Origin of the sequence: Streptomyces sp. NPDC001530 (genome assembly GCF_042894545.1) — a bacterium.
GTDB lineage: Bacteria > Actinomycetota > Actinomycetes > Streptomycetales > Streptomycetaceae > Streptomyces.
Genome location: NZ_JBIAVS010000006.1, coordinates 193328 through 249835, shown reverse-complemented (window position 1 = coordinate 249835; position 56508 = coordinate 193328). Strand labels below are relative to the sequence as shown.

At 70.5% G+C, this 56508-nt stretch carries 52 protein-coding genes; 20 read left to right on the top strand and 32 right to left on the bottom strand.

Going from position 1 to position 56508, the window contains the following annotated elements:
• Positions 1–23: 23 nt before the first annotated feature.
• The 6 genes from ACFY0T_RS13995 to ACFY0T_RS13970 form a co-directional block, all read right to left on the bottom strand.
• The gene (locus ACFY0T_RS13995) at positions 24–1211 is read right to left on the bottom strand and encodes an acetylornithine transaminase (RefSeq protein ID WP_388868826.1); all 1188 of its coding nucleotides are present in this window, start codon (positions 1209–1211) and stop codon (positions 24–26) included.
• The gene (gene argB, locus ACFY0T_RS13990; protein WP_388868823.1) at positions 1208–2125 is read right to left on the bottom strand and encodes an acetylglutamate kinase; all 918 of its coding nucleotides are present in this window, start codon (positions 2123–2125) and stop codon (positions 1208–1210) included. The genes ACFY0T_RS13995 and argB overlap by 4 nt, the downstream gene beginning before the upstream one ends.
• A complete protein-coding gene (gene argJ, locus ACFY0T_RS13985) occupies positions 2122–3291 on the bottom strand; it encodes a bifunctional glutamate N-acetyltransferase/amino-acid acetyltransferase ArgJ (RefSeq protein ID WP_388868821.1) in 1170 nt (389 codons plus the stop codon). Before argJ ends, argB begins: the two co-directional genes overlap by 4 nt.
• Positions 3288–4316 (bottom strand): N-acetyl-gamma-glutamyl-phosphate reductase, encoded by a 1029-nt coding sequence (gene argC, locus ACFY0T_RS13980; RefSeq protein WP_388868818.1) that lies wholly within the window; start codon positions 4314–4316, stop codon positions 3288–3290. The genes argJ and argC overlap by 4 nt, the downstream gene beginning before the upstream one ends.
• A gap of 137 nt (positions 4317–4453) precedes the next feature.
• On the bottom strand, positions 4454–4822 hold the full coding sequence (locus ACFY0T_RS13975; protein WP_388869392.1) for a hypothetical protein: 369 nt from the start codon (positions 4820–4822) through the stop codon (positions 4454–4456).
• A gap of 246 nt (positions 4823–5068) precedes the next feature.
• The gene (locus tag ACFY0T_RS13970) at positions 5069–5473 is read right to left on the bottom strand and encodes a DUF5997 family protein (protein ID WP_388868815.1); all 405 of its coding nucleotides are present in this window, start codon (positions 5471–5473) and stop codon (positions 5069–5071) included.
• A 134-nt stretch (positions 5474–5607) separates the two neighbouring features.
• Between ACFY0T_RS13970 and ACFY0T_RS13965 the strand changes: the two genes are divergently transcribed.
• Entirely contained in the window at positions 5608–6390 is a 783-nt protein-coding gene (locus tag ACFY0T_RS13965; protein WP_388868813.1) for a LysR substrate-binding domain-containing protein, read from the top strand.
• 10 nt (positions 6391–6400) lie between these two features.
• Here ACFY0T_RS13965 and ACFY0T_RS13960 read toward each other — a convergent pair whose 3' ends face one another.
• On the bottom strand, positions 6401–6541 hold the full coding sequence (locus ACFY0T_RS13960) for a hypothetical protein (protein ID WP_388868810.1): 141 nt from the start codon (positions 6539–6541) through the stop codon (positions 6401–6403).
• Between ACFY0T_RS13960 and ACFY0T_RS13955 the strand changes: the two genes are divergently transcribed.
• Positions 6540–6974 (top strand): MerR family transcriptional regulator, encoded by a 435-nt coding sequence (locus tag ACFY0T_RS13955; RefSeq protein ID WP_388868808.1) that lies wholly within the window; start codon positions 6540–6542, stop codon positions 6972–6974. The two genes, ACFY0T_RS13960 and ACFY0T_RS13955, sit on opposite strands and share 2 nt — an antisense overlap.
• Positions 6971–7459 (top strand): carboxymuconolactone decarboxylase family protein, encoded by a 489-nt coding sequence (locus ACFY0T_RS13950; protein WP_388868805.1) that lies wholly within the window; start codon positions 6971–6973, stop codon positions 7457–7459. Before ACFY0T_RS13955 ends, ACFY0T_RS13950 begins: the two co-directional genes overlap by 4 nt.
• A gap of 56 nt (positions 7460–7515) precedes the next feature.
• Here the strand turns inward: ACFY0T_RS13950 and ACFY0T_RS13945 are convergent, their stop codons facing one another.
• On the bottom strand, positions 7516–10002 hold the full coding sequence (locus tag ACFY0T_RS13945) for an alpha-L-arabinofuranosidase C-terminal domain-containing protein (RefSeq protein ID WP_388868802.1): 2487 nt from the start codon (positions 10000–10002) through the stop codon (positions 7516–7518).
• A gap of 138 nt (positions 10003–10140) precedes the next feature.
• Here ACFY0T_RS13945 and ACFY0T_RS13940 point away from each other — a divergent pair, with 138 nt between their 5' ends.
• Positions 10141–10638, top strand: a complete 498-nt coding sequence (locus ACFY0T_RS13940) for a DUF6314 family protein (RefSeq protein ID WP_388868800.1) — start codon at positions 10141–10143, stop codon at positions 10636–10638.
• Positions 10639–10723: 85 nt separating this feature from the next.
• On the opposite strand, the gene ACFY0T_RS13935 is transcribed toward ACFY0T_RS13940, so the two are convergent.
• A complete protein-coding gene (locus ACFY0T_RS13935) occupies positions 10724–11308 on the bottom strand; it encodes a histidine phosphatase family protein (RefSeq protein ID WP_388868798.1) in 585 nt (194 codons plus the stop codon).
• A 156-nt stretch (positions 11309–11464) separates the two neighbouring features.
• A complete protein-coding gene (locus ACFY0T_RS13930; protein ID WP_388868795.1) occupies positions 11465–12934 on the bottom strand; it encodes a PLP-dependent aminotransferase family protein in 1470 nt (489 codons plus the stop codon).
• Between ACFY0T_RS13930 and ACFY0T_RS13925 the strand changes: the two genes are divergently transcribed.
• Together ACFY0T_RS13925 and ACFY0T_RS13920 are read left to right on the top strand one after the other, a co-directional pair.
• Positions 12933–13916, top strand: a complete 984-nt coding sequence (locus tag ACFY0T_RS13925; protein WP_388868793.1) for a DMT family transporter — start codon at positions 12933–12935, stop codon at positions 13914–13916. The two genes, ACFY0T_RS13930 and ACFY0T_RS13925, sit on opposite strands and share 2 nt — an antisense overlap.
• 104 nt (positions 13917–14020) lie before the next feature.
• On the top strand, positions 14021–14227 hold the full coding sequence (locus tag ACFY0T_RS13920; RefSeq protein ID WP_388868790.1) for a DUF1918 domain-containing protein: 207 nt from the start codon (positions 14021–14023) through the stop codon (positions 14225–14227).
• A 1-nt stretch (position 14228) separates the two neighbouring features.
• Here the strand turns inward: ACFY0T_RS13920 and ACFY0T_RS13915 are convergent, their stop codons facing one another.
• Positions 14229–15467, bottom strand: coding sequence for a glycoside hydrolase family 10 protein (locus ACFY0T_RS13915; RefSeq protein WP_388868787.1), 1239 nt, complete (start codon positions 15465–15467; stop codon positions 14229–14231).
• 167 nt (positions 15468–15634) lie between these two features.
• On the opposite strand from ACFY0T_RS13915, the gene ACFY0T_RS13910 reads away from it, so the two are divergent.
• Together ACFY0T_RS13910 and ACFY0T_RS13905 are read left to right on the top strand one after the other, a co-directional pair.
• The gene (locus ACFY0T_RS13910; RefSeq protein ID WP_388868784.1) at positions 15635–16495 is read left to right on the top strand and encodes a 3-hydroxybutyryl-CoA dehydrogenase; all 861 of its coding nucleotides are present in this window, start codon (positions 15635–15637) and stop codon (positions 16493–16495) included.
• 189 nt (positions 16496–16684) lie between these two features.
• Positions 16685–16942 carry a hypothetical protein gene (locus ACFY0T_RS13905; protein WP_388868781.1) on the top strand — a complete coding sequence of 86 codons (258 nt, stop codon included), beginning with the start codon at positions 16685–16687 and terminating at the stop codon, positions 16940–16942.
• A 27-nt stretch (positions 16943–16969) separates the two neighbouring features.
• Here ACFY0T_RS13905 and ACFY0T_RS13900 read toward each other — a convergent pair whose 3' ends face one another.
• The 7 genes from ACFY0T_RS13900 to ACFY0T_RS13870 all read right to left on the bottom strand — a co-directional run bounded on the left by ACFY0T_RS13900 (position 16970) and on the right by ACFY0T_RS13870 (position 27017).
• The gene (locus ACFY0T_RS13900; RefSeq protein WP_095933127.1) at positions 16970–17515 is read right to left on the bottom strand and encodes an NUDIX hydrolase; all 546 of its coding nucleotides are present in this window, start codon (positions 17513–17515) and stop codon (positions 16970–16972) included.
• A 166-nt stretch (positions 17516–17681) separates the two neighbouring features.
• On the bottom strand, positions 17682–19022 hold the full coding sequence (locus ACFY0T_RS13895) for a transcriptional regulator (RefSeq protein WP_388868777.1): 1341 nt from the start codon (positions 19020–19022) through the stop codon (positions 17682–17684).
• Positions 19023–19307: 285 nt separating this feature from the next.
• Positions 19308–20468 (bottom strand): PP2C family protein-serine/threonine phosphatase, encoded by a 1161-nt coding sequence (locus ACFY0T_RS13890; protein WP_388868774.1) that lies wholly within the window; start codon positions 20466–20468, stop codon positions 19308–19310.
• Between the two features lie 397 nt (positions 20469–20865).
• Positions 20866–23370, bottom strand: a complete 2505-nt coding sequence (gene pheT / locus ACFY0T_RS13885) for a phenylalanine--tRNA ligase subunit beta (protein ID WP_388868771.1) — start codon at positions 23368–23370, stop codon at positions 20866–20868.
• Positions 23370–24494, bottom strand: a complete 1125-nt coding sequence (pheS, locus tag ACFY0T_RS13880) for a phenylalanine--tRNA ligase subunit alpha (protein ID WP_388868769.1) — start codon at positions 24492–24494, stop codon at positions 23370–23372. The genes pheT and pheS overlap by 1 nt, the downstream gene beginning before the upstream one ends.
• A 180-nt stretch (positions 24495–24674) precedes the next feature.
• Positions 24675–25805: an ATP-binding protein gene (locus ACFY0T_RS13875; protein ID WP_388869390.1), complete on the bottom strand. Its 1131-nt coding sequence runs from the start codon at positions 25803–25805 to the stop codon at positions 24675–24677.
• A gap of 354 nt (positions 25806–26159) precedes the next feature.
• Positions 26160–27017 carry a TrmH family RNA methyltransferase gene (locus ACFY0T_RS13870; protein ID WP_388868766.1) on the bottom strand — a complete coding sequence of 286 codons (858 nt, stop codon included), beginning with the start codon at positions 27015–27017 and terminating at the stop codon, positions 26160–26162.
• Positions 27018–27111: 94 nt separating this feature from the next.
• Here ACFY0T_RS13870 and ACFY0T_RS13865 point away from each other — a divergent pair, with 94 nt between their 5' ends.
• Positions 27112–27411: a hypothetical protein gene (locus tag ACFY0T_RS13865; protein ID WP_388868763.1), complete on the top strand. Its 300-nt coding sequence runs from the start codon at positions 27112–27114 to the stop codon at positions 27409–27411.
• A 397-nt stretch (positions 27412–27808) separates the two neighbouring features.
• On the opposite strand, the gene rplT is transcribed toward ACFY0T_RS13865, so the two are convergent.
• The 3 genes from rplT to infC all read right to left on the bottom strand — a co-directional run bounded on the left by rplT (position 27809) and on the right by infC (position 29329).
• Positions 27809–28192 (bottom strand): 50S ribosomal protein L20, encoded by a 384-nt coding sequence (gene rplT / locus ACFY0T_RS13860; RefSeq protein WP_006141703.1) that lies wholly within the window; start codon positions 28190–28192, stop codon positions 27809–27811.
• Positions 28193–28287: 95 nt separating this feature from the next.
• The gene (gene rpmI / locus ACFY0T_RS13855) at positions 28288–28482 is read right to left on the bottom strand and encodes a 50S ribosomal protein L35 (protein ID WP_007829094.1); all 195 of its coding nucleotides are present in this window, start codon (positions 28480–28482) and stop codon (positions 28288–28290) included.
• A gap of 151 nt (positions 28483–28633) precedes the next feature.
• Positions 28634–29329, bottom strand: a complete 696-nt coding sequence (infC, locus tag ACFY0T_RS13850) for a translation initiation factor IF-3 (protein WP_388869389.1) — start codon at positions 29327–29329, stop codon at positions 28634–28636.
• Between the two features lie 374 nt (positions 29330–29703).
• Here infC and ACFY0T_RS13845 point away from each other — a divergent pair, with 374 nt between their 5' ends.
• Entirely contained in the window at positions 29704–30060 is a 357-nt protein-coding gene (locus tag ACFY0T_RS13845) for a DUF1844 domain-containing protein (RefSeq protein WP_327427389.1), read from the top strand.
• A 57-nt stretch (positions 30061–30117) separates the two neighbouring features.
• Here ACFY0T_RS13845 and ACFY0T_RS13840 read toward each other — a convergent pair whose 3' ends face one another.
• Positions 30118–30849 carry an SseB family protein gene (locus ACFY0T_RS13840; protein ID WP_388868759.1) on the bottom strand — a complete coding sequence of 244 codons (732 nt, stop codon included), beginning with the start codon at positions 30847–30849 and terminating at the stop codon, positions 30118–30120.
• A 149-nt stretch (positions 30850–30998) separates the two neighbouring features.
• On the opposite strand from ACFY0T_RS13840, the gene ACFY0T_RS13835 reads away from it, so the two are divergent.
• Complete coding sequence (locus tag ACFY0T_RS13835; protein ID WP_388868757.1) at positions 30999–31964, top strand: serine hydrolase; 966 nt, start codon at positions 30999–31001, stop codon at positions 31962–31964.
• Positions 31965–32012: 48 nt separating this feature from the next.
• Here the strand turns inward: ACFY0T_RS13835 and mycP are convergent, their stop codons facing one another.
• Together mycP and ACFY0T_RS13825 are read right to left on the bottom strand one after the other, a co-directional pair.
• On the bottom strand, positions 32013–33239 hold the full coding sequence (mycP, locus tag ACFY0T_RS13830) for a type VII secretion-associated serine protease mycosin (RefSeq protein ID WP_388868755.1): 1227 nt from the start codon (positions 33237–33239) through the stop codon (positions 32013–32015).
• Positions 33236–34066: a hypothetical protein gene (locus tag ACFY0T_RS13825; RefSeq protein WP_388868752.1), complete on the bottom strand. Its 831-nt coding sequence runs from the start codon at positions 34064–34066 to the stop codon at positions 33236–33238. The genes mycP and ACFY0T_RS13825 overlap by 4 nt, the downstream gene beginning before the upstream one ends.
• Before the next feature lie 40 nt (positions 34067–34106).
• Here ACFY0T_RS13825 and ACFY0T_RS13820 point away from each other — a divergent pair, with 40 nt between their 5' ends.
• Positions 34107–34649: a hypothetical protein gene (locus ACFY0T_RS13820; RefSeq protein WP_388868749.1), complete on the top strand. Its 543-nt coding sequence runs from the start codon at positions 34107–34109 to the stop codon at positions 34647–34649.
• 1193 nt (positions 34650–35842) lie between these two features.
• Positions 35843–37045, top strand: coding sequence for an amino acid deaminase/aldolase (locus tag ACFY0T_RS13815; protein ID WP_388868747.1), 1203 nt, complete (start codon positions 35843–35845; stop codon positions 37043–37045).
• A gap of 34 nt (positions 37046–37079) precedes the next feature.
• Here the strand turns inward: ACFY0T_RS13815 and ACFY0T_RS13810 are convergent, their stop codons facing one another.
• The 5 genes from ACFY0T_RS13810 to ACFY0T_RS13790 are packed head-to-tail and all read right to left on the bottom strand — an operon-like array spanning position 37080 to position 42907.
• On the bottom strand, positions 37080–38006 hold the full coding sequence (locus ACFY0T_RS13810; RefSeq protein WP_388868745.1) for a DUF2510 domain-containing protein: 927 nt from the start codon (positions 38004–38006) through the stop codon (positions 37080–37082).
• A gap of 53 nt (positions 38007–38059) precedes the next feature.
• Positions 38060–39310 carry a haloacid dehalogenase-like hydrolase gene (locus ACFY0T_RS13805; protein WP_388868743.1) on the bottom strand — a complete coding sequence of 417 codons (1251 nt, stop codon included), beginning with the start codon at positions 39308–39310 and terminating at the stop codon, positions 38060–38062.
• 27 nt (positions 39311–39337) lie between these two features.
• A complete protein-coding gene (locus ACFY0T_RS13800; RefSeq protein ID WP_388868740.1) occupies positions 39338–40120 on the bottom strand; it encodes a 3-oxoacyl-ACP reductase in 783 nt (260 codons plus the stop codon).
• A gap of 7 nt (positions 40121–40127) precedes the next feature.
• On the bottom strand, positions 40128–41528 hold the full coding sequence (locus ACFY0T_RS13795; RefSeq protein WP_388868738.1) for an aldehyde dehydrogenase family protein: 1401 nt from the start codon (positions 41526–41528) through the stop codon (positions 40128–40130).
• Positions 41529–41536: 8 nt separating this feature from the next.
• Entirely contained in the window at positions 41537–42907 is a 1371-nt protein-coding gene (locus tag ACFY0T_RS13790; protein ID WP_388868735.1) for a glutamine synthetase family protein, read from the bottom strand.
• A 77-nt stretch (positions 42908–42984) separates the two neighbouring features.
• Between ACFY0T_RS13790 and ACFY0T_RS13785 the strand changes: the two genes are divergently transcribed.
• Positions 42985–43722: a FadR/GntR family transcriptional regulator gene (locus ACFY0T_RS13785; protein ID WP_388868732.1), complete on the top strand. Its 738-nt coding sequence runs from the start codon at positions 42985–42987 to the stop codon at positions 43720–43722.
• Positions 43723–43845: 123 nt separating this feature from the next.
• Positions 43846–44547 (top strand): gamma-glutamyl-gamma-aminobutyrate hydrolase family protein, encoded by a 702-nt coding sequence (locus ACFY0T_RS13780; RefSeq protein WP_388869387.1) that lies wholly within the window; start codon positions 43846–43848, stop codon positions 44545–44547.
• Between the two features lie 223 nt (positions 44548–44770).
• On the opposite strand, the gene ACFY0T_RS13775 is transcribed toward ACFY0T_RS13780, so the two are convergent.
• On the bottom strand, positions 44771–45664 hold the full coding sequence (locus ACFY0T_RS13775; protein ID WP_388869385.1) for a LysR family transcriptional regulator: 894 nt from the start codon (positions 45662–45664) through the stop codon (positions 44771–44773).
• A gap of 325 nt (positions 45665–45989) precedes the next feature.
• On the opposite strand from ACFY0T_RS13775, the gene ACFY0T_RS13770 reads away from it, so the two are divergent.
• Positions 45990–47138: a TDT family transporter gene (locus ACFY0T_RS13770; protein WP_388868729.1), complete on the top strand. Its 1149-nt coding sequence runs from the start codon at positions 45990–45992 to the stop codon at positions 47136–47138.
• Positions 47139–47324: 186 nt separating this feature from the next.
• On the opposite strand, the gene ACFY0T_RS13765 is transcribed toward ACFY0T_RS13770, so the two are convergent.
• Together ACFY0T_RS13765 and ACFY0T_RS13760 are read right to left on the bottom strand one after the other, a co-directional pair.
• Entirely contained in the window at positions 47325–47918 is a 594-nt protein-coding gene (locus tag ACFY0T_RS13765; protein WP_388868726.1) for a DUF4291 domain-containing protein, read from the bottom strand.
• Between the two features lie 123 nt (positions 47919–48041).
• On the bottom strand, positions 48042–48815 hold the full coding sequence (locus ACFY0T_RS13760; protein ID WP_388868723.1) for a hypothetical protein: 774 nt from the start codon (positions 48813–48815) through the stop codon (positions 48042–48044).
• 544 nt (positions 48816–49359) lie between these two features.
• On the opposite strand from ACFY0T_RS13760, the gene ACFY0T_RS13755 reads away from it, so the two are divergent.
• From ACFY0T_RS13755 to ACFY0T_RS13740, 4 genes are all read left to right on the top strand, one after another.
• Positions 49360–51369: a calcium-binding protein gene (locus ACFY0T_RS13755; RefSeq protein ID WP_388868720.1), complete on the top strand. Its 2010-nt coding sequence runs from the start codon at positions 49360–49362 to the stop codon at positions 51367–51369.
• Between the two features lie 306 nt (positions 51370–51675).
• Positions 51676–52008 carry a hypothetical protein gene (locus tag ACFY0T_RS13750; protein WP_388868717.1) on the top strand — a complete coding sequence of 111 codons (333 nt, stop codon included), beginning with the start codon at positions 51676–51678 and terminating at the stop codon, positions 52006–52008.
• A 557-nt stretch (positions 52009–52565) separates the two neighbouring features.
• On the top strand, positions 52566–53447 hold the full coding sequence (locus ACFY0T_RS13745; RefSeq protein ID WP_388868715.1) for an antibiotic ABC transporter ATP-binding protein: 882 nt from the start codon (positions 52566–52568) through the stop codon (positions 53445–53447).
• A 4-nt stretch (positions 53448–53451) separates the two neighbouring features.
• A partial coding sequence (locus tag ACFY0T_RS13740; RefSeq protein ID WP_388868712.1) for a caspase family protein occupies positions 53452–56508 on the top strand: 3057 nt, incomplete at its 3' end.

The following is a 56508-nucleotide window of genomic DNA, read 5'->3' as shown; positions in this document are numbered from 1 at the left end:
CGTCGTCGTCCCATTTCTCAGGATCATCCATCCCCGTTGGCTGCGTCGAGCACGCCGGGAAGGGCCTGGAGAAACGCCTCCACTTCGTCATCGCCGAGGTTCAGCGGCGGCATCAGCCGTACGACATCGGGGGCGGGCGCGTTCACCAGGAGACCGGCGTCCTGAGCCGCCTGCTGCACCTGGGGTGCGAGCGGCTCGGTGAGCACGATACCCAGGAGCAGCCCCGCACCCCGGACATGGTCGATCAACGGGTGCCCGAGTGACTCGATTCCGTCCCGCAGCTTCTCGCTCGTGCGCTTCACGTTCTCGAGGAGTCCCTCGGACTCGATCGTGTCGAGGACGGCGAGTCCGGCGGCGCAGACGACCGGGTTGCCGCCGAAGGTCGTGCCGTGCTGACCGGGCTGCAGCAGTCCGGCGGCCCGGCCGAAGGCGACGGTGGCGCCGAGCGGCAGTCCGCCGCCGAGGCCCTTGGCGAGCGTGACGATGTCCGGCAGGACGCCCTCGTGGGCCTGGTACTCGAACCAGTGTCCGGTCCGGCCGATTCCGGTCTGCACCTCGTCGAGGACGAGGAGGGCTCCGGTGGCGGCGGTGATCGCGCGGGCCGCCTTGAGGTAGCCGGCGGGCGGTACGACCACGCCGTTCTCGCCCTGGACGGGCTCGATGATCACCAGGGCGGTGTCCTCGGTGACCGCTTCGGCCAGGGCCTGCGCATCGCCGTACGGGACATGCGTGACATCGCCGGGCAGCGGCAGGAACGGCTCCTGCTTTCCGGGCTGGCCGGTGAGCGCGAGGGCGCCCATGGTGCGGCCGTGGAAGCCGCCCGTGGTGGCGACCATGTGCGTCCGACCGGTCAGCCGGCCGATCTTGAAGGCGCCCTCGTTGGCCTCGGCACCCGAGTTGCAGAAGTACACCCGGCCCTCGCGCCCGAAGAGCTGGAGGAGCCGTTCGGCGAGCGCAACGGGCGGCTCGGCGACGAAGAGGTTGGAGACATGGCCGAGGGAGCCGATCTGCCGGCTGACGGCCTCGACGATCGCGGGGTGGGCGTGCCCGAGCGCGTTGACCGCGATGCCGCCGACGAAGTCGAGGTACTGCTTGCCGTCGGCGTCCCACAGCTTGGTGCCCTCGCCGCGGACGAGCGGCAGCCGCGGGGTGCCGTAGTTGTCCATCAGCGCGCCCTGCCACCGCTGGGTCAGTTCCTGATTGGCGCTCATTCGGCATCCCCCTCTGCATCGGGATTCGCGTCCGGCACGACCATCGTGCCGATCCCTTCGTCGGTGAAGATCTCCAGCAGGATCGAGTGCTGGACCCGGCCGTCGATGACACGGGCCGTGGTGACGCCGTTGCGCACGGCGTGCAGACAGCCCTCCATCTTCGGCACCATGCCGCTGGCCAGCTCGGGCAGCAGTTTCTCCAGCTCGGAAGCGGTGAGCCGGCTGATCACCTCGTCGCTGTTGGGCCAGTCCTCGTAGAGGCCCTCGACGTCTGTGAGGACCATGAGGGTTTCGGCGCCCAGTGCCGCAGCGAGTGCCGCAGCCGCCGTATCAGCATTGACGTTGTAGACATGTCCGTCGTCCTGGGAGCGGGCGATCGAGGAGACGACCGGGATCCGGCCGTCGGAGAGCAGCGCCTCGATGGCACCCGTGTCGATGTCGGTGATCTCGCCGACCCGGCCGATGTCGACGAGCTCGCCGTCGATCTCGGGCTGGTGCTTGGTGGCGGTTATGGTGTGTGCGTCCTCGCCGGTCATGCCGACGGCGAGCGGCCCGTGCTGGTTGAGCAGCCCGACCAGCTCGCGCTGCACCTGTCCGGCCAGCACCATGCGTACGACGTCCATGGCGTCCTCGGTGGTGACGCGCAGGCCCGCCTTGAACTCGCTGACGATGCCGTGCCGGTCGAGGGCGGCGCTGATCTGCGGGCCGCCGCCGTGCACGACGACGGGCTTGAGGCCGGCGTGCCGCAGGAAGACGACGTCCTGCGCGAAGGCGGCCTTCAGCTCTTCGTTGACCATGGCGTTGCCGCCGAACTTGATGACGACCGTCTTGCCGTGGTGCCGGGTCAGCCAGGGCAGCGCCTCGATGAGGATCTGGGCCTTGGGCAGTGCGGTGTGCTTACGCGTAGTGCTCATGAGGAGTAGGCGCTGTTCTCGTGGACGTAGTCGGCGGTGAGGTCGTTGGTCCAGATGGTGGCGGTCTCGCCGCCGGCGGCGAGGTCGGCGACGATGTGGACCTCGCGGTAGCGCATGTCGACGAGGTCGCGGTCCTCGCCGACGCCGCCGTGCTTGCAGACCCAGACGCCGTTGATGGCGACGTTCAACTGGTCGGGCTCGAAGGCGGCTCGGGTCGTGCCGATGGCCGAGAGGACGCGGCCCCAGTTGGGGTCTTCGCCGTGGATCGCGCACTTGAGGAGGTTGTTGCGGGCGATGGAGCGGCCCACCTCGACGGCGTCGTCCTCGGTCGCGGCGTTGATGACCTCGACCTTGATGTCCTTGCTGGCGCCCTCGGCGTCACGGATGAGCTGCTGACCGAGGTCGTCGCAGACCGCCCGTACCGCCTCGGCGAACTCGCCGTATTCCGGGGTCACTTCGGAGGCGCCGGAGGCGAGCAGCAGCACGGTGTCGTTGGTGGACATGCAGCCGTCGGAGTCGACGCGGTCGAAGGTGACCTTCGTGGCCCCGCGCAGCGCCTTGTCGAGGGTCTCGCTGTCCACGTCGGCGTCCGTGGTCACCACGACGAGCATGGTGGCGAGGCCGGGGGCGAGCATGCCGGCGCCCTTGGCCATGCCGCCGACGGTCCAGCCGTCCTTGGTCACGACCGACGTCTTGTGCACGGTGTCGGTGGTCTTGATGGCGATGGCGGCCTTCTCGCCGCCGTGCGGGCTGAGTTGGGCGACGGCCGTGTCGACGCCCGGCAGCAGCTTGTCCATCGGCAGGAGCACGCCGATGAGGCCGGTCGAGCACACCGCGACCGTGCCCGCGCCGACCTCGCCGAGTCCTGCGGCGTTCAGCGACTCGGCGACCTTCTCCGCGGTGGCGTGGGTGTCCTGGAAACCCTTCGGTCCCGTACAGGCGTTGGCGCCTCCGGAGTTGAGGACGACCGCGGTCAACTGGCCGCTCTTCAGTACCTGTTCCGACCAGAGCACCGGCGCGGCCTTCACGCGGTTGGAGGTGAAGACTCCCGCGGCGGCGAGGCGGGGCCCGTTGTTGACCACGAGGGCCAGGTCCGGGTTGCCGTTCTCCTTGATCCCGGCGGCGATCCCGGCCGCCGTGAATCCCTGTGCTGCCGTGACACTCACGGTGCGACTCCGATCGTGGAAAGGCCCAGCTCCTCGGGAAGCCCGAGGGCGAGGTTCATGCTCTGGACGGCACCGCCCGCGGTGCCCTTGGTCAGGTTGTCGATGGCGCTGATCGCGATGATGCGGTGCGCGGCGGCGTCGTATGCGACCTGGACCTGAACGGCGTTGGAACCGTAGACGGACGCCGTGGCGGGCCACTGCCCCTCGGGCAGCAGGTGCACGAACGGCTCGTCCGCGAACGCCTTCTCGTACGCGGCCCGCACCGACTCGGCGGTGACGCCGGGCCTGGCCTTGGCACTGCACGTGGCGAGGATGCCGCGGGGCATCGGCGCGAGGGTCGGCGTAAAGGAGACGGTGACGGGCTCACCGGCGGCGGCGCCGAGGTTCTGGATCATCTCGGGGGTGTGCCGGTGGACGCCGCCGACGCCGTACGGGGACATGGAGCCCATGACCTCGCTGCCGAGGAGGTGCGCCTTGGGCGCCTTGCCGGCGCCGGACGTGCCGGAGGCGGCGACGATCACGGCTTCCGGCTCGGCGAGCCCCGCGGCGTACGCCGGGAAGAGGGCCAGCGAGGCGGCCGACGGGTAGCAACCGGGCACCGCGATGCGCTTGGACCCCTCCAGCGCAGCGCGGGCACCCGGCAGTTCGGGGAGGCCGTACGGCCAGGTCCCGGCGTGCGCGGAGCCGTAGAACTTCTCCCAGTCGGCCGGGTCCTTCAGCCGGAAGTCGGCGCCCATGTCGACGACCAGCACATCCGGGCCGAGCTGCTCGGCGACGGCGGCGGACTGCCCGTGGGGCAGCGCGAGGAACACGACGTCGTGCCCGGCGAGGACCTCGGGGGTCGTCTCCTGGAGGACGCGATCCGCGAGCGGCAGCAGGTGCGGCTGCAGTGCGCCGAGGCGCTGGCCCGCGTTGGAGTTGCCGGTCAGAGCGCCGATCTCGATCTCGGGGTGCACCAGGAGCAGACGCAGCAGTTCCCCACCCGCGTACCCACTCGCTCCTGCCACTGCCGCACGTACCGCCATGGAACCCTCCTCTTGGATGGCATGACTATACGTATCGGTGCACGTTTATGCAATCCGGCATCGGTAATCCCGCACCGGTAATCCCGCCGTCGGCAATCACAGCATCGGCCGGAGGGGGCAGGGGCAAGGGCAGGGCCTCAGTCGGCGAGCTGGTGCGCGGAGGTCAGCCACCGCCAGCGGGGGCGTTCCGTGACGAGGGTGGCGGCAGCCAGCAGGGTGACGAGGCCCGCCGCCCACGCGGGCCAGGCCAGCCACGAGGACGTCACGGCGGCGGCGAGCTGGAGCAGTACGAGGAGGATCGTGACCCGGCCCGGCACCGCGATGATCACGTGGGCCTTGTCACCCGGGGTGGAGAAGCAGGTCGGAAGGCCGATCAGCAACACCACGGAGAGGACGGCGAGCAGCCATGAGTGGGCGGCCAGCGCCCACGGCGTCGCGACCCAGGCGACGAGTTCCACGGCGAAGCGCAGCGCGGACGCGGCGCGGTCGTCCGGCCGTCCCGGGATGGTTTCCTCGGCAGAGTCGACGGAGTCGGCAGAGTTCGCAGAGTCTGCAAAGTCGGTCACCCGCGGACGATCTCACGGCGCGGGCGCGACTGTCAGGGGCTCGGCTCGACCGCCAGGGCTTGGCGCGACTGTCGGGGCCTGGCGCGACTGCCTGGGGGCTGAGGCGTCGCTGTCGTACCACAGGCTTCCCGGGCGCCCCGTACAACCCGGAGTAGACGGAATGGAGGGAATGCAGCGCGGTCCGCGTCAGGAACGCTGGTCGCGGGGCTGGCCGGCGCGCTCCGCGTTCCTCTCCTTGATGCGGACCGCTTCCTTGCGGACCTCGGCCTGGGTGGCGCGCTCCCGCCGCAGCCACTCGGGGTTGTCCGTCTTCAGGGCCTCGATCTGTTCGGTGGTGAGGGCCTCGGTGACCCCGCCCCGGGCGAGCCCCGCGATGGAGACGCCCAGCTTGGCCGCGACCACGGGCCGGGGGTGCGGGCCGTTGCGGCGCAGTTCCTGGAGCCACTCGGGCGGATTGGCCTGCAGCGCGTTCAGCTCGGCACGCGAGACGACACCCTCCTGGAACTCGGCGGGGGTGGCCTCGAGGTACACACCCAGCTTCTTCGCCGCCGTCGCGGGCTTCATCGTCTGGGTGGTCTGGTGCGAACTCATGGTGCCAAGGGTATCGAGCGTCTGAGCCACCGCCGACCATCACGTGTGGGACGGCAGTCCACGCGGCACCTGTGGGACGACGGTCCACATCGCAGGCGTACGACGCCTGTGACCGTGACCGGTAACCTGACGAGGTGACTGGCTCCGAAGTACCCCCCTCGTTCCGCCTCGCGTACGTCCCGGGGGTCACGCCCGCCAAGTGGGTGCGGACCTGGAACGAGCGGTTCCGCGACATCCCGCTGGCCCTCGTCGCGGTCTCCGCCGCCGAGGCGTTCGGCCTGCTGCGGAGCGGTGGCGCCGACGCGGGCTTCGTACGGCTGCCGGTCGACCGGACCGACCTCAGTGCGATCCCCCTCTACACCGAGACGACGGTGGTCGTGGTCCCGAAGGACCACGTCGTGGCGGCGGTCGACGAGGTCTCCACGGAGGATCTCGCCGACGACATCGTGCTGCACCCCCTCGACGACACCCTCGAATGGGAGCGACTGCCCGGACAGCCCGCGATCGAGCGCCCCGCCACCACGGCGGACGCCGTCGAGCTCGTGGCGGCGGGCATCGGACTCCTCGTCGTCCCGCAGTCCCTCGCCCGCCTCCACCACCGCAAGGACCTCACGTACCGGCCGGTCACGGACGCCCCCGAGTCGCGGGTCGCGCTGTCCTGGCCGCAGGACGGGACCACCGACCTGGTGGAGGACTTCATCGGGATCGTCCGCGGCCGGACGGTCAACAGCACGCGCGGTCGTACTCCGGCCGCCGTCCAGCCGAAGTCCAAGCCCGCACCCAAGCGCTCCGAGACGGGCGGCGGCGCACGGCGGAACCCCGCGGCGGGCAAGTCGAGCGGCAAGAGCGCACGCGGCGGCGGTTCCGGAGCTGCCAAGCGCGGCGCCAAGCGCGGCAAGCCCCGCCGCCGCTCCTGACCCTCGTGCGTCAGTCGGCGATCATCCGGTTGCCCAGCCACGCGCCGTGCTCCGTGCCGCGCTCGCGCTGACGGCGTACGAGGTACCGACCGGGCACGTTGTCGGCCGAGCTTGACCTGGAGCGCGCTCCAGGTTCTACCGTTCCTGTCATGACCAGCGGACAGCCCCTCCCGCGCAGCCAGGAACCGACGCTCACGATCGCCGAGGTCGTCGAGCGCACCGGACTCTCGCACGACACGTTGCGGTACTACGAGAAGGCCGGCCTGATCGAACGGGTCGGCCGGACCACCGGGAACCAGCGGCGGTACGAGATGGCCGACCTGGCCTGGCTGGAGTTCCTGATCCGGCTGCGCGAGACGGGCATGTCGATCGCGGACATGCAACGGTTCGCGCAGCTGCGGGCGCGGGGCGACGCCACGGTCCCCGAACGGCTCGCGATGCTCCGGGAGCACCGCGCCGACCTGGCGGACCGCATCCGCAGTCTGCGCCGCAACGCAGCGGCCCTCGACGACAAGATCGACCACTACGAACGACTGCTCACCGACAGCGAGTTCGGGCAGCCGGGAACGGACGACGACGCATGAGCACCAGCACCAGCACCAGCACCAGCACCAGCACCAGCACCAGCACCAGCACCAGCAACGCCACCACCCGCGAAGAGCGCTTCGAGCACGGGCTGGACGTGCTCAAGCGCGTCGACGGCGAGGCCGGGCAGCGGGTCGTCGACGCGCTCTCCGACATCAACCCGGAACTCGGCCACCAGATCGTCGCCTGGGCCTTCGGCGACATCTACGACCGGCCCGGACTCGCCCCGCGCGACCGCCAGTTGGTGACCCTCGGCATGCTCACCGCGCTCGGCGGCTGCGAGGCCCAGCTGGACGTGCACGTCAACGCCGCGCTGAACGTGGGCCTTTCGCCGGAGCAGATCGTCGAGGCCCTGCTGCACTCGGCGGTGTACTGCGGCATACCCAAGGCGCTGAACGCCACGTTCGCGGCGAAGAAGGTGTTCGCCGAGCGTGGGCTGCTGCCCGTCGGACAGCAGCCCACGACATCGGCCGACCCTTCTTGAGGGCTACCGCTTCTTGATCGGCTACCACTTCTTGATCGGCTACCGCTTCTTGAGGGCTACTTCTGCTTGATCCTCAGGAAGGTCACGGAGTTCGCCGGGAAGGTGTACGTGAACTTGGCGGCGACTCCCTCGAAGGTGGAGGTGACCGGTGCGACCGCCGTCGCGGTCTCACTGTTCACTGCGTCGGGCGCCGCCGCCAGCGTCGTCACCCCGGCCTTCGACGAGACCTTCGCCCCGCCCAGGTCGATCGCCGTACGGGCGTCCGCGGACTGGGCGTTGACGACCTTGACGATGAGGTCACCGGTCTTCGCGTCCCGCGTGACGACCTGGCGGAACGGCTCCGCGGGCTTGTCGTCCTTGAAGCTGCCCCACTCCTGGCCGTCCAGGTAGAGGGTGACCTGGCGGCCTCGTACCTTGATGTCGATGTCGTAGGCACGACCCGTCTCGATCGAACCGGCCTTGGAGATCAGCGACGACTTGCCGCCGTCCACGGCCTGTTCGACCGCGGAGGTGGTGTTGTTCCAGCCGCCGAGGTTCCACCAGTAGTAGTTGCCGGTGTCCTTGACGCCGAAGGCGACGAGGAAGCCCTCCTTGCCGGACTTCTTGGTGGCCTTCACGTGCAGGTCGTAGTCGTGCCAGGCCGGGTCGCCCGCCTGGACCATGGTGTTGGTCGCGGCCTCGTCGGTCTGCACGTACTGCCCGTCCTGGACGCTCCAGCTCCCGGTGCCCGTGTGGGTCCACTGGGAGGCGTCACCGCTGAAGTCGTCGCTGAGCAGCGTGGTCCCGTCCGCGCCGGTGACCTTGACGTCGTCGTACGCCGCCGTGGTCGCCCAGGTCGACAGGCCGACGGCGCCCGAGATGGGGGCACTCAGCGACGGTGTGCCGGTGGCGGTCGAGGGCACCACCCGGTCGCCGACGTTGCTCATGAAGAGCTTCTGGACCTCGTAGTCGGCCGAGCCCCAGGAGGCGTGGTTGTTGAACCAGATCATGTCCGGGCGCCACTGCACGTAGTCCTCGTTGGCGAGCAGCGGGGCGTACGAGGCGAGCTTCACGACGTCCGCGTTGCGCTCCAGGCCGGTCATGTACGCGGCTTCGGAGAGGGCGTTCTTGAAGGTGTTGCCACCCGAGGCGTACTCGCCGAGGAAGACCTTGGGGCCGTTCCTGTCGTACGAGTCGTAGCGGTCGTTGTTCTGCAGGAACCACTGCGGGCTGTTGTAGTAGTGCTCGTCGACCATGTCGACGTGTCCGTCCTTGTTGAGCTTCCAGGCCGTGTCGAAGGTCGAACCGCTGTCGTCCGGACCGGCGTTGGAGATCACCGTGACATTCGGGTACTTGGCCTCGATCGCGGCGCGGAACTCCTTGAAGCGGGCGAAGAACTCGTTCGGCAGGTTCTCCTCGTTGCCGACTTCGAGGTGGGTGAGGTGGAAGGGCTTGGGATGGCCCATCTGGGCGCGCTTCCTGCCCCACTCGCTGGTCACCGGACCGTTGGCGAACTCGATGAGATCGAGGGTGTCCTGGATGTGCCGCTTGAGCAGCGCGTCGTCGTCGGTGGCCTTGTTCTGGCCGCAGCCGGTGACGAGCGCCGGCACGACGGGCAGCGGCATCGCGCCGGTGTCCTCGGCGAACTGGAAGTACTCGTAGTAGCCGAGCCCGTAACTCTGGTTGTAGCCCCAGAAGTTGGAGTTGGTGGCGCGCTGCTCGACCGGGCCGATGGTGTCCTTCCACTGGTACGAGCGCTTGCGCTGGTAGCCGGACGCCTCGTCATATCCCTGCATGCTGCCGGTGTTGACCAGGCAGCCGCCCGGGAAGCGCACGAAGCCCGGGTGGAGGGCGGCGATCTTCTCGGCGAGATCCTTGCGCAGGCCGTGCCCCTTGTATGTGTCCCGGGGCAGCAGCGAGATCATGTCGAGCGCGACGGGGTTCGCGGCGGCGACGGTGAGACGGCCGGTGGTGCTGGTGCGGGTCGCGGTGAACGTCGCCCGGTACTTGGCCCAGCCCCCGCGCACGGCGACCTGGCGGGCCTCTGCGAGCGCGCCCTCGGAGTCCTGCAGCGTCACGGTCAGGGGCGAGGCGGCATCGGCGCGGGCCCAGACCGAGAAGTCGTACACCTTGCCGCTCTCGACCGAAATCCCGGTGTTGTAGCCGGAGTTGGTGACGGACGAGCCGCCGTCCAGGGAGAGGTAGGTGCGGTTGCGGGCGTTGAGGCGCCCGTCGTCGTTCACGGCCTTGGCGGTGCCGGAGACGGTCCAGGAGGTCAGCGGCGTATAGGAGTTGTTGTCGGCGGTGCTGTACTCGAACGACCGGTTCTGTACGAGCTCCGCGTACAGGCCGCCGTCCGCGGCGCGGTTGATGTCCTCGAAGAAGACGCCGTACATGGTGTCGTCGATCTTCGCGCCGGAGCCCTTCGAGTCGACGGTGATCGCGTAGTCGGTGACGTCGTCGGCGGCGGCGTTCGCCGAAGCGGGCCCAGGAACGACGGTTGAGGCCACCAGGAGGGCGGTGGCCGTGAGTCCGAGTCTCCAGCGGGTGCGGGTGGGTGACATGGATACTCCGCGGCTCTGTGAGTGTTGAGTTGTTCGAAATATCAGACAACGATCAATACTTCGAACGGCAAGATAGGGAGGGGGTCAGAGCGCGTCAATGGGTCGCGCAGCATCGGACGGGACGGAGCGCGGGACGGTATGGGCGAGTTCTGGCCAGTGGTGGACGTGCTGGCCTACCTGGCCGGGAGCTGGCGAGTGGAGCGCTCCGTGCGGGATCTCGCGAGCGGCACGGAGGGACGCTTCACGGGTACGACGGTTTTCGGACCGCTGCCCGGGCCACGGTCCGGACCGCTGACCGGTTCGCCGGAGGGCGGCGGGTTTCCGCACGACGCGGGTCTGCTGCACCACGAATCCGGCACGTTCGTGTGGCAGGGCATCGCACGGCCCGCCGAGCGGACGCTGCGGTTCCTGCCAGGACCGAACCCTGGGACCGCCCTCGTCCAGTTCTCCGACGGCCGGCCCTTCCACGACCTGGACCTGACCACCGGGCGGTACGTCGCCGACCATCCATGCGCGGCGGACCTCTACCGGGGCGAGTTCACGGTGTACGCGGAGGATCGCTGGCGCACGGTGTGGCGGGTGGGCGGGCCCGCCAAGGACCTGGTCCTGACGACGGACTACGCGCGCGTGCGCTAGGCGTGCGTGAACTGGGCGGGCGTTCGTGAGCTGGGCGTGCGCCCGGCGTCCGCGAGCTGGGCGTGCGTGCGCTGGTTCGCGCGTCCTACACGCGCTGCGCCGTGGCTTCGAGTCGCAGGTTCCAGCGGCGGTTGTTGCCGCTCAGAGTGACCGTCGACAGCGGCCGTACATCGATGTTCCAGTACGTCGACGGCTGGGCCTTGAGCGCGTAGACGAGCGCGGCCCGCACCACCGAGGGTTCGGCGACGGCGACGATACGGCTGCCGTCATCGGCGGGGCGGGTGTCCAGCCAGCCGCCGACACGGGAGATGAACGCCAGCAGGGACTCACCGCCGTGCGGGGCGGAACGCGGGTCGGCGAGCCAGGCGTCGACGGCCTCGGGTTCGCGGGCCATCGCCTCGCCCAGCGTGAAGCCGCGCCAGCGGCCCATGTCGCAGTCGCGCAGGGCGAGCTGGACGAGCGGGCCGTAGCCCAGAGCGTCGCCGGTGGCCCGGCTGCGGGGCGTCGGCGAGCAGTAGCGCAGCTCGGCCGCCGCCAGCGGCGCCAGCTCGGGGGCGGCTCGCTGCACTTCGTCCCAGCCGGCCTGGTCCAGCGGCCGGTCGTCCTCGAAGCGTTCCGCGAGCAGCGAGGAGCTGCGTGCGGCGGCGATGAACGTGACCCGAAGATGCATGCGGAGATCGTGGAGTGCGGGACTCCGCAGGTCAAGGGGGGTTACGCAGGGTACACGGGGGTTCACTGGAGTGTTTTTCGCCCCCGCCGCCCCTACCCGTCCCATACCTGGGGGCTCCGCCCCCAGACCCCCGTATCGGCCTGAACGGCCTCGTCCTCAAACGCCGGACGGGCTGGATGATGCCGGCCCGGCCTGACGAGTCTCAGCCCGCGCCGCTCGCAGCCTTCGTACCCCCTCCGTGATCTCCTGCGTCCCCGCCACCGCCGCGAAGCTCAACCGGAGGTGGGCAGCCGGGGGTTCGGCGCAGAAGTAGGGGCGGCCGGGGGTGACGGCGACGCCCGCGCGGAGGGCGTCGGTGACCAGGGCGGCCTCGTCCGTGCCGTCGGGCAGGCGCAGCCAGAGGTGGTAGCCGCCGAACGGGATGTGGGGCAGGACGAGTTCGGGGAGGTTCAGCCGGAGCGCGGCGGTCATCGTGTCCCGACGGGCCTTCAACTCGGCGGCCACGGCGCGCAGATGACGGGGCCAGGCGGGCGATCCGACGAGTTCGAGCGCGGCCTCCTGGAGCGGGCGCGGCACGAAGAAGGTGTCGACGACCTGGATGGCGCGCAGCCGCTCGAGTACCGGACCGCGCGCGGCCAGGGCGCTCACCCGGAAGCTCGGCGAGGTCACCTTGGTCAGGGAACCGACGTGCACGACGACTCCGTCGGGATCCTCGGCGGCCAGCGGTCGCGGCAGCGGGCCCGCGTCCTCGTGCACGAGACGGCGTACGAAATCGTCCTCGACGACGAACGCGCCGGCGTCGCGCGCGATGCGGAGCACCTCGCCCCGCCGCTCGGGCGCGAGCACGGCACCGGTCGGGTTCTGGAACAGCGGCTGGCAGACGAAGACCCGCGCGCCCGTCGCCTTGAAGGCGTCGGCGAGGAGTTCGGGTTTCACGCCGTCGGGGTCCACGGGGACGGGGACGGGGCGGAGGCCCGCCGCTCGGGCGATCGCCAGCATGCCGGGGTAGGTCGGGGATTCGACCAGGACCGGCGCGCCCGGCGGCGCGAGCGCGCGCAGCGCGGTCGTCAGCGCGGACTGGCCGCCCGCCGCGATGAGCACCTCGGCCGCCGTGATCGCCCCGCCGATCCCCCGCGCGAACCACTCGCGCAGCTCCGCGAGCCCCTCCATGGGCGGCCGGGACCAGGCCCCGGGACGGCGCCCCGCCCGGGACATGGCCGCGCCCATCGCCCGCTCCGGCTGGAGCGACGGGTGCAGATAGCCGCCGTTGAACTCGATGACCCCGGGTGGCGGGGCGGCGAGCGAGACGAGGACGCCGGACGCGTCGACGGTGCGCGGTACGAGTTCGGTGGCGGCGTCCGCGCTGAGCGCGACCTCCTGCCAGGAGGTGTCCCCGGCGGGCGAGGGACTGGTGCGCGGCTGCGCCCGGAACGCGCCCGCCCCGGGCCGGGTGACCACAAGGCCCTCGGCGGCGAGCTGCGCCAGCGCCCGCGACACGGTCACCGGGCTCACCCGAAACCGCTCGACGAGCGCTCGGCTCGACGGCAGCTTTCCACCGGGTGAGTAGCGGTCCAACTCCCGCCGCAGCTGATTCGCCAGATCCCCGACACTGCTACGCTCCTGCATGAGAGCACAGGATAGCGCTACTGCCGAGACCTCGATAGCGGTCGTCACCGCCGGGGGCACCGCCCACGACACCACCCGGTCCACCGCGGGCACCACGCACGGCACCGCCCGGACCGCCGCGACAGCCCGCCGCTCCGGCACCCTCCAGGCCGCCCTCGGCGTGACCGCCTTCTCGCTGACCTTCCCCTCCACCGCCTGGGGCCTGGAGGGCTTCGGCCCCTGGTCCCTGGTGGCCGTGCGCAGCGTCCTGGCGGCGGTCATCGCGGGCGGCTGCCTGCTGGCGCTGCGCGTTCCGGTACCGGGCCGCCGGCACTGGGCGGGGCTCGCCGTCGTCGCCGCTGGCGTCGTGCTCGGCTTCCCGCTTCTGACGACCCTCGCGCTGCAGACGTCGACCACCGCCCACGCGGCCGTGGTCGTGGGACTGCTGCCGCTGACGACCGCGCTGTTCTCGGCGCTGCGCACCGGGGCACGGCCCTCGCGGATGTTCTGGCTGGCGGCGCTCGCGGGCGCGGCCGCGGTGATCGCGTTCACCGTGCAGCAGAGCGGCGGCGCCCTGAGCGGCGCGGACGCGTATCTCTTCGGCGCGCTGCTGATCTGCGCGGCCGGCTACACCGAGGGCGGCCGGCTCGCCCGCGTCATGCCGGGCTGGCAGGTCATCGGCTGGGCGCTGGTGCTGTGTCTGCCGCTGTCGCTGCCGGGCGCGCTGGTCGCGCTGTCGCAGGAGCCCGTCCATCTGAGCGCGCACAGCGTGACCGGACTGCTGTGGGTGTCGGCCGTGTCGCAGTTCCTCGGCCTGGTCGTCTGGTATCGCGGAATGGCGTCGATCGGAATTCCGAAGGCCAGCCAGTTGCAGCTGGCGCAGCCGCTGCTCACACTGGTGTGGTCGGTACTGCTCCTTGGCGAGCAGCTCACACCGGCCGCACCCCTGACGGCCGCCGCCGTTCTGGTCTGCATCGCGCTCACCCAACGGGCGCGGGGCTGACCGGCACGCACGGGCCGGGCCAACCGGCGCCACCAGCCGTAGACTTGCGGCCACGGACCGCTACTCCCGCACATGACGACGCACATGACGAGGAGACCGTTCACATGCGTGCAACCGTGGGCGACCAGCTTGTGCAGCACGGCAGGGTTGTCGGACAGCACGACAAGGTCGCGGAGATCACCGAGGTAATGGGAGCCGAAGGCACTCCCCCTTACCGCGTGCGTTTCGAGGACGGGCACGAGGCAGTGTGCTCACCGGGCCCCGACTCCGAAATCCGCCACAAGAAGACCACTCACGACACGATGCAGTAACTCAGCGCGGAGGTTTCGCCGACTGCTGGTAGTGGTCGGCCACGACCTGTGCCAGCGCACCGATCCGGTCGACGGCGACCTCCGTTGCCGAGAAGAAGACATGCCCGCCCACCTGCGGATGGTCGCGGGCGAAGGTGAGGTGCCGGGAGAGTTCGGCGGGGTCCTGCCAGGCGGTGGGCTGCGCCGGATCGCCCGCCTTGTACAGCGCCTCCCCGACGTACAGCCGCACGCCCGTGCCCTCGGCGACCCTCGCCCACCAGGGCAGCAGCTGGGCGTAGTCGGCGGCGGCGAAGCCGATGTTCCAGTACAGCTGTGGGCAGATGTAGTCGATCCAGCCCTGCCGGACCCATTGCCTGGTGTCGGCGTGCAGATCGTCGTACGTCTGCGTGTGGGCTGTGGTCGCCGAGCCGCGTGGGTCGGTGGCGGCGTTGCGCCATACCCCGAAGGGGCTGATCCCGAAGCGGGCCGTGGGCCGGATCTCCTTGATGCGGGCCGCCATCTCCTGGACCAGGCAGTCGATGTTGTGGCGCCGCCAGGCGGCCTTGTCCGGAAAGCCCGCGCCGTGGGCGGCATAGGTCGCGTCGTCGTCGAATTCCTGGCCGGCGACCGGATACGGATAGAAGTAGTCGTCCCAGTGCACGGCATCGATCTCGTACATGCGCACCGCGTCGAGCATCGCGTCCTGCACGAATGCCCGGACCTGCGGCAGCCCCGGGTTGTAGTACAGCTTCCCGCCGTACGGCACGACCCAGTCGGGGTGTCTGCGGGCCGGGTGGGTCGCCACCAGCTTCGTCCGGTCGGTGTGATTCGCGATCCGGTACGGGTTGAACCAGGCGTGGAGTGCCAGGCCGCGCGCATGGGCCTCCGTCACGGCGGTGCCCAGCGGATCCCAGCCGGGGTCCTTGCCCTGCACGCCGGTCAGCCACTGCGACCACGGCTCGTACGGCGAGGGCCACAGCGCGTCGGCAGTGGGGCGCACCTGGAGGATCACGGTGTTGAGGCGCAGCCGTACCGCGGTGTCGAGATGGTCGAGGAGTTCGGCGCGCTGCTGATCGGCGGTCAGCTTCGGGCTCGACGGCCAGTCGCGGTGGGAGACGGTCGCCAGCCACATGCCCCGCAGTTGCCCGGCCTCCGCCTTCCGCGCCCGGCCCGGGGAGGCCGCGGCATCCCCCGCCGTCCCGAACCCCGACAGCGTCGCCAGCGCGGCCACCGCGAACGCCCGACGTGACAGTCGCCCCATCCCGTACCCCTTACGCATCGGATCCACTTCGTCACGGACCGTCTCCGCGCCCCAGCATGCCGGACCCGGACGATCGATCATCGATACTTCGGAGTAACGTGCACATTCGGAGCAGGCACCGAACAACGGAGGACCTGCCGCCCGTGTAGATCAGCGAAGGGGACGATGTGACCGACATCGAACGCGTCGGAGTCGTGGGCTGCGGCCAGATGGGTGCGGGCATTGCCGAGGTGTGCGCCCGCGCGGGTCTGGACGTCAAGGTCGCCGAGACCACCGGCGAAGCCCTGGAGATAGGCCGTACCCGGCTCTTCACCTCCCTGTCCAAGGCGGCCGAGCGCGGGAAGATCTCCGAGGACGAGCTCAAGGCGACCCAGGACCGGCTCAGCTTCACCACGGACCTCGGCGAGTTCGCGGACCGCGACCTGGTGATCGAGGCCGTCGTCGAGAACGAGCAGGTGAAGACCGAGATCTTCCAGGTACTCGACCAGGTGGTGACCCGGCAGGACGCGATCCTCGCCTCCAACACCTCCTCGATCCCGCTGGTGAAGCTCGCGGTCGCCACCTCGCGCCCCGACCAGGTCATCGGCATCCACTTCTTCAACCCGGCCCCGGTGCAGCAGCTCGTCGAGCTGATCCCGGCGCTGACCACCTCCGAGGGCACCCTCAGCCGCGCCCAGTTGTTCGCCGAGAAGGCGCTCGGCAAGCACGCGATCCGCGCCCAGGACCGCTCGGGCTTCGTGGTCAACGCGCTGCTGATCCCGTATCTCCTGTCGGCGATCCGGATGTTCGAGTCGGGCATCGCCAGCCGCGAGGACATCGACAACGGCATGGAGCTGGGCTGCGCCCACCCGATGGGCCCGCTCAAGCTGTCCGACCTGATCGGCCTCGACACGGTGGCCTCGGTCGCGTACTCGATGTACGAGGAGTACAAGGAGCCGCTGTACGCCGCTCCCCCGCTGCTGCAGCGCATGGTGGACGCGGGACGCCTGGGCCGGAAGTCGGGCTCGGGCTTCTACACCTACGGCTGATTACGGACCGTAGCCTTAGGGCTTGCGCGGGCCCGGCACCCTTTTCGGTGCCGGGCCCGCGCCATTCACACACCGTGTGCGCGCCGGGCTCGCATATGCCCCTCGCACACGCTCCCCACGTGTCCACCAGGCGAGTTGACTTTCCGTGCGCATGTAAGGGATGTGACGACTACGGAAAGGAGCGGACTCGTGACCGCCGACCCCGAGCATCCCGTGGTCCCAGGGGAACTCGCAGAGTTACGCCGGTCCCTCGAAGTGGGGCTCACCCGCATCGAGGGAGGGCTGGCGCTGCTCACTCAGCGCGACGATCAGACCGCCAAGGATCTCGACGACCTGAGCGCACGGGTCGTCGCCCTCGAGCACACCCGCTGGCCACTGCCCACCCTCGCGGCCGTCGCGGCCGTGGGCGCGCTGGCCGTGGCGGTCTGGCAGGCTCTGGGCCACTAGGCCCCTGGACGCCGTGGGGGGGATGGATCAGGGCAAGGCGTCCTGCCCGAGCCTGAGATGGTGCAGAAGGAGCAGTGCGGCAGCCATGTTGGCGGCCGGGACCTCGCCGCGGGCGACCATGTCGGGAACGAGTTTTAAGGGAACCCATTCCCGGCGGTCCGACTCGAAGTCGTCCACGGGGTGTCCGATGTACGCGCCCTCGTCGGCCCAGAAGATGTGGTGCCGGGCGTCGGTGAGCCCGTTGGAGGGCTCGACGCTCATCAGATGCCGCAGGGGCCCCGGCCGCCAGCCGGTCTCCTCCTCCAGTTCGCGGGCCGCCGCGACGGCGATGTCCTCACCGTCCTCGACGACGCCCGCCGCGAGTTCCCACCCCCAGCTGTCGGTGATGAAGCGGTGCCGCCACAGGAGCAGCACTTCATTGGCCTCATTCACCACAGTGGCCACGGCCACCGGCCGCAGCCGTATCAAAAAGTGATCGAGGTGCCGACCGTCCGGCAGCTCCACATCTGCGAGATTGACGCTGAACCAGCGGTTTGCGTACACAGTTTGTTCGTTCTGTTTCGTCCACTGCACGGTTCTGCCACCTTCCGCCGAGTAGATGGCAATATCGCAGCAGGAGTGTCCTCACAGCAGGCTCACAGCGGTCGGGGCACGGTGCAGCGGCAGCGGCAGGCACGGTGTTCTTGAGCGGTACGCGGTGTTCAGGAGCACTTTCCCGGCGCGGTACCGGCGCACTGTCCTAGAGCGGTACGCGCAGTGCCCCGTCGATGAGTTCGGCGGCCTCGGCCGTACCCGCGCAGCCGCTGCGCACCAGATGTTCGCGTACCACACGAAGTCTGTCACGCAGCCGCTGGGACTCCATCCCCCGCGCCTGCTCGGCCATCTGGACGGCGGTCGCCACCGCCTTGTCGGCGTTGCCCTGACGCAGTTCGATCTGGCTGAGCATCGCGAGCCGGTGCACCCGTCCCCGGTCGTGAGCCGGGTTGTCGACGGCCGCTATGGCGTGCTCCCCCGCCGCCACCAGGTCACCGAGGCTGAGCAGCGCCTCCGCCACCTGTACGTTGACCAGGCCCGGCTGGACATAGCCGGTCTCGTCGGGCTCGTAACCGCGCCGGATGCGCTCGGCGGCCTGCTCGGCACGCCGTATGCAGGACAGCGCGCTACTGCCGTCGCCGAGGTGCGCGTACGCCTTGGCCTGCATCGCGTAGAGGTCGGAGGCGAGTGCCGGAGTGATGTGGCGCCCCGCGGCGCGCAGCGCGGCCTCCGCGAAGGCGACGGCCTGCCGGTACTCCCGCATGAACAGGGACTGGTTGACAAGGAGGGCTATGACGTAAGCGCCAAGTCCCCGGTCCCCGCTGGCCTTCGCGAGCCGCAGCGCCTGGTGGAAGTAGCGCTGGGCGAGTCCGTGCGCGTCGGAGTCGTAGGCGCAGATGCCCGCGATGGCGACCAAGCCGCCGGTCGCGCGGTGGAGTTGGCGGCCGGTCGCGTCGGTGTAGCTGCCGCGCAGCAGGGGCGCCGTCTCCGAGTTGAGGAAGCCGACGATCCGGGTGCGGGTCGCGATACCGCCGGCCTTGCGGTACATCTGCTCGTAGTGGGCGCGGGCCGCGCGCAGCATCTCGATGTCGGCCATGCTGACGCGGTGCCGTCCGCCGCGCGAGACGTCCACGTCCTCGGGCGGGTTCTCCCACTCCCACACCGGCATCACGGCGGGCGTTCCGGTGACGGCCGGGGCGCCGAGGATGTGCGGGCGTTGCTGTTCGTCGGAGCGCCACAGGGCGGTGGCACGCTCGACGAACCCGGAGAGCGAGGTGCCGTGCGGGGTGGAGGGCTCGCCGGGCACGCCGAGGCCGATGTCGTCGAGCGTCACGGGCCGGTGCAGTCGTCCGGCGAGCACCTCGCAGATCAGGTCGGGCACCTGGCCCCGCGGCCGCTGACCCTTCAACCACCGTGCCACGGCGGTGTGTTCGTACCTGAGCGCGAGACCGCGCGCTCTCCCCGCCTGATTGACGTGGGCGGCGAGTCCCGCGTGCGAGATGCCGGCCTCGTCGAGAATCGCGTCGAGCAGAGTGTTGGGCTGCATGGAGGCCCCCCGGGTGGCTCGTTGCCGTCAGACTAGTGCGTCCCGTTTCACACGGGGTGTGAAACGAGTGCCCGTATCCGGGCAGTACGCGCGCTGTCGCAGAGCGTTTCTGGCCGGTTGACTGAAATGCCTCGCAAGAGGCCGGCCGGGCCGCCGGCTCCCCCTCGTACAGTGCGGCGGCCCGATTCCGCGCCGTCCGCCCAGCTGCCTGCCCGACACTCCGTGGCGGGGCGGACGGCAGCGCCGGCGCTCCGCAGGTGGTGCCGAGCGGCCAAGCGCCGGGGGTTACAGGTGATTTGTCGGCTGCGGGTTCGTCGTGGCTGGTCGCGCCCGCGCGGCGGAGCCGCTTACGTCGCTGCCCCGCGCCCCTACCGGGGTGCCCCTGGCCCAGCGGTCATTGCGCAGGACCAGCAATGCGATGTCGTCGGCCGGTCTGCCTCCTGCGTGGCGCAGCAGCTCAGCGAAGACGAATCGCAGGATCGCCTGCGGTACGGCAACCGGGTTCTCACGCACCGCCTCGGCGAGAGCCGCAGACAGGGGGAAGAAGCAGCCTCGGGCGTCACGCGCGTCCTCGGCTCCGTCCGTGTGCAGGAACAGCGCATCGCCGGGCAGAAGTTGGCCGCAGTCGGTGGGCACCAGCTCGGCCGGGAGCGGGAACGGCCCCAGCGGGGGCAGCGGGTCGGCCCGTACGAGCGGTTCGACCCGGCTGCCGCTGAGCAGATACGGCCACGGGTGCCCGCAGTTGAGGGCGTACACCTCGCCGTCGCGGCGGATCTCCAGCAGCAGCACGGTGACGAACTCCTCGGCCACCGGACTGTCGGGATCGAGCCCGGCCGAGGGGTGCTCGGCCCGGGCCCGCTCGCGCAGATGTCTGGTCAGCGCGCGCTCGAGTCTCCTCAGTACGCAGCCGAGTTCGGGCTCGTCGTGCACGGCCTCGCGGAAGCTGCCGAGAACGGCGGCGGCGGTTGCGATGGCGCCGAGGCCGTGCCCGCGGACGTCGCCCATGACGATCCGTACGCCGTGCTCGGTGGCGATCGCCTCGTACAGGTCACCGCCGACGCTCGCGCCACGGTCCGCGGAGAGCTGGGCCGCCGCGATGTTCAGCCCGTCGATGCGCGGGGGCAGCGGCCGTAGCAGCACGTTCTGGGCGGCGCCCGCGACCTTGCGGATCTGCCGGAGCTCGCGCAGCAGGGCCCTTCTGACATGGAGGATCAGGCCCGTACCGACCACGAAGAAGACGGCGCTGGTGACGATCCGGGCGCCCAGCCCGTTCTGCTGCGCGAGCGGGCAGGTCATCTTGTACGTGATCGCCAGCGCGCCCCAGGCGGTGGGCAGCCCCACGCTGAGCGCGCGGCGCAACGGGCTGCGCGCGGCCCGCCGCAGCGGTCGGTCGAGGGCGACGCGCCGGTCACGTCGCCGGATCGGCCGAGGTCTTCCCCTGCGCACCGCCCGAGTGAACCCGGCCCGCAGCCGGTCGCCCCGGCCTCGCGCCCCTAGGCCCGCCCAGGCCAGCACCCGCGAGTGCCTCCGGGGCGTCGCCCTGCAGGGATCCCCAGCCTTGATACGGATCATGCCGATTGGCCCCCCAATAGGCCCTGACAGCGCAGACGACCTCCAAGAGGCCGGTCCGATTCTGTCGACCGCATGCCCCGATCGGGCCAGATCGCCCGGACTTCTCACCCGAATGAGTGAGGCGCCTCCAGACACCTGCATTTATGCAGGTAGACCGCGGCAAAGGGCCTCGCTGGGGGCGCCCCGACAAGGGCGCGGGGAACTGCGCGCCCAGCCACGGACCACCCGCAGCCGGCAAAAGACCCGCAGTTCCCCGGTACTCCCTGCGGAGCTAGCTCCGCAGCTCCGCTCCCGTCCGCTCGCCCGCGAGGGCCACCGCCGCGTCGCGGGCCGCGGAGGCCTCGTCGACGGTCAGGGTGCGGTCGGCGGCACGGAACCGCAGCGCGTACGCCAGCGACTTCCGGCCGTCGCCCAGCTGCTCGGCGTTCTCGTAGACGTCGAACAGCCGGATGGACTCCAGGAGCTCACCCGCGCCGTCGCGCAGCGCGGCCTCGACGTCCGTGTGCGGGACGAACTTGTCGACGACCAGCGCGACGTCCTGCGTGGCGACCGGGAAGGTCGAGACCTTCGGGCCCTTGGGAACGCCCGCGCTGGCCTGCTCCAGCACGTCCAGGTCCAGCTCCATCGCGCAGGTGCGCGCGGGCAGCCCCAGCGTCTTCAGGACACCGGGGTGCAGCTCACCGGCGTACCCGATGACCTGCTCCGCGCCACCCACGCGAACCGCCAGCTCGGCGCAGCGGCCCGGGTGCCACGGCCCGTACTGGCCGGAGCGGACGAGGAGCTCGGTCCCCGCCTCGCGGGCCAGGATGCGCGCGGCCTCGATCGCGTCGGCCCAGTCGCCCGGCCGGCCCTTGCCCCACCAGCCGGCCTGCTCGCGGGCGCCCGCGAGGACGACGGCGGCGTGCCGGGGCTGCACGGGGAGCGCGACGGTGAGCGACGCGATCTCCTCGTCGGTGGGACGGCGGTCGACGGGCAGCCGGCCCGCGACGCGCAGCTGGTCCTGCGGGTGGAAGACCAGGCCCGTCTCGAAGAGCGCCAGGTCGTGGCTGCCGCGTCCGTTGTTGCGGCGCAGGGCGTGGAGCAGGCCCGGCAGCAGCGTCGTACGGAGCGCGGGCTCCTCGTCGGAGAGCGGGTTGACCAGCTTGACGACCTTGCGCTTCGGGTCGTCGGCGGCCAGGCCCAGCTGGTCGAAGACGTGCTCGCCGATGAACGGGTAGTTCAGCGCCTCGACGTAGCCGGCGCCGGCCAGCGCGCGGCCGATCCGGCGCTGCAGCCGCTGCCGGTCGGTGAGGCCGAGGCCCGCCGGGGGCTTCGGCAGCGTGGAGGGCAGGTTCTCGTAGCCCTCGAGCCGGATAACCTCTTCGGCCAGGTCGTTCGGGTCCGTCAGGTCGGGCCGCCAGGACGGCACGGTGACGATCAGCTCGTCCTGCCCGTAGACGTCGCAGCCGACCTGCTGGAGACGGCGTACGACGGTCTCGCGGCCGTAGTCGACACCGGCCACCTTGTCCGGGTGGTTCGCCGGGATGGTGATGGTGTGCGGCGCGGACGGGGCGATGACCTCGGTGACCCCGGCGTCGGCGGTGCCGCCCGCGAGGAGGACCAGCAGGTCGACCGTGCGCTGGGCCGCGGCGGAGGCGGCCTGCGGGTCGACGCCGCGCTCGAAGCGCTTGGACGCCTCGGAGGCCAGCTTGTGCCGGCGGGCCGTGCGCGCGATGGAGATCGCGTCGAAGTGCGCGGCCTCGATGACGACCTCGGTCGTGGTGCCCTCGGTGTCGTCGATCTCGGTGTGGGCGCCGCCCATGACGCCCGCGAGGCCGATGGGCCCGCGGTCGTCGGTGATCACCAGGTCCTCGCCGTCCAGCGTGCGCGTGACGCCGTCGAGGGTGGTGAGCTTCTCGCCCGGCTCGGCCCGGCGCACGCCGATCGCACCCTGGACGCGGGAGCGGTCGTACGCGTGCAGCGGCTGGCCGAGCTCCAGCATCACGTAGTTGGTGATGTCGACCGCGAGCGAGATCGGGCGCATGCCCGCCTTCTGCAGGCGGCGCTTGAGCCAGATCGGGGAGTGGGTGTCGGGGTCGAGGCCCGACACCGTGCGCGCGGTGAAGCGGTCGCAGCCGAGCGGCTCGGAGACCTGCACCGGGTAGCCGAACGCGTTCGGCGCCGGTACGTCGAGCAGCGCCGGGTCGCGCAGCGGCAGGCCGTACGCGATGGCCGCCTCGCGGGCGATGCCGCGCAGCGAGAGGCAGTAGCCGCGGTCGGGGGTGACCGCGATGTCGAGGACCTCGTCGACGAGCTGGAGCAGCTCGATCGCATCGGTGCCGACCTCGTGCTCGGGCGGCAGCACGATGATGCCGTGCGAGCCGTCGTCGCCCATGCCCAGCTCCTCGCCGGAGCAGATCATGCCGTGCGAGGTCTTGCCGTACGTCTTACGCGCGGCGATCGCGAAGTTGCCGGGCAGGACGGCGCCCGGCAGCACCACGACGACCTTGTCGCCGACGGCGAAGTTGCGGGCGCCGCAGACGATCTCCTGGGGCTCACCGGTTCCGTTGGCGGTGCCGACGTCGACGGTGCAGAACCGGATGGGCTTCTTGAAGCCCTCCAGCTCCTCGATGGTCAGCACCTGGCCGACGACCAGGGGGCCCTTGAGGTCGGCGCCGAGGTGCTCGACGGTCTCGACCTCGAGGCCCGCCGAAATGAGCTTGGCCTGGACGTCGCGCCCGGTCTCCGTCGCCGGCAGGTCGACGTACTCCCGCAGCCAAGAAAGCGGGACCCGCATCAGATCTCCATCCCGAACGGCCGGGTGAACCGGACGTCACCCTCGACCATGTCTCGCATGTCTTCGACGTTGTGGCGGAACATCAGCATCCGCTCGATGCCGAACCCGAAGGCGAATCCGCTGTACTTCTCCGGGTCCACGCCGCAGGCGACAAGGACGCGCGGGTTGACCATGCCGCAGCCGCCCAGCTCGATCCAGCCCTCGGAGGAGCAGGTCCGGCAGGGGCGGTCGGGGTTGCCGACGGACTCGCCCTTGCAGACGTAGCAGAGCATGTCCATCTCGGCGGACGGCTCGGTGAAGGGGAAGTAGTTCGGACGCAGCCGGGTCTTCATGTCCGAGCCGAAGAGCGACTGGACCATGTGGTCCAGGGTGCCCTTCAGGTCCGCCATGGTCAGGCCCTCGTCGACGGCCAGCAGCTCGATCTGGTGGAAGACCGGGGTGTGCGTGGCGTCCAGCTCGTCCGTGCGGTACACGCGGCCGGGGCACACGATGTAGACGGGCGGCTCACGGTCCAGCATGGCGCGGGCCTGCACCGGCGAGGTGTGGGTGCGCAGCACGACACCGGACTCGCCGTGGTCGCCCTTGGGCCCCTCGACGAAGAAGGTGTCCTGCATCTGCCGGGCCGGGTGGTCCGGGCCGAAGTTCAGGGCGTCGAAGTTGAACCACTCCGCCTCGACCTCGGGGCCCTCGGCGACCTCGTATCCCATGGACACGAAGACGTCGGCGACCCGCTCCATCATCGTGGTCAGCGGGTGGCGGGCGCCGGCCGGTACGCGGTCGTACGGCAGCGTGACGTCCACCGCCTCCTCGACCAGCACCCGGGCGTCCCGCTCGGCCTCCAGCTCGGCCTGGCGGGCGACGAGGGCCTTGTTCACGGCGCCGCGGGCCTGGCCCACGCGCTTGCCGGCCTCGGCCTTGGCGTGCGGGGGCAGGGCGCCGATCTCGCGGTTGGCGAGGGCCAGCGGCGAGGTACCGCCGGTGTGGGCGACCTTGGCCTCCTGGAGCGCGTCGAGGTCACCGGCGGCCGCGAAGGCGGCGAGCGCCTCGTCCCGCATGCGCTCGATCTCTTCCGGTTTCAAGGCCTCGACCTCTACAGGGTCGTACGACTTATTCGGTGCCGACATCTCTTCCCGTGCTTCCGGTTGGCTGGCGGATGGTCCCCGTCTACGACTCGGAGACGAATCGTCCACAGATGAGGACGCAAAGGTGCCAAAGGCCGAGTCTAACGGGGTGCGAGGCAGCCTTGGACGCGCAGTCCAAGGCGTGGCCGCTGTATGAGTGCGCCCGTGGGGGCCGCTTCGGCGTTACAGGAGATACGCCGGGGTGCCCACGGGCAACGTAAATCGGAACTCGGCGCCGCCGCCAGGGGCGCGGCCGACCGTGATGGTGCCGCCGTGGGCCTCGACGATGCCCTTGACGATGTAGAGCCCGAGGCCCGTGCCGCCGCGCTTGCTGCCCCGCCAGAAGCGGGTGAAGACGCGGTTCATGGATTCCTCCGGGATGCCGGTGCCCTCGTCGCTCACGGTGACCGACGTGGCAGCGTTCGCAGCGTTTTCGTCGTCCCCCCGCTCGCGCGGGGACGCCGAGGGCGTGACGTCAATGGTGACGGTTCCCTCGCCGTGGCGCACGGCATTTTCGAGCAGGTTGCTGAGCACCTGGTCGATCTTGTCGGGGTCGGCCCACAGGGCAGGGAGCGGCTGTTCGATACGGAGCAGGAAGCGGTCGGCAGGCTGGCCCGAGGCGACATACGCCTGGATGTGCCGACCGACGGCCGCGCCTATGTCGACAGGCTGCCGGCGCACTTCGAGGCGCCCGGAGTCGATGCGGGAGATGTCGAGCAGCTCGGCGATGAGCCGCGTGACGCGGTTCGCGTCGGCGTCGACGGTCTCGAGCATGAGTTTCTTCTGGTCGTCGGTGAAGCGTTCCCACTTCGCCAGCAGGGTGGCCGTGAAGCCCTTGACGGAGGTGAGCGGCGAGCGCAGTTCATGGGCGACCGTGGCGATCAGCTCGGCGTGGCTGCGTTCGGTGCGGCGACGGGCCTCGGTGTCACGCAGGGAGACGACGAGCCGGTGGATGGGGCCGGTGGGGTGCGTGCGCACGTACCGCACCGACACCAGGACTTCCCTGCCGCCCGGCAGCAGCAGATTGCGCTCGGGCTGTCCGACGCGGATCGCGAGCCCGCCGTACGGGTCGGTCAGCTGCCACCAGCGGCGGCCTTCGAGATCCTCTAACGGCAGGGCCCGTTCGAGCCGCCGGCCGAGGGCCTCCGAGGCGGGTACGGCGGTGATGCGGGCGGCGGCGGCGTTGAAGCAGATCACCTGGCCGTGCTCGTCGGCGACGACGAGCCCGTCGGGCAGGTCGTCGGGGTCGATGCCCAGCTCGGCTCCGAGCTGGGCTCCGATGCCGGCTCCGATGCCGATCGCGACGGGATCGATTCCGGTTTCGGCTTCGCGGTCGACTTCGGCTCCGAGGCCGACTTCGCGATCGGCTTCGGCTCCGAGGTCGACTTCGCGTTCGGCTTCGGCTCCGAGGTCGACTTCGCGTTCGGCTTCGGTTCCGAGGTCGGCTTCGGTTCCGAGGTCGGCTTCGGTTCCGAGGTCGGCTTCGGTTCCGAGGTCGGCTTCGGTTCCGAGGTCGGCTTCGCGTTCGGCGGTGAGGTCACCGCGCCGGGACGCGGGTGTGCCGCGCACGTCCCGTGCTCGCGGCGCCTTCTGCGCCCCGCTCGTGCCGACACTCATCCCCGTACCCCACCTCTCGTCTGGCAGTGGGCCCCCGAGCCCGTCACCCTACTAGCTGTGGGTGACGGAACGGCACCCTCCGGAGCCGCGCTGTGCACGGGCGGACGCGTAGAGACATACGGCGGCGGCCGTGGCGAGGTTCAGACTCTCGGCCTTTCCGTGAATCGGAACGCGCACGACAGCATCGGCCAGCGCGCGCGTCTCCTCCGGAAGCCCCCACGCCTCGTTCCCGAACACCCAGGCGGTGGGTCCGCCCATGGTCCCCTTGTCGAGCTCGTCGTCGAGGTCGTCGTCACCGGCGCCGTCGGCGGCGAGAATCCGCACCCCGGCGTCCTTGAGCCCCTGCACGGCCCGCTCGACGGGCACGCCGACGGCGACGGGCAGATGGAACAGGGACCCGACCGAGGCCCGTACGGCCTTGGGGTTGTACACGTCGACGGACGCGTCGGTAAGTACGACGGCCTCGGCACCGGCGGCGTCCGCGCACCTCAGCACCGTCCCGGCGTTGCCGGGGTCGCGGACGTGCGCGAGTACGGCGACGAGCTTGGGCTCGGCCTTGAGGATCTCCTCGAACGGCGTGTCCAGGAACCGGCAGACCCCGACCAGCCCCTGCGGGGTGACCGTCGTGGAAATGTCGGCGATCACCGCTTCGTCGGCGAGGTGCACCCGAGCCCCGGCGTCCCGGGCCTCCCCGATGATGTCGGCGTACCGCCCCGCCGCCTCGACGGTCGCGAAGAGCTCCACCAGCGTGGCGGCGCCGTCGGCCCGGTGCGCCGCCGCCTCCCGCACGGCCTGCGGCCCCTCGGCGAGGAACAGCCGCTCCTTGCCCCGGAAATTCCGCCTGGCGAGCCGCCGCGCGGCGGAAACACGGGGCGAGCGCGGGGAGATCAACTCGGGGGCGGCAGCCATGGGTTCACCTTCGGGGGTTGCGGAGGAGTGTTCAGCCTCCGCCACACGGGGCTGAACCGACGACGGAGGGCACGCGGCACGACGCCCGCCCAAGGTGCGGCTGCGGCTGCGGCTGCGGCTGCGGCTGCGGCTGCGGCTGCGGCTGCGGCTGCGGCTGCGGGCCATTATCCGGCGAGCCGGAACCTTCATGCGCGGCGGCTGGATCGGGGTCCTCGGCCCGGGGAGCGGGCGGAAACCTCCCGCGCCTACGGAGCGCAGGCGCGGGGCCCGGCCCGCGCGGCGCGATGCAGTGCGGCGCGAAGCGGCGCGGCCCGGTGCAGTGCAGCCCGGCCCGGTGCGGTGCGGATATGCCGGTGCGGTGCGGGCGAGGATCTCCGACCACGACAGCGGATGAGTTCCCTTGCTCGCCGCAGCAGGCGAACGTCGCCGCAGCGAGCGTAGGCTCTCGCGAGCCGGGCCCTTCTCCCACGGCAACGGCCGCCCCTTCCCGCCGCAACGGCGCTCAGCCACGACGGCGGATTCCGGCGGTGCCGAAACCGCCCGGAACGAACCGTCCGGAACGACGCGCAGCGTACGCCCGTCCGACAGCCGGACCACGGACGACCCGCAGGGACGGAAAGGGGTCGGTGCCGCCCCCAGGCGACACGACGCGGACCCCCGCAGAGCAAGCCGACCACCGCACAGCAGAGCGCTGCACAGCGCAGCGCACGCGCAGCGAAAACGCATATGGACCCGCAAGCCGCAAGGCAAGCGGGTCCACAGCTACATCCGGCTCAAGGCCAGCGCCGGCGTCACGCAGCCTTCGGCGCGTTGACGTCCGACGGCAGCGCCTTCTGCGCGACCTCGACGAGCGCGGCGAACGCGTTGGCGTCGTTGACGGCCAGCTCCGCGAGGATCTTGCGGTCGACCTCGACGTTCGCGGCCTTCAGACCCTGGATGAAGCGGTTGTACGTGATGCCGTTGGCGCGGGCCGCGGCGTTGATGCGCTGGATCCACAGCTGCCGGAAGTCGCCCTTGCGCTTCTTACGGTCGTTGTAGTTGTAGACCAGCGAGTGGGTGACCTGCTCCTTGGCCTTGCGGTACAGACGCGAACGCTGACCGCGGTAGCCGGAAGCCTGCTCGAGGATCGCCCGGCGCTTCTTGTGGGCGTTGACTGCCCGCTTGACGCGTGCCACTTGTTAACTCCTTGTAGCGGGGCCGTGGTGGTCTTCACACGGCCCGAAATCGATTGGGTCCCGGTCCAGACGTACGGCGGCTAGGCGCCGGTACGTCACTTGCCGAGAAGCTTCTTGATCTTCTTGGCGTCGCCCGGGGCCATCTCGGCGTTGCCGGTGAGGCGACGCGTCAGACGGGACGACTTGTGCTCGAGCAGGTGGCGCTTGCCGGCGCGCTCACGGAGCACCTTGCCGGAGCCGGTGACCTTGAAGCGCTTGCTGGCACCGCTGTGCGACTTGTTCTTCGGCATAGCGCCGTTCTCTCCTCGTCAGTGGCGTTCCGATGCCCGGTCGTGAAACCGGGCACGGTGCAACGTCATATGTATGGATTGACATCCCTGGACTGCTGTCCCGGGACTCCCTGAACTGTTGTTCCGGGCTCCCGGGGCGTAAGCCCTGGGATCAGGCCTCGGCGGAAGCCTCGGCCGCGGCCTCGGCGCTCTCGGCGTCAGCCGTCTCGGCGTCGGCCGTCTCGGCGGCGTTCTGCGAACGGCCCGGGTTGGCCTTCGCTTCCGCCTTGCGAGCCGCCTGGGCCTCACGGGCCTCGGCCATCGCCTCGGTCTTCTTCTTGTGCGGACCGAGAACCATGATCATGTTCCGGCCGTCCTGCTTCGGGTTCGACTCAACGAAACCGAGGTCCTCGACGTCCGACGCGAGACGCTGCAGCAGTCGGTAGCCGAGTTCCGGCCGAGACTGCTCGCGACCACGGAACATGATCGTGATCTTGACCTTGTCGCCCTGCTTGAGGAACCGGACGACGTGACCCTTCTTGGTGTCATAGTCGTGCGGGTCGATCTTCGGCCGGAGCTTCATCTCCTTGATGACCGTGTGCGCCTGGTTCTTGCGCGCCTCACGGGCCTTCATGGCCGACTCGTACTTGAACTTCCCGTAGTCCATGAGCTTGCAGACCGGCGGGCGCGCGTTCGCGGCCACCTCGACCAGGTCGAGGTCGTACTCCTGCGCAAGCTCCAGGGCCTTGGCAAGCGGAACAATCCCGACCTGCTCGCCGCTGGGACCGACAAGTCGCACCTCGGGAACGCGAATCCGGTCGTTGATGCGGGGCTCGGCGCTGATGGATCCTCCTCGGTAGCACCACACGGCGATCTGGCGGACAGCCGCGTATGTCTCTGATGACATGTGGACCAACCACCGCGGGGCATGAAAAATGCCCCGGGACGGGACACAGGCGGGGCTCCAAGGACTACCGGAGCACCGCCGCGACGTACCGCGGGGCGCACTTTCGGGCGACTCCACCGTCCGTACGGAACGGTGGTGGCCGCCTGACCGGGGTGACCCGCCGTCCCGGAGGACGGTCAGGTGGGAGATCGGAGCCTCCACTTGTGGGCCGGGCACATGCATGTCCAGCCGGTCGTTACACAAGGTTAGCAGCTCCCCGGGGGAGGCGCGAACCGGACAGCTCCGCCGGTACTCCCCCGCACGGGGCGGGCGCGCCGGGGCCTATCGTGTGAGGCATGAGTGACACCCCTCCCCAGACGCCCGACTACGACACCATGACCCGCGACATCGCCGAGGTCCCCGCGGTCGAGGTGATCGTGACGGTCGCCGTCAACCTGATGAGCGCCGCCGCCGTGAAGCTCGGTCTGACCGAGGAGGGCGACGAGCACAAGGACCTGGACGAGGCGCGCAAGCTGGTGACCGCGCTGGCCGGGCTGCTCGACGCGAGCGCGACCGAGATCAGCTCCTTCCACGCGGCGCCCCTGCGCGACGGCCTGAAGTCGCTGCAGCTGGCCTTCCGCGAGGCGTCCATCGTCCCGGACGAGCCGGGCCAGGGCCCGGGCGAGAAGTACACGGGCCCGGTCTACGGCTAGACCATCAGGAGCGTACGTACAAGGTCTTGAGGACCGTACGTACGACGTACGACAGCTTCAGGAGCGTACGTACAAGGGCTCGCCCGGAGGCGTCGCCCCGGCCGGCAGGAGTGCCAGGTCGAGGCCGCGCACCAGGCGGGCCCTCAGTGTTTCGTCGGCCGCGAGCCGTTCGGCGATGGCGCGGGCGGTCTCGGCCGGGGCGGCGGCTGGGTCCAGTACGAGGGCGAGGGTGCCGTCGGCCTGGCCCGGGCCGAGGTGGGCGCGGAGCACCAGGGGCTCGGCGGCGACCGCGGCCCGTACCGCCTCGACGACGGCCGGGTCGGCCAGCGGGTCGGCGGAGGTGCGCCCCTCGGCGAGCGCCAGCAGGGCCGAACCCGTCAGCTCGTAGGGCACGGGACCGGCCATGTCCAGCACGATCGTGTCGGCCTTCTCGTGGGCGGCGGCCTGCAGGGCCTGGTGCAGGGGTACGGCGACGGGGCGGGCCTGCGGATCCCACCGGGCCAGCGACTCGGTGGAGGTGAAGGCGGGCAGGGCCGTGCGGCTGCCCGCCTTCAGGGTCGGGACCGCCACGTCGCTGGTCTTCTCGCGGCGCAGCCCGTTCTCGTCCTCCTCGACCTCGCCGAGGACGGCCACGACGGGCACGAGGAGCCGGGCGCCCTTGAGCGCCTCCAGGACCGGACGCACGGCGGTGCGGTCCTCGGCCCAGGCGGTGAGCGCCGCGCTCAGCCGGGGATCGGCGGAGCCGTCGTCGTCGGAGAAGCCGGAGTCGGGAATGTTCTTGTTCGCCACGGTCCCCGACCCTATCGGGGGGATGCTGCTGCGCTTGTGCGGCCCCGGAAACCCGGCGGTGACGGGACTCATGGGTTTCTCAGCCTTCCCTGACACACATCTAACATTCGTCTAACCGCGGACACAGCCCAGCCGCCCAGCATCGCGGGATGGACCGTCACAGAGCCCGCGGGCGCCGCGCCCGCCCCTCCCGACGCACGCCACTCCTCTACACCGTGGTGGCCTCCGCCGTCCTCGTCGGCGCTACGGCGGCGGGGACGGTGTATGTGAAGGCACAGGCGCACGACGGCCCGGGCCTCGTATCGTCGTCCGCGTCCTCGGCATCGTCCTCGGCGTCGCCGGCCATCAGCGAGGAGGCCTCGGTGGAACCTGTGGCGGAGCCCTCGGTCGACCGGGACGCGCTGCTCGCCAAGGCGATGACGTCAGTGACCGTGGAGGACGGCGCGGAGGTGTCGGTCGCGGTCCTCGACGTCGACTCAGGTGAGAGCGCCGTGTACGGCGACGGCACCTTCGACACCGCGAGCATCGTCAAGGTCGACATCCTGGCCACGCTGCTGCTCCAGGCGCAGGACGCGGACCGGCACCTGACGGCCCAGGAGAAGGCGTACGCCACCGCGATGATCGAGAACAGCGACAACACCTCGGCGTCCGCGCTGTGGCGCACGATCGGGCAGGCGGATGGTCTCAACGCCGCCAACAAGCGTTTCGGGCTGACCGGCACGGAGGGCGGGTCCGGCATGCTGTGGGGTCTGACCCAGACCACCGCCGCCGATCAACTGACCCTGCTGCGGCAGGTGTTCGGGGACGACTCGGAGCTGAGCGAGAGCTCGCGGTCGTATCTCCAGGGGCTCATGGGCGGGATCGCCACCGATCAGCACTGGGGGGTGTCGGCCGCGGCCGACGGCTCCAAGTGGGCGCTGAAGAACGGGTGGTTGGCGCGCAGCACGACCGAGCTGTGGGACATCAACAGCATCGGGCGGGTCACCGTCGACGGGCACGACTATCTGGTGGCGACGCTGTCGAACGGCAACTCGACGAAGGCGAAGGGGATTTCGCTGGTCGAGGCGGCGGCGGAGGCGGCCGTCTCCGCCTTCCAGGACACGGCCGACGACTAGGCGCGGGCGCAGGGGCCCGCAGCCAGGCGCGGCCGCAGCGGCCGACGGCTAGGCGCGGCCGAAGTCGCTCGGGCCCCTTCGGCCGCGCCACAGCACGACCGCGGCGGCCAGCAGGACCGCGCCGAGGCCGCCCGCGAGGGGGCCCGCCCAGCCGGAGGAACTCTCGCCGTCCGCGGGGGTGTCGGGGCCCGAGCCGAAGTACTTCTGGCCGTACGCCGTCGAGTGGAGCCCTTCCGGCTTGAGGCGGCCGCCCGCCTTGATCGCGGCGGCGGGGTCGACGAAGCCGAAGCCTCGGGAGTCGTCGTGGCCGCCGGCGGGGGCGTTGCGGGCCGTGTCCTCCAGGAGCTGCTTGATCTGAGCCGGGGACAGGCCCGGGTGGGCCGCCTTGATGAGCGCGACCGCGCCGGAGACGAAGGCGGACGCCGCGCTGGTGCCCCAGCCCTCGTAGTACTTGTCGTCCGGGTCGGCGATGACGACGTCGACGCCGGGGGCGCTGACGGTGGCGTACCAGCGGCGGGTGGAGAACGAGGCGCGGGTGCCGTAGCGGTCCACGGCGGTCGCGGCGATCACGCCCGGGTAGGCGGCCGGGTACGAGACGTGGTCGCCCTTCTCGCCGCCGTTGCCGGCCGAGGCGACGACGACCACGCCCTTCTTCAGGGCGTACTGGACGGCCTCGTCCTCGGCGGGTTCGGGGTGGGCGGACTTGGAGTCGTCGCCGAGGGAGAGGTTGATGACGTCGGCGCCGTGGTCGGTGGCCCAGCGGATGCCCTCGGCGAGGGCGTTGCCACGGGTGTTGCGGGCCTTCGTACGGGCGGAGTCGCCGTCTTCGAGGATGACGCGGACCGGGAGGACCTTGGCCTTGGGGGCGATGCCCATGACGCCGTCGCCGTCGCCCGCACCGTGGCCGTGCCCCGCGATGATGCCCGCCATCGCGGTGCCGTGCCGGGCCCACGCCCGGTCGCCGCGGGAGGCTCCGAAGCCGACCATGTCCTTGCCGGTGAGCACGTTGCCCGCGAGGTCCGGGTGCTGGGCGTCGACGCCGGTGTCGAGGACGGCGACGGTGATGCCCTTGCCCTTCGTGGTGCGCCAGGCCTCCTGGGTGTGCATCGCGTCGAGGGCCCACTGCTTGGCGCGTATGCCGTCGGCGTAGGCGGCCGTGGAGGGGACCAGGGCGAGGGATGCGGCCAGCAGGACGCCGAGGACTGCGGACCTGCGGGTCGGCGCGGCCTTGCGGATCAGTCCGGCCTTGCGGGTCGGCCCGGCCTTGCGGGTCATGACGGCTTCTCCGTGGCCGAGGTGACGGTCTTGCGGAGGCCTCGCTCGACGCGGTCGGCGAGACCCTGAGCCTCGTGGCCGAGGCCCGCCTGGGCCGGGGCCGTGGTCGCGCCGGGCTTCATGGCGTCAGCGGCGGGCTGCGGAGCGGTGACGGTACGGCCGTCGGCGAAGCCGGAGACCGCGTAGACGACGACGGGGGCGTCGGTGAGGACCGACACCGTCCAGGAGGCCCGCTGGGCGTCGCCGAAGCCCTCGGCGGCGGTGCCCTTCGCGGCGTACGGGCGGGGCATGAGGTCGGTGCGCCGGTCCAGGCCCTCTTTCTGGAAGCGGGACTTCAGAGAGGTCATGGCCGCCGCGTCCGCCTTGGTGAACAGCAGGCCGACGGTGGTGACATGGCTGCGGGTCGCGTCCGTGTAGGTGGCGCGCAGCAGTCGCAGGCAGCCGACCGGGGCGAGGGCCTTGCGCAGGAGCGGGTCGAAGGCGTCCTTGCAGCCGCTGTCGGGGGCGACGGCGATACGGGTCCAGGTGCGGTCGGCGCCGCCGGGGCCGGCGCCCACGCCCTGCACGGTGGGCGGGAAGAGCTGGTCCACGGGCACGCTGTGCCAGAGCTCTCCGCCCGCCGCGAAGGCGCTCCGCGAGCCGGCTCCGTCCGCGCTGTCGCCGGTCAGCCAACTCCCCGTCACCGCACCGCCGATGAGCCCGAGTCCGAGCACGACACAGGCCGCGGCGGCCACGGTACGGGTGCGGATTCCGCGGACCGTTCGCGGGCGCTCGCCGCCGCCGTCGTACGTCTCCGGCTGCGCGAACGACACGAAGGGGCGCTCCACGCTCGGAGTTCCCGAGGGGGATGCGGGGACCGGGGGCGGGGTGACCCGGGGTTCGGCCGGTTCCTCGGGCCGGATGGGGCGCAGCCGCCTGGTCGTCTCCGTGGGCCTCTCCTCGGGCACGGCGGTGCGCCGCGGCACGCCGGGCCGCACGGACTCGGCGAGCGCGGAGGACGCCGGGGGCGCGTCGGGGAACCGTGCGGAGGCCGCGGGCGGGGGCGGCGGCACGGAGCCCGCCCGTCGCTCGGGGCGCAGGGCGGGGAACCGGCGGGCCTCCGCCCCGGCCGACGACGCGGAGGCCTGTGGCGCGCTCGTGGCCTCCGGCGCCGACACCGACGTATCAGACGCATCGGCGGAGAAGTCGAAGAAGTCGAAGGACCGCGCCGGCGACGGAATACGCGAGGCGCGCCCAGCACCCGACACGGCGTCGGCACCGGCCCCCCGGGGACCGTCACCCTCCACGCTCCGTTCGCCCCGCCCGACCTCAGTCGAGCCCTCCCCCATGGAAGGCGGCTCGACCGGACGGGGCGGCACGGACGAGACGTCCCCGGACCGCGAGGCCACCCCCCGCGACGAGGACGGCTGAGTACCCCCCGACGGCACCCCCACCGACCGTTCCGACGGGCCATCACCGGACCACGAGGCCGCAGCGCGAGACGAGGACAACGGACCGCCACTCGACGGCGGGGCCACGGGGCGGGGTGGAAGCGACGGGACGTCACCCGCCACCCGGTCCTGCGCACGGCGCGACGAGGCATCGCCCGAAGTTCCCGAAGGTGAGGCCGCTGGACGAGGCGGCCGCGACGCGGTGCCGGCCGGCTGCGAGGCCGTTCGACGCGGCGAAGACAACACGGTGTCCCCCGACGGCACATCCTCCCGGCCAGACCACGACACCTCGCCCGACACCGAATCCCCATCCTGCGCGGGGCGCGACAATGCATCGCCCGCAGACGAGACCGCCGGACGCGGCGGAAATGACGGGACGTCGCCCAGCACCGGATCCCGATCCCGCACGCGACGCGACGAGGCCTCAGCCGAAGGTGAGGCCGTCGGACGGGGCGGCTGCGACGCTCTGCCGGTCGGCCGCGGATCCTGCGAGGGGAGCGGCGGGGCGTAGCCCGGTGGCGGGGTCGTCGGGCGGGGCGGGGTCGCGGACTCTGCGCTCGCCGCGGCCTCGTTCCGCAATGGGGGCTCCCCCGGCGCCGCAGCCTCGCGCGGCGCGGTCTCAGCCAGCGGCGCGACCTCAGCCAGCGGCGACGGCCGTTCCGGCGACGAAAGCTGATCCGGCTGGGGTAGGTCCGACGGGCCGGGCGGAGTTGTGGCACCGGACGGAGTCGACGGACCAGGCGCGATCGACGGACCGGACGACCTCGACGGACCAGGCGACGTCGACGAGTCGGTCGTAGTCGACGAGTCGGGTCGGGTCGGCGGAGCGGGCGTGGGCGGTGGAGTGGGTGGGGTCGGGGGGCGTGGGGGGATGGAGGCGCGGCGCGCTTCCGTGCTCATGGAGCCCCCCGTTTCCTCGTACCCGGGCCATCGCACCGCCTTGGAACTCGGCGGGGCCGTTTCGCGTGTACGCAAGGGACCGCCACGGGCACGCATACCCGCACCGGTGGACCGTCACCCCGGGCAGGGCCCGCCGGGGCAAGGTCGTTCCTCCCTGCGTGCGCGTCACTCTACGGGTTGACCCCGGCCCGGAGGGAACCAGTCCGGGGCCCCGGGGCATCTGCCCGGAACGTCCCCCTACCCTGCGGTAATCGAGTCTGGCAGGCTTCGGTCATGACTGCCCGCGCCGCCGACCGGGCCCGCTACGACCGGGCCACCGCTCACCTCGACGCCCCCGTCGCGATCGTGGACCTGGAGGCCTTCGACGCGAACGCGGACGATCTCCTCCGCCGGGCCGCCGGCAAGCCGATCCGCGTCGCCAGCAAGTCCCTGCGCTGCCGCGCCCTGCTCGAACGCGTCCTGGACCGGGACGGCTTCGCGGGCATCATGTCCTTCACCCTCGCCGAGTCCCTGTGGCTCGCCCGCTCCGGCTTCGACGACGTGCTGCTCGCCTATCCGTCGGCGGACCGCAAGGGCTATGCCGAGCTGACCAGTGACCCCAAGCTCGCCGCCGCCGTGACGGTCATGGTCGACGACCCGGCCCAGCTCCGTCTCATCGACGAGGCCCGGCAGGGCGGCACCGAAGTCGTGCGTGTCTGCCTGGAGTTGGACACCTCCCTCAAGCTGCTCGGCGGGCGGGTGCGCATCGGAGCCCTGCGCTCGCCGCTGCGCTCCCCCGGCCAGGTCGCCGAGATGGCCCGTGCCGTCGCCCGGCGCCCGGGGTTCAAGCTGGTCGGGATCATGGCGTACGAGGGTCACATCGCGGGCGTCGGTGACGCGATCGCCGGGCGGCCCCTGCGGTCGCGTGCCGTCCGGCTGATGCAGGCCACCGCCCGCAAGGAGCTCGCCCAGCGGCGCGCCGAGGTCGTCCGTGCCGTACGGGCCGTGGAGCCGGACCTCGAGTTCGTCAACGGCGGTGGCACCGGCAGCGTCCAGCACACGGCCGCCGAGGACGCGGTCACTGAGATCGCGGCGGGCTCGGGGCTCTACGTGCCGAGGCTCTTCGACAACTACACCTCGTTCACCGGGCGTCCGGCCGCGCTGTTCGCCCAGCCCGTCGTCCGCAGGCCGGGGGTGGGGGTCGTGACCGTGCTCGGCGGCGGCTACCCGGCCTCCGGGGCCCCGGGCGCCGACCGGCTGCCGGTTCCCTACCTCCCCGAGGGCCTGAAATACGACCCCCAGGAGGGTCCCGGCGAGGTGCAGACACCGCTGCTGGGCTCCCCGGCCGACGATCTGCTCATCGGCGACAAGGTGTGGTTCCGGCACGCCAAGGCAGGCGAACTGTGCGAGCGGTTCGACACGCTGCACCTCGTGGAGGGTGACACGGTGACGGCCGCGGTCCCGACGTATCGCGGGGAAGGCCACACGTTCCTCTAGGGCCTCCAGGGACTGTGCGAGCCGTCCCGCGATGTCACTTCGACGGGCCGATGCTGCTGCCCACGCCCCCGCCCGTGTCCGCGTCGTCCACCGGCCGAATCCCCTTGGTGATCTCGTCCATGTCGGACAGCGGCGGCCCGTCGGCGCCCGCGTCGAAGGCGAAGCGGACGATGACGAGCGACTCCGAGCCCACGCTGGACGGGAAGGCCAGCGACTCGACGTAACCCCCGGGCCCCACCCCGGTCCTGACCTTCCAGCGCACGAAGTACCCGGCGCGCCCGGCGACGGCGACCGAGCCCGCCGTCACCCTCTGGTGGGACTTGATGCCCCGGTAGGGGCGGCTGTCGACGAGGTCGCGGTCGTACGCGTCGTTCGCCGCGTCCTCGATGTCCTGTTCGGCGAGGGCCTTCGGGGACTTCTCGTCGTTCGCCGTCACCGTGCGCGAGATGACCCGGCCGTGGCGGCAGAGACCGGGGTCGCCCGGGCAGTCGTACGTGCCCGGAGTCGTCATCACGACGTCGTCCTCGGCGACGTACTGGGGCCTGACCCAGCCGTCGAGCAGCGGCAGGGTGATGCCGTTGAGCTCGTCCACGACGACGGAGGGGTCGTCGGCCGAGGGGGCGGAGGTGGACGCCGAGGGCGACGGGGTGGGGGTCGCGACGGCCGGGGTGGTCTGCGCCGCCGCATCCCCTCCGTTCCCGCTGTTCCCGCCGCCGTCGTCCCGGCGCAGGAGGACGGCGCCCGTGACGATGGAGGCGACGAGGACGACGGCGGCGACGGTGAGTGCGACGGCCTTGGCGCGGCCGGAGCCGCCGCCGCCCGTGGACTCCGGTTGCGTCAAGGGCTGTTGGGGCACCTCGGGCTGGCGCCGGTGGTCGGTCCACGCGGTCCCGTCCCACCAGCGCTCGATGAGCGGGTACGACGGGTCGCGGTACCAGCCGGGCGGAGGCGTCATGCTCATCCCGGCACTCTAGGACGTGCCCCGAAGATCAGTACACGGTGCTCGGCACACGCTCAATACACGGTGTCCTTCTGATCGGGCACGACCGAGCCGTCCTCCCTCCGTACGGGCCCTTTGGCTCCGTCCGGTTCGTTGTACGCGCTCGTCGAGCACGGGTAGGGGTCCCGCTGCGGCGGCAGCGGTTCGATGAACATCGGGTTGATCACCCAGCGGCCGTCGGCGTCGTCGTACGCCCGGCACATGAGCTCGTTCTTGTTGCGGTTGAGGGCGAGGTGCGCGCCGGTGGCGTCGCCGACGAAGGTGACGTCGGTGTCGGCGTCGCCGCCCGCGATGGCGGGGCGATGGCGGCGGTCCTGCTGCCGCCAGGCGGCGGCGCCGCGCACACCGTAGATCTCCTGGTTGATCCAGCAGCGCTTCCCGTCGATGTACGGGATGGCCTCGCCCCGGTTCGCGGGGACGTCGCCGCAGCCCTGGTTCCAGGCGGTGATCCGGCCGTTCCGGTCGAGGACGGAGCGGATCGCGAGGGTGTGCCGTGCGTCGACGCCGACGCCGCGCGACCAGACCTCGGTGACGGGTTCGGATCCCGCCGAGACGATGTAGACGTCGAATCCGGCTCGTTGGAGGGTACGGATCAGATCGCGCTGCTGGTCGTAGTAGCGGACGTACGCCGGGATCGTGTGGGTGCCGAGGGTCCGCGTCGAGCCGATGGGGGCGGCGAGGGCTTCCGCGCGCGCCCGGCGGGCGTACGAGGTCAGCTCGGCGATCGTGTGTCCGGCGAACAGCTGGGGCACCCAGGCGTACTGCGGGACGGTGCGCCGGTGGTTCCAGTCACCGGCGAAGGCGGCGGCGCCGCGCATGGTCTTCCCGTCCTCGCGGATCTCGAAGATCTCGTCGGTGCAGCGGGTGTGGGCGGAGGTCGGCAGGGGCGCGCCCACGGGTACGTCCGTGCCGCAGGCCTCGGTGAGGGCCCGGTCGGCGTCGTCCGTGAGCCACTCGCTGGTGGCCTTCCAGCTCGCCGGGCGCAGGATCTTGTCGTGCCTCAGGGCCCAGGCGATGGTCGCGTCGGTGACGTCGTTCTTGGTGACCGTGTTGTCCCAGTCGAAGGCGGCGACCGGATGCATGCCGAAGCGTCCGGCGCAGGTGCCGCGCTCGTCGATCACCTGCTGGAGGTGGGCGCGGTTGTCGCCGTACCAACTTCCCGACAGTCGCGGGCAGTTTGGGCGCTCGACCCGAGCGGCGGGTGGCGCGGCCGCCAGGGCGGCGGCCGCGACCAGAGTCCACGCGAAAACGTGTCGGTATCGCATGAAATGTGGACCGTATACCCGGGTGACCTACAGCGGCGTGACGTACGCGCCCGAGATGCCGCCGTCCACCAGGAAGTCGGTGGCGCTCACGAAGGAGGAGTCGTCGCTGGCGAGGAACGCGACCGCCGCGGCGATCTCGTCGGCCTCGGCGAACCGCCCGACGGGGATGTGCACGAGCCGCCGCGCGGCCCGCTCCGGGTCCTTGGCGAACAGCTCCTGGAGGAGCGGGGTGTTGACCGGCCCGGGGCACAGGGCGTTGACCCGGATGCCCTCGCGGGCGAACTGCACGCCCAGTTCGCGGGACATGGCCAGCACACCGCCCTTGGACGCCGTGTACGAGATCTGCGAGGTCGCGGCGCCCATCCGGGCCACGAAGGACGCCGTGTTGATGATGGAGCCCTTGCCCTGGCGCTGCATGTAGGGGATGGCGGCCTTGCAGCACAGGTACACGGAGGTGAGGTTGACCTCCTGCACGCGCTTCCAGGCCTCCAGGCCGGTCTCCAGGATGGAGTCGTCGTCGGGCGGCGAGATGCCCGCGTTGTTGAAGGCGATGTCGACGGAGCCGTAGGTGTCGTACGCGGTCTTGAAGAGCGCCTCGACCTGCTCGGGGTCGGTGACGTCGACCTTCACGAAGGTCCCGCCGACCTCCTCGGCGGCCGCCTTGCCGCGCTGCTCGTCGACGTCACCGCAGACGACGTGGGCGCCCTCGGAGGCGAGCCGGCGCGCGGTGGCGAGGCCGATGCCGCTGCCGGCGCCGGTGATGACGGCGGTGCGGCCGACCAGGCGGCGGCACATGTTCTCTTCGGTCATGAGTGGCTCAGGCCTCCGTGCTGATGAAGACGTTCTTGGTTTCGGTGAAGGCGGTGAGAGCGTCCGGACCGAGCTCGCGGCCGATCCCCGACTGCTTGAAGCCGCCGAAGGGGGTCCAGTAGCGGACGCTGGAATGGGAGTTGACGGACAGGTTCCCGGCGCGGACGGCCCCCGACACCCGCAGTGCGCGGCCCACGTCGCGGGTCCAGATGGAGCCGGAGAGGCCGTACGACGTGTCGTTGGCGAGGCGGATCGCGTCCGCCTCGTCCTCGAAGGGCAGGACGACGGCGACCGGTCCGAAGACCTCCTCGACGGCCACGCGCGCGCGTGACTCGACGTCGGTGAGGACGGTGGGCGGGAACCAGAAACCGGGGCCCTCGGGGGCCTTGCCCCGGATGCCGGGCGCGTCGGCGTCGACGTAGGACCGTACGCGCTCCAGCTGCGCCCGGGAGATCAGCGGGCCCATCTGGGTCTGCTCGTCGGCCGGGTCGCCGACGACGACGGACTCGATCGCCGGGGCGAGGAGGTCGAGGAAGCGGTCGTAGACGGAGCGCTGGACGAGGACGCGGGTGCGGGCGCAGCAGTCCTGGCCGGAGTTGTCGAGGAAGGACATGGGGGCGGCGGCCGCGGCGGCCTCGATGTCGGCGTCGGCGAAGACGATGTTGGGGCTCTTGCCGCCGAGTTCGAGGGTGACGCGCTTGAGCAGGGCGGACCCCTTTGCCAACACCTGTTTGCCTACGGCCGTTGACCCCGTGAAGACGATCTTCGCGACGCCCGGGTGCTCGACGAGGGCGTTGCCCGCGACGGGTCCCGCGCCCGGCAGCACCTGGAACAGGCCCTCCGGCAGCCCGGCCTCCAGCGCGAGTTCGGCCAGCCGCAGCGCGGTCAGCGGCGTCGTCTCGGCAGGCTTCAGGATCACCGCGTTGCCGGCCGCGAGCGCCGGTGCCGTGCCCCAGGCCGCGATCGGCATCGGAAAGTTCCAGGGCGCGATGATCCCCACCACACCGAGCGGTTCGAGGATCGTGACGTCGAGGCCTCCGGGCACCGGGATCTGGCGGCCGGTCAGCCGCTCCACTCCCCCGGCCGCGTAGTCGAGCAGATCGCGGACGTTGCCCGCCTCCCAGCGGGCGTTGCCGATGGTGTGGCCGGCCTCGCGGACCTCCAAGTGGGCCAGCTCGTCGAGGTGTTCGTCGACGGCGACGGCGAAGCGGCGCAGCAGCCGGGCGCGTTCGCCGGGCGCGAGGGCGGCCCATCCGGCCTGCGCCTTCGCGGCCCGTACGACGGCGGCGTCGACGTCTTGCGGGGTGGCGCCCGCAACGGTGGCGATGACCTCCTCGGTCGCGGGATTGAGCACCTGGAGCTCGAACGGTGCGGCGTACTGGTCAGGCTGGTCGGGCTGGTCGGACACGAAGGGCCTCACATGCGTTCGAAGGAGCGGCGCAGCTCCCAGTCGGTCACCGCGGCGTCGAAGGCGGCCAGCTCGACGCGTGCCATGTTGCGGTAGTGCGCGACCACCTCGTCGCCGAAGGCGGCCTTGGCGAGGGGGCTGTTCTCCCAGAGCTCGGCGGCCTCGCGCAGGGTGGTGGGCACGTGCTCGTACTCGGAGGCGTAGGCGTTGCCCGCGCAGGGCTCCGGCAGCTCCAGCTTCTGCTCGATGCCGTAGAGGCCGGCCGCGACGAGTCCGGCGACGGCCAGGTGCGGATTGACGTCACCGCCGGGCAGCCGGTTCTCGAAGCGCATCGAGCGGCCGTGGCCGACGACGCGGAGGGCGCAGGTGCGGTTGTCGTACCCCCAGGCGACGGCGGTCGGCGCGAAGGAGCCGGGCTGGAAGCGCTTGTACGAGTTGATGTTCGGGGCGTAGAGGAGCGAGAAGTCGCGGAGGGCGGCGAGCTGACCGGCGAGGAAGTGCCGCATGACCGGGGACATGCCGCCCGGGTCGGCCGAGGAACCGGCCATGACGTTCGTGCCGTTCTTGTCGGCGAGCGAGAGGTGGATGTGGCAGGAGTTGCCCTCGCGCTCGTTGTACTTCGCCATGAAGGTGAGCGAGACGCCCTCCTGGGAGGCAATCTCCTTGGCGCCGGTCTTGTAGATGGCGTGCTGGTCGCAGGTGACGAGGGCCTCGTCGTACTTGAAGGCGATCTCGTGCTGGCCGGGGTTGCACTCGCCCTTGGCGGACTCGACGGTGAGGCCGGCGGCCGCCATCTCGTTCCGGATCCGGCGCAGCAGGGGCTCGATGCGCCCCGTCCCCAGCACCGAGTAGTCGATGTTGTACTGATTGGCCGGGGTGAGCCCCTTGTAGCCCACGTCCCAGGCCTGCTCGTAGGTGTCCTTGAAGACGATGAATTCGAGCTCGGTGCCGACCTGGGCGGTGTAGCCGAGTTCGGCGAGACGGTCGAGCTGGCGGCGCAGGATCTGGCGGGGCGCGGCCACGACCGGGGAGCCGTCGTTCCAGGCCAGGTCGGCGATGAGCAGGGCGGTGCCCTCGTTCCAGGGGACGCGCCGTAGGGTGCTGAGATCGGGGTGCATGGCAAAGTCGCCGTAGCCCCGGTCCCAGGAGGACATCTCGTATCCGTCGACCGTGTTCATCTCGGTGTCGACGGCGAGGAGGTAATTGCAGCCCTCCGTACCGTGCTCCAGGACCTCGTCGAGGAAGAAGCGCGCGGCGAACCGCTTGCCCTGAAGTCGCCCCTGCATGTCGGGGAAGGCGAGGACGACCGTGTCGATCTCGCCGCCCGCGACGAGGGCGTGCAGCTCCTCGACGGCGAGTGGGGGTGTGCGGTCTGCCACCGGAAAAGCCTCCTTGGGTCAGCCGAGAGTCATAAGGTATTGCTGAGAACCATTGCTTGGGAAGGGGGCACGACCGGATGACGCAGACGGAACCCGACGGCGGGGTGGACGACCGGCTGACGCCGGTGCTGCGGCCGGTGCGGGCGGGCAACGGTTTCGAGGAGGCACTGGAGCAGATCCTCCAGGTCGTCCGGCTCGGCCTGGTGCCGGGCGGCGAACGGCTGCCCGCCGAGCGGGAGTTGGCGGAACGGCTCGGGATCAGCCGGGTGACGCTGCGCGAGGTGCTGAAGGTGCTCCAGGACCAGGGTCTGGTCGAGTCGCGGCGCGGCCGGTACGGCGGCACGTTCGTGCTGCCGCGCGCCGAAGCCCCCGGCGAGCAGGAGCTGCGGCGCCGGGTCGCCGAGGTCGACATCGAGGATGTGCTGCGTTTCCGCGAGGTGCTGGAGGTGGGCGCGGCCGGCCTGTGCGCCGCGCACGGGCTCGACGACGACCAGGCCGACCGGCTGCGCGAGGCGCTGGCCCGCACCCAGGACGCGCCGCTGGCCGACTACCGGCGCCTGGACACGATGCTCCACCTCACCCTCGCGGAACTGTGCGGCTCCCCCTCGCTGACCGCCCAGTACGCGGCCGTCCGCGCCTCCGTCAACGAGCTCCTCGACTGCATCCCCCTTTTGGTACGGAACCTGGAGCATTCCCAGCGCCAGCACGCCGCCCTCATCGAGGCGGTGCTCGACGGGGACGCGGACGGGGCGCGGGAGATGATGCGGGAGCACTGCGCGGGGACGGCGGCGTTGTTGCGGGGGTTCCTGGCGTGAGCCAGTTGTGACGCGTGGGGGCTTGCTCTTTCCACGCCCACCCAACAAAGGTATGAGTGCGTTCCATTAGATCCTGGATGATCCGAGGGACCCTGGATGATCCGGGGGATCCGGGATGATCCGATGGAGAGCGGGGAGAGCAGCGTGGGCAGGCCGCTGATCGGTGTGAGTACGTATCTGGAGTCCGGGGCGCGCTGGGGCGTGTGGGAATTGGAGGCCGCGTTGCTGCCGGCCGGTTACCCGCGGCTCGTGCAGCGGGCGGGTGGGCTCGCCGCGATGCTGCCGCCGGACGATCCGGCGCGGGCGGCCGCGACCGTCGACCGCCTCGACGGGGTGGTCGTCGCGGGCGGCCCGGATGTCGACCCCGCCCGCTACGACGCCGAGCGCTCCCCGCGTACGGGGCCGCCCGCGCCCGAGCGCGATGCCTGGGAACTCGCCCTGATCCAGGCCGCGTTGGCCTCCGGGACCCCGCTCCTCGGCATCTGCCGGGGTATGCAGCTGCTGAATGTCGCCCTGGGGGGCACGCTCGTCCAGCACGTCGACGGGCATGTGAAGGACGTCGGGGTCTTCGGGCACCACGCGGTGTCGCCCGTCCCGGGGAGTCTGTACGCCGGCCTCGTGCCGGAGTCGGCCGCCGTGCCCACGTACCACCATCAGGCGGTGGATCGCCTCGGTGCGGGGCTGCGCGTCTCCGCGCACGCGGCGGACGGGACGGTGGAGGCGATCGAACTCCCCGGTCCCGGGTGGGTGTTGGGGGTTCAGTGGCATCCGGAGATGGGTGACGATCTGCGCGTCATGCGCGCGCTGGTCCGAGCCGCGTCCTGAGCCACCCGGCGGGAGGGTGACCCGCGGGATGTAGTTTTTCGCCCCCGCCGCCCCTACCCGTCCCGTACCTGGGGGCTCCGCCCCCAGACCCCCGGATCGCGCTCCGCGCTCGTCCTCAAACGCCGGACGGGCTGGAATCAGCCCCTCCGGCGTTTGAGGAGCGGGGGTCTGGGGGCGGAGCCCCCAAGGGACGGGAATGGGTAGGGGCGGAGGGGGCGAAAAACTACATCCCGCGGGTCAGCGACAGCAGGTCTCGTGCCGGGCCCGTTGGGCGATGTCCCGTCGGCCAGACCGCCCGGAGGGCACGGTCGAGCTGGACGTCGGCCAAGGGGATGGTCACCAGGCGACGCGCCGAGAGCTCCTCGCCAAGAGCCAGCTCGCTGAGCACGGCGGGCCCGGCACCACTCACCACCGAGGCCTTGACCGCCGTCGTCGATGAGAGCTCGATGAGGGGACGGGCGAGACCGCCGAGCGCCACGTCGAGGACCTGGCGCGTACCCGACCCCTCCTCCCGGAGGATGAGCGGCGTAGACGCCAGCTCCGCGGCGGACAGCGGCGCCCGTCGGCGCGCCCACGGGTGCCCGGGCGCCGTCACCACGATCAGCCGGTCGTGGGCGATGGTCGCCGAGTCCAGGCCCGTCGGGACCGACAGACCCTCGACAAAGCCGAGATCCGCCTCGCCCGCGAGGAGACGTTCGGCGACGGCTGCGGAGTTCCCCGCGAGAAGCGACACGGCCGTGTCGGGGCGCTGCGCGCGGAGCGCGATCAGCCAGCCCGGGAGCAGATACTCGGCGATCGTCATGCTCGCGGCCACCCGGAGCCGCGAGTCACGACGGTCACGCAGCGCCTGCGCCCCCGCGTCGAACGCCTCGGCCGCCTCCACCACTCGCCGCGCCCAGTCCGTGACGAGCGCGCCCGCGTCGGTGAGCCGCGACCCGCGCGGTGAGCGGTCGACGAGCGCCACGCCCAGCTGCCGCTCCATGGACCGGATACGGCTGCTGGCCGCGGGCTGGGTGATCCCCAGTTCGCGGGCGGCCCGCCCCAGACTCCCGAGCCGCGCCACGGCCAGCAGCAGCTCCAGCGCGCCCAGATCGGGCACCCGATGCGCGATCCCGATCGCTCCCGGCTCCTCGCTCCTACTCCCGACCTGCCCTGTCCCGACCGCCCCGTTCCCAACCGGTCCGTTCTCGACCAGTCCGTTCTCGACCGGTCCGGTCCCAACCGGACCCTTCCCGACCGGCCCGTTCTCGACTGGTCCGTTCTCGACCGACCCGTTCCGGACAGGCCCCTTCCCGACCGACCCGTTCCCGACCGGCCCGCTCTCCACCGACCCCGCCCCGTTCGGCCCTTCCCCCACTCCCGAGTTACCCATAAACCCAGCTTATGTCCTCATAGGCCCATACTCCCTGGTGGGGGGCGAGCCAGCGCGCGACCGTGGGGACATGGTCACCGCAGCCCAGCCCCTCACCGTCCGCAAGGGAACCCTCCGCAAGGCAGGAACCCCCCGCCAGGCGGGCACCCCGCGTGCCGCCGCTGTCCGATATCTCGGGCCGAACTGGTACGCCTCGGTGATGGGTACCGCGATCGTGGCCACGGCGGGCGCCGGACTCCCCGGGGACGTTCCGGGGCTGCGGACCGCCTGCACGGCCGTATGGGCACTCTCGCTCACGATGCTCTTGGCCCTGCTCGTCGCCCGGGCCCTGCACTGGACGCACCACCGCGACCAGGCCCGCGCGCATCTCCTCGACCCGGCCATGGCCCCGTTCTACGGCTGCCTCTCGATGGCCCTGCTGGCCGTCGGCGGCGGCACCCTCGTCGTCGGCCGGGACTGGATCGGGGCGGAAACGGCGGTCGCCCTGGACGCCGTCCTGTTCAGCGCCGGAACGGTGGTCGGTCTCGCCGCCGCCCTCACCGTCCCGTACCTCATGGTCGTGCGCCATCGGATCGAGCCCGGCCAGGCGACCCCCGTATGGCTGCTCCCCGTCGTCGCACCCATGGTCTCCGCCGCCCTCGGCCCCCTCCTCGTCCCCCATCTCCCTCCCGGCCAGCCCCAGCAGACGCTGCTCCTCGCCTGTTTCGCGATGTTCGGGCTGAGCCTGCTGGCGACCCTGGTGATGCTGCCGGTGATCTTCGCCCGGCTCGTCACCGGAGCCCCGCTGCCCCTCGCGCTCACCCCGACCCTGTTCCTGGTGCTCGGCCCGCTGGGCCAGTCGACGACCGCGGTCGGCAAGTTCGCGGACTTCGCGCCGGGCGTGGTGCCCGCCCCGTACGACCAGGGTTTTGGGATGCTCGCCGTCCTCTACGGCGTCCCCGTGATGGGCTTCGCGCTGCTGTGGCTGGGTCTTGCCGCCGCGATGGTGCTGCGGGCCCGCCGCCAGGGCATGGGCTTCGCGATGACCTGGTGGGCGTTCACCTTCCCGGTGGGGACCTGTGTGACCGGCGCCGAGGGGCTGGCCCGGCACACCGGTCTGGTCGCCTTCGACGTGCTCGCGGTCGCCCTGTACGTGCTGCTGGTGGCCGCCTGGTCCGTGGCCGCCGTGCGCACGGCCCGCGGTCTGGTCAGCGGCGCGCTGCTCGCAACACCTCGATGAAAGTAACCTCTTGCGTCGCGCCCCCAGCCTTCACCGTCCTCATTGGATTGGCCACGGTTTGCTCCTCATCCGTACCCCCGCTGCCTGGAAGCGGGACCGCATGACGTGGATCATCAAGCAGCGTTCACAGACCTTTGCCGCCATGTGACCCGTGGGTGATGCTGGCGGCTGTGCCCGGATTGCCGGTCAGGGACACAGGTGGGCCAGGAGTTCTGCACTGGCGGGGTACTCCTGTTCCTGGGGGAGCAGTCGGGCAGCTGCGTCCAGTTCACCGTCCCTGACGAGTGCGTGGATCTCGTTGGCGAGCGGGGTCACGTCGCTGATGGACACGATCCACTCGTCCGCGTAACGCGACGATGCCTCACCCGAGAGCCCCAGTTGCAGCGAGCGGTACGGCAGGGGACGCAGGTGCAGATCGCGTTCGGGATCCCACTGGACACGGGCCGGTGCGCGCTTGAGGTCACGCTGCCAGGTGTCGCGATCGGGATGCAGTCCGCGAACGTAATGCGACAGGCAGGCATGGCGCAGCGCCCAGTCGAAGCCGTCGCGAGTGATCTCAACGGCGAGGACGGTCTCCTGACCCTCCTTCGTGCCCCAGCCGGAGCGGTACATCATCCACATGAAACTGGGTTTAATCCACGTCATGCGGCCAGGTTTCCACGCGGCGGGGAAACGGCCCTTGCGGGCGGCGGGTCCGCCGATCTCCGGGCGGTACGCCTGGTAGACGGTGATCGTGGACGCCGTGTGGAGCGCGCGGATCCTGCGGTGCGGTTCTTCCATGGCGTACAGCGTGGGCTCGGCCAACTCTGTTGACCACCGATTTTCGACCGTTGCGCAACGCGACGGACCACGCCGGCCGCGGGCGGCAGGCAGTCGCCCGTGCGGGCCAAGTAGCGTCCGGAGTCAGAACGGAGGTTCCTCCGCGCAGCCGCCGGTCCAGACATCACGGATATATCGAGCGCGTGCTGCAATGTCGGCGGAGCTCTCCAGGGCAGCGATGTCGTAGCCCCAGTTCTTGAGTGCGTCCAGACAGCGGTTGCGGTTGTAGCGATTGGTACTGGTGGCGAGGAGGCGATGGACGCGGCGTCCGAGTTCGTCTCTGTGACAAATGAGGGCGGGATGCTCGATCAAGGGGATGGCGGCAACGACCGCGGCCTCACGAACAGCAGTGTTTTCGTGGCCCAGGAAAGCTGAAACGGCACGGTAGAACGTGGGGCGGTGGTCCAGGAAGACGCGCATTTCTGGATAATCGTCGAGGTCGTCACTGTTGAAGTGACGCTCGACGACGGCAAGGCGCTCGTCGTCGGCGTCGTAGGCGAGTGATCCAAGCCAGTCCAGCAGAGCCGCCCTCACCGGACAGTCTCTTTCCGAGTCAGCGCGACGGCCGGGCCCGACGGTCGCCGTTGCGGGGTGGGCTAGGATCGCGGCCACATACAGCGCTACGGGGAGCGTGGCTTCGTAGAAGCTGTTCTGATGGCATATCGGCTCCAGTTCGCTGATGGCCCTGATCTGAATCGTCGGGTCGGCGTCGAGGAGGCGAGGCAGCGTGGCCGACAGAAATCCGCCGTTCCCTCTCGCGGTGCCGAGTGAGGACCAAGCCGTGCCGTCCAACAACGACTGATGATCAGGCAGTTCATCGGGCGTCAGATTGTCAGTCTGCTGGTTCTCGCTGGTCACGAGGCAAAGGCTACGACGGACGCTCAAGATCTGGCATCGGGCTTCGTGCGTGGCCAGGGATGCGTGGTGCCGACTCACGAAAGGTCTGTGAGCACGGCTTGACTTGGGTCATCAAGCCGCGCTCACAACCCCTTTCCGTGGCTCGAGTACCAGGCTCCGGAGGGTGGACATCAGGCCCGGTACGCCAGAGGTCACATCGCGGCCCAGGCTCGCCGATGCGGGCTTCGAGCTGGGGACCCGTTCGAAGCGAACCTGGAGCGTTGTGCGCGACGGGTGCCGCGTCCGCGCCAGAAGGTGCGGAGCGGTAGTCCGTCGAGCTCACGTCCGCCCGACGGACCGTTCCGCCGACCACCGCACTGGTCAGCGGCACGGCCTGCGCGCGCTCCGAGCGCCTGCGCGGCTCTCACCCGTGGGGATGGATCTCGACGTCCAGTAAGCGCAGCTCAGCCCGCCGTAAGGATCTTGCCACAACGGTTCCCACAGGCTCTGGGCTGTCACTGGACGCAGCGATCCGCTGCGCGGCAACGAGAGGTAGAAAGCCCATATGTACGCATTCACGCCTTGTCTGCGAAGAACACTGGGGCGAACCGGCATCGCGGCGGCCACTGGACTGGCGCTCGTGCTGACCGTGCCCGGAGCCGCGCTCGCCGCACCGGGCGACCTCGATCCGAGCTTCGACGGTGACGGCAGAGTCGTCACCGACTTCGGCGGCTACGACGAGAGCCGCGACATGGCGCTGCAGGCCGACGGCAAGATCGTCACTGTAGGTCTCGACCAGCCCTACGAAAGCGGAGAGATCGACTTCGCCCTCGCCCGTTACAACCCCGACGGGGGTCTGGACCCCGGATTCGGGACCGGCGGCAAGGTGATCACCGACGTTCGCGGCGGCGAGGACTACGCCAACGGGGTGGCGGTGCAGGCCGACGGCAAGATCGTCGTGGTCGGCCGCACATCGGACCCCCAGACCCTCAATCCCGAGTTCACGGTGATCCGCTACAACCCCGATGGGACCCTGGACACCGGTTTCGGGACCGGCGGTACGGTGGTCACGGACTTCGGAACTGGTGGGCCGTCCGAGGCATTCTCCGTAAAAGTGCAGGCCAACGGCGGGATTGTCGCCGTCGGCAGGAGCGGCGCCGACTTCGCGCTCGCCCGCTACAACGTCGACGGCAGCCTCGACACCGGCTTCGCCGGCGACGGCAAGGTCACCACCGACTTTGCGGGCGGGGCGGCGACCGCCTTCGACGTGGCGTTGCAGTCCGACGGAAAGATCGTCGCTGCCGGTCGCGCAGGGTACAACTATCCGGCTAACGCCTCCGATTTCGCGCTCGCCCGCTACAACGGCGACGGGAGCCTCGACACCGGCTTTGACGGCGATGGCAGGGTGACCACCGCCTTCGCCGATGCCGACGTGATCGGCGGGGTGACGGTGCAGTCCGACGGCAAGATCGTCGTCTCAGGATCCAGCGACTTCGACTTCGCCCTGGCCCGTTACAACCCCACCGGCACTCTTGACAGCGGCTTCAGCGGCGACGGCAAAGTCACCACCGACTTCGGAAGCGGAACCCTGGACGGGAGTTCCGACCTGGCGTTGCAGTCCGACGGGAAGATCGTCGTCGCGGGCATCAGCCAGGCAGATTTCGCGGTGGCCCGTTACAACCTCGACGGCAACCTGGACGGCGGCTTCGGAACCGGCGGCAAGGTGACCACCGATGTCGCCAACGGCTTCTTCGACACAGCCAGCGCAGTGGCACTGCAGCCCGACGGAAAGATCGTCGCCTCCGGCAACACCGGCGACGACCGCGGCCTGGTCCGGTACCAGGTGACCGGCACACCTCCGCCACCGCCCGGCGTGGACATGTCGGCCAAAAAGACCGGTCCCACCACGGTCAGCATCGGCGACCGGCCCACCTACAGCGTGACCGTGACCAACAACAGCACCACCACCTCCGCCACCGGCGTCTCCCTGTCCGACACGCTCAGCGGACCCGCCGCCTCGGTCACCTCGGCGACCCCCAGCACAGGCACCTGCACCATCACCGCCACCAGCGCGAGTTGTTCCCTGGGCACCCTCGCCCCCGGAGCCAGTGCCACGGTGACCATCGCCGCTGAACCCCGGGCCACCGGCACTCTCTCCGACCGGGCCACAGTCAGCGCCACGCAGACCGACCCGGCCTCCGGCAACAACACCGCCACAGCGATCACCACGGTCAACAACTCCCGCGGCTGCACGATCATCGGCACCAGCGGCAACGACACCCTCAACGGCACCTTCGGCAACGACGTGATCTGCGCCCTCGGCGGAGACGACAACGTCAACGCGAGCTACGGCAACGACACCCTGTACGGCGGATACGGCAACGACCGCCTCGACGGCGGCTACGGCAACGACACCCTGAACGGCGGCCCCGGCAACGACAACCTGATCGGCAACTACGGCACCGACAACCTCAACACCGTCGACAACATCTCCGGCAACGACACCGCCAACGGCGGCCCCAACACGGACACCTGCACGACAGACACCGGCGACACCCGCATCAGCTGCCCCTAGACAAGGGTTCTGCCGCACGGGTGTGTCGGTGCACCGGTATTCATCGGCGTCGGCCCCGGCGAGAACAGCTTCAAGCTGGTCTGCGTCGGGGTGGCGCTGTCCGGCGACGGCCATCACCCGATCGCAACCTCTGACCGCGTCCGCACCGCCCTGCGCACCCTCACCCCGGACACTGCGTCAGCCCCCCCCGAGTCGGCCGGTCCAAGTCCTGAGCCGCGCGAGCCGAAACCTCGCTGGTGGCAGCTACGTGGGCTCATGCTACGAGGCCACCATCCGACGTGTCCGGGGCCGCCAGCATGTGCTGCGGTGCACGCGTACCTCTTCGCCGATGGCCTCGACGTGGTCGCGCGCAGTGATAGCAGAATGGCCGGCCTCGATCCGAGGCGCCTGCTCCGCCCAGGCGGACCGCTCTACCCGACGGATATGCCGTGCAAGGTGGATGTGGCAGCCCAGGAGCAGCCCGAGCCAGGGCCGAACAGGCTGACCATCCAGGTCCGGCTCCGGGGCGAGACGGTCATCTGGTCCGACCTGATGTACCCGGACCTCGATGGTAGGGCCATCGAGGAGGTTCGCTTCCGCCTGGGGCAGTACCTGGGCGAGGTCGAGCGAGCATACGCGGCATTGAAAGACCAGCCCTGATCGCCAACGAGCTGCCAACGGTCGATATTGGAGGGGGCCTTCCCAAGCTGGTGGCTTTCGCTGGTGGCTTTGCGTTCGCCGAGTCGACCGCTGACGCGAGATTGCCGATTGGCTGTGATCACTCACCGGCCTGCCGCACACCGGCGCATGCCACCCCGTTGCCGTCTTCGGCGAGGAAGAGCATGAAGACCCAGCACCCATCAGCAGCCTAGATCTGGCCGAGGAGTACCGGTTGGTTGTGTCGGCCGAGGAGCTGCACGGCGCGTTCCAGGCCCGTGGCCTCGATGCCCTTCCGGCGCGTGTGCCCAAGTCGACGCCCGTAGATCCGGGCGTGTGACTCGGCAGGAGTCGTCCCGTCCCAGACAACGTAAGAAGAACCTCTGCGGAGCGCGGCCAGAGCGGCCGCGGATGCCTCGTCGCTACCGGCTAGCAGCCGTTCGAGCTGTTCCCGCCCAGCTCACTCCCTACGGATTCGATGAACTGAGCTGCACTCGTTGCCCGTTGTCCTGTAGACCGGAATGACGCAAGCTGGCATTGCAGCACGGGGGAGTTGTGCCATGGCACGGGTGGTCGTCGTTCACGGCATCGGACAGGAGTTCCTGGGGCCCGAACTCATGGGACGGGATGTGGGACCGGCGCTCCGCGACGGTGTGCGGCTGGCTGGCGGGCCACGGTTGGAGCCGGAGGATGTGGCATGCGCCTTCTATGGGCACCTGTTTTTCGAGCAGGGGACACGCTCCTTGGACGTCCCTCCGTGGGACGAGACCGACGTCGATGAGGGGCTGGAGTCTGAGCTACTACAGGCCTGGTGGGAGCAGGCCGCACGGATCGACCCGGAAGTCCTTGGCCCCGATGCGGCCGCTTCCCGCGGGCCCGTCGGTTTCGGCGCATCCCGACTGCTCCTCTCGGAGCGAGTGCGGGCGGCCCTTGACGCCCTGAGTAGTTCGCGATTCTTCGCCAAAGTGTCCGACCGTCTGCTCATCTTCGCCCTGAAGCAGGTGCGCCGGTACATGACGGAACCCGAGCTGAGGCGCGATGCCCAGGCCCGCATCGCTGGGGAGATCACCGAGGAGACGAGGGTACTGGTCGCGCACTCTCTCGGCTCGGTCGTCGCCTACGAGGGACTGTGTGCCCACCCCGAATGGCCGGTCACCGATTTCGTCACGCTGGGGTCCCCGTTGGGGATGCGCAGCGTGATTTTCGACCGGCTGCAGCCGCAGCCGACGAACGACGTCGGCAGCTGGCCCGGTGGGATCGCACGGTGGACGAACATGGCCGATCGCGGCGACATCGTGGCACTTGCCGGCCAACTGGCACCACGGTTCGGTGGCCAGGTTCAAGACGCCTGGGTCACCAATGGCATGCGGATGCACGATCTGTTGCGCTACCTCACCGCCCCCCGAACGGGCAGGGCCGTCGCTCGGGGTTTGGAGGGCTGACCACGTGGCAGCGCAAGGTCGCAGGTTCCTGATCGCGGTGGGCGTCGGGGCGTACGGGGACGCAGGGATCGACGATCTGCCGGGAGCGCCGCAGGACGTCACGCGCGTTCGCGAACTGCTGGAGCCGATGGAATACACGCTGGCTCTGCCCGAACTGGCCGCTAACCCCCGCAAGGACCTGGCAGAACGCATCGAGGAATGGGTGCTGGAGACTGACCTGGGCCCAAATGATGTGGTGGTTGTCTACTTCGCCGGTCACGGGGTGAAAGCGGCAGACCGCCACTACCTGCTGTGCGCCGACAGCAGGTTGGGCCGCTACACGACAGCACTGGCCAGCGAGGATCTGTGCCGTCCGTTGATGACCAGCCCAGTCGGGCACCTCTTGGTCGTCCTCGACGCCTGTTACGCCGGCGCGGGCACCGAGGACATTGCGAAGCTCGCTGCGGAGCTGGCGTCCTTGCAGCGTGGCACGGCCGGGCGCTGGATGATGGCTGCCGCCCGGGGGAAGGAACGGGCCCGAGAGAACGCCTTCGTGGAGGCCTTGGCCCATGTCCTGGAGCAGCCGCGGGCAGGCGCCCACCAGGAGTACCTGGGTGTCCGGGAGGTCACGGAGCGCATCAACGAGTACTTCCGTGACAAACACCCGGCACAGCACGCCCGCCACTCCACCATCGACAGTGATGGCCACGCCCCCTTCTTTCACAACAGGGCCCACATTCCAGGCCTGCCAGCCGATGACCTTGACGTCGACACACTGACCCGTCTCCGCAAGCAGACCCGTGGCCACTTCGAGGCTCGCGGCCGAGGCGTGGAGCACACCAGCGACCGAGGTGACTACTTCACGGGACGGATGGCCGCCCTCGCCGCGCTGGCCTCGTGGCTGAGTGGATCACGGCACGACCGCAGGGCACGAGTGATCACCGGCAACCCGGGGTCGGGGAAGTCCGCGCTACTCGGCCGTTTCCTGATGCTCGCCGACGTAGATGACCCGAAGCGAGCCCATACTCCTGAACGAACCTTGCCCCCCACGGGCCTGACGGTCGTGCGGCTTCACGCCCGGCGCGCCGTACTGGAAGATCTGGCGACCGACCTGGTCGCGGCAGTCAATCTGCCCGAGGGCAGCGACCGTGACGATCTATTGGACGCGCTGGGTGCGCGGAGCCAGCCGATCGTCGTTGTGGTCGACGCGCTCGATGAAGCCGGCACCGCGGGCGATACCACCGAGGGCAACCGCATCGCTCGTGAACTCCTGCAGCCCCTGAGCACGCTGCCTGCGATACGTCTGATCGTTGGCACCCGGCGGCCCCTGATCCCCGCGCTGGGCCGCGCCGTGGTGACCCTCGACCTGGACCTGCCTGAACACATCACCAGCCAGGACGTTTCCGACTACGCCTGCGCGCTCCTCCTCGACGCCCAAGACCCGGACACCTGCTCCCCGTACGCGGGGCTGACCAAGGTAGCTGCCAGGGTCGCCACGGGCATCGCGTCCCAGGCGGGCACGTCGTTCCTGGTTGCACGAATGACGGCACGTGCCCTTGTCCATGGCCAAATCACCGTGGACACCACTCGGCCAAATTGGGAAGCGGATCTGCCGAGTGACGCTGGACAGGCCTTCGCCGCGTACCTTGCTCGATTCGGTCCCGACCGGCCGAAGGTGGAGCGCTTGCTGCGTCCTCTGGCCTACGCCCAGGGCTCGGGACTGCCCTGGTCCACCGTGTGGGCACCGCTGGCTGAGGCCCTGTCCGAAATCCCCTGCCCCCAGGAGGATTTGCACTGGCTCCACGAGCACGCAGGAGCCTACCTGGTCGAGACCTCGACCATGGCGGGATCGGCCTACCGCCTCTTCCACGAGACGATGGCCGAGCATCTGCGAGAACGGGGCGACGACACTGCCGCACACCAGGTGATCTCCTCAACCCTCCTGGCACGAGTCCCCTACGATTCGCGCACAGGCCGCCGGGACTGGCCGGCCGCTCACCCGTATGTCCGCGACTACCTCGCCACACACTCAGCAGCAGGCGATTGTCTCGACAGAGCGCTGCACGACAGCGACTTCCTCGTCCACGCGACACCTGCCCCCCTGCTCGGTGCGCTTCACGCAACGAACTCCGACGAGTGCCGGGTGCGCTGCGCCGTCTACCGCGCCTCAGCCGGTGTCCATTCCCTGGCCGCCCCCGAGCAGCGCCGCGACATCCTCGCCATCGACGCCGCGCGCTATGCGGACCACGACCTTGTAGAAGAGCTGACCAAGGGACAGACTTGGCGCCCTCGCTGGGCGACTGGATCCCTTGTGCACCCCGCTTTATACAGCAACCTTACTGGCCACACCGGCGTAGTACAGGCTGTTGCCTGTACGAGCATCGATGATCGGCCGCATGTGATCACCGGAAGCGATGACCACTCCGTTCGTGTGTGGGACCTGACTGACGGCACTGCCCGTGCCACGCTTACCGGCCACACCGACGTAGTACAGGCGGTCGCTTGTACGAGCATTGACGATCGCCCGCATGTGATCACTGTCAGCGACGACCGATTCGCTCGTGTGTGGGACGTGGCGGATGGCACCGTGCGTGCCATTCTGGCCGGCCACCTCGGCGGTATCTGGGCTGTTGCCTGCACTGTCATTGATGATCACCCGCATGCGATCACTGTCAGCGGCGACCTCACCGTTCGTGCGTGGGACCTGACCGACGGCAGTGCCCGTGCCACGCTCACGGGTCACACCAGCGCTGTCCGGGCTGTCGCCTGTACGGCCATTGATGATCGGCCACACGCGATATCCGGAAGCTACGACCACTCCGTTCGTGTGTGGGACCTGACCGACGGCACTGCCCGTGCCACGCTCACGGGTCACACCAGCGCTGTCCGGGCTGTCGCCTGTACGGCCATTGATGATCGGCCACACGCGATCACTGTCAGCGACGACCACTCCGTTCGTGTGTGGGACCTGACCGACGGCACTGCCCGTGCCACGCTCACGGGTCACACCAGCGCTGTCCGGGCTGTCGCCTGTACAGCCATTGATGATCGGCCACACGCGATATCCGGCGGGGACGACGGC

Coding starts and splice junctions, on each gene's coding strand:
- ACFY0T_RS13995 (WP_388868826.1), bottom strand. CDS start 1,211: ATGAGCGCCAATCAGGAACTGACCCAGCGGTGGCAGGGCGCGCTGATG.
- argB (WP_388868823.1), bottom strand. CDS start 2,125: ATGAGCACTACGCGTAAGCACACCGCACTGCCCAAGGCCCAGATCCTC.
- argC (WP_388868818.1), bottom strand. CDS start 4,316: ATGGCGGTACGTGCGGCAGTGGCAGGAGCGAGTGGGTACGCGGGTGGG.
- ACFY0T_RS13970 (WP_388868815.1), bottom strand. CDS start 5,473: ATGAGTTCGCACCAGACCACCCAGACGATGAAGCCCGCGACGGCGGCG.
- ACFY0T_RS13955 (WP_388868808.1), top strand. CDS start 6,540: ATGACCAGCGGACAGCCCCTCCCGCGCAGCCAGGAACCGACGCTCACG.
- ACFY0T_RS13960 (WP_388868810.1), bottom strand. CDS start 6,541: ATGACAGGAACGGTAGAACCTGGAGCGCGCTCCAGGTCAAGCTCGGCC.
- ACFY0T_RS13950 (WP_388868805.1), top strand. CDS start 6,971: ATGAGCACCAGCACCAGCACCAGCACCAGCACCAGCACCAGCACCAGC.
- ACFY0T_RS13945 (WP_388868802.1), bottom strand. CDS start 10,002: ATGTCACCCACCCGCACCCGCTGGAGACTCGGACTCACGGCCACCGCC.
- ACFY0T_RS13940 (WP_388868800.1), top strand. CDS start 10,141: ATGGGCGAGTTCTGGCCAGTGGTGGACGTGCTGGCCTACCTGGCCGGG.
- ACFY0T_RS13935 (WP_388868798.1), bottom strand. CDS start 11,308: ATGCATCTTCGGGTCACGTTCATCGCCGCCGCACGCAGCTCCTCGCTG.
- ACFY0T_RS13925 (WP_388868793.1), top strand. CDS start 12,933: ATGAGAGCACAGGATAGCGCTACTGCCGAGACCTCGATAGCGGTCGTC.
- ACFY0T_RS13930 (WP_388868795.1), bottom strand. CDS start 12,934: ATGCAGGAGCGTAGCAGTGTCGGGGATCTGGCGAATCAGCTGCGGCGG.
- ACFY0T_RS13920 (WP_388868790.1), top strand. CDS start 14,021: ATGCGTGCAACCGTGGGCGACCAGCTTGTGCAGCACGGCAGGGTTGTC.
- ACFY0T_RS13915 (WP_388868787.1), bottom strand. CDS start 15,467: ATGGGGCGACTGTCACGTCGGGCGTTCGCGGTGGCCGCGCTGGCGACG.
- ACFY0T_RS13895 (WP_388868777.1), bottom strand. CDS start 19,022: ATGCAGCCCAACACTCTGCTCGACGCGATTCTCGACGAGGCCGGCATC.
- pheT (WP_388868771.1), bottom strand. CDS start 23,370: ATGCGGGTCCCGCTTTCTTGGCTGCGGGAGTACGTCGACCTGCCGGCG.
- pheS (WP_388868769.1), bottom strand. CDS start 24,494: ATGTCGGCACCGAATAAGTCGTACGACCCTGTAGAGGTCGAGGCCTTG.
- ACFY0T_RS13870 (WP_388868766.1), bottom strand. CDS start 27,017: ATGGCTGCCGCCCCCGAGTTGATCTCCCCGCGCTCGCCCCGTGTTTCC.
- rpmI (WP_007829094.1), bottom strand. CDS start 28,482: ATGCCGAAGAACAAGTCGCACAGCGGTGCCAGCAAGCGCTTCAAGGTC.
- ACFY0T_RS13845 (WP_327427389.1), top strand. CDS start 29,704: ATGAGTGACACCCCTCCCCAGACGCCCGACTACGACACCATGACCCGC.
- ACFY0T_RS13835 (WP_388868757.1), top strand. CDS start 30,999: ATGGACCGTCACAGAGCCCGCGGGCGCCGCGCCCGCCCCTCCCGACGC.
- mycP (WP_388868755.1), bottom strand. CDS start 33,239: ATGACCCGCAAGGCCGGGCCGACCCGCAAGGCCGGACTGATCCGCAAG.
- ACFY0T_RS13815 (WP_388868747.1), top strand. CDS start 35,843: ATGACTGCCCGCGCCGCCGACCGGGCCCGCTACGACCGGGCCACCGCT.
- ACFY0T_RS13810 (WP_388868745.1), bottom strand. CDS start 38,006: ATGAGCATGACGCCTCCGCCCGGCTGGTACCGCGACCCGTCGTACCCG.
- ACFY0T_RS13805 (WP_388868743.1), bottom strand. CDS start 39,310: ATGCGATACCGACACGTTTTCGCGTGGACTCTGGTCGCGGCCGCCGCC.
- ACFY0T_RS13800 (WP_388868740.1), bottom strand. CDS start 40,120: ATGACCGAAGAGAACATGTGCCGCCGCCTGGTCGGCCGCACCGCCGTC.
- ACFY0T_RS13785 (WP_388868732.1), top strand. CDS start 42,985: ATGACGCAGACGGAACCCGACGGCGGGGTGGACGACCGGCTGACGCCG.
- ACFY0T_RS13780 (WP_388869387.1), top strand. CDS start 43,846: ATGGAGAGCGGGGAGAGCAGCGTGGGCAGGCCGCTGATCGGTGTGAGT.
- ACFY0T_RS13770 (WP_388868729.1), top strand. CDS start 45,990: ATGGTCACCGCAGCCCAGCCCCTCACCGTCCGCAAGGGAACCCTCCGC.
- ACFY0T_RS13765 (WP_388868726.1), bottom strand. CDS start 47,918: ATGGAAGAACCGCACCGCAGGATCCGCGCGCTCCACACGGCGTCCACG.
- ACFY0T_RS13755 (WP_388868720.1), top strand. CDS start 49,360: ATGTACGCATTCACGCCTTGTCTGCGAAGAACACTGGGGCGAACCGGC.
- ACFY0T_RS13745 (WP_388868715.1), top strand. CDS start 52,566: ATGGCACGGGTGGTCGTCGTTCACGGCATCGGACAGGAGTTCCTGGGG.